Annotated in this window: 54 protein-coding genes and 1 tRNA gene (2 of these 55 only partly in view); 28 read left to right on the top strand and 27 right to left on the bottom strand. The window is 61.1% G+C overall.

What is annotated here, in order from left to right; translation table 11 throughout:
- Positions 1 to 243: the 5' portion of a hypothetical protein gene (locus tag J4D99_RS03830; RefSeq protein WP_208130386.1), read on the bottom strand. The gene continues 135 nt to the left of window position 1, outside the view; the window shows 243 of its 378 coding nt (coding positions 1-243); its start codon is at positions 241 to 243; its stop codon lies off the left edge, out of view.
- Positions 244 to 471: 228 nt separating this feature from the next.
- On the opposite strand from J4D99_RS03830, the gene J4D99_RS03825 reads away from it, so the two are divergent.
- On the top strand, positions 472 to 2,058 hold the full coding sequence (locus J4D99_RS03825; RefSeq protein ID WP_208130385.1) for an amino acid permease: 1,587 nt from the start codon (positions 472 to 474) through the stop codon (positions 2,056 to 2,058).
- Positions 2,059 to 2,130: 72 nt separating this feature from the next.
- Here the strand turns inward: J4D99_RS03825 and J4D99_RS03820 are convergent, their stop codons facing one another.
- Both J4D99_RS03820 and J4D99_RS03815 read right to left on the bottom strand, forming a co-directional pair.
- Positions 2,131 to 2,562, bottom strand: coding sequence for a hypothetical protein (locus J4D99_RS03820; protein ID WP_208130384.1), 432 nt, complete (start codon positions 2,560 to 2,562; stop codon positions 2,131 to 2,133).
- Between the two features lie 37 nt (positions 2,563 to 2,599).
- Positions 2,600 to 2,809: a hypervirulence associated TUDOR domain-containing protein gene (locus J4D99_RS03815; protein ID WP_208130383.1), complete on the bottom strand. Its 210-nt coding sequence runs from the start codon at positions 2,807 to 2,809 to the stop codon at positions 2,600 to 2,602.
- Positions 2,810 to 2,963: 154 nt separating this feature from the next.
- Here J4D99_RS03815 and J4D99_RS03810 point away from each other — a divergent pair, with 154 nt between their 5' ends.
- Positions 2,964 to 5,003, top strand: a complete 2,040-nt coding sequence (locus J4D99_RS03810; RefSeq protein WP_208130382.1) for an RICIN domain-containing protein — start codon at positions 2,964 to 2,966, stop codon at positions 5,001 to 5,003.
- Between the two features lie 5 nt (positions 5,004 to 5,008).
- Here J4D99_RS03810 and J4D99_RS03805 read toward each other — a convergent pair whose 3' ends face one another.
- From J4D99_RS03805 to J4D99_RS03765, 9 genes are all read right to left on the bottom strand, one after another.
- Positions 5,009 to 5,311 carry a hypothetical protein gene (locus tag J4D99_RS03805; protein ID WP_208130381.1) on the bottom strand — a complete coding sequence of 101 codons (303 nt, stop codon included), beginning with the start codon at positions 5,309 to 5,311 and terminating at the stop codon, positions 5,009 to 5,011.
- A gap of 113 nt (positions 5,312 to 5,424) precedes the next feature.
- On the bottom strand, positions 5,425 to 6,456 hold the full coding sequence (locus J4D99_RS03800) for a hypothetical protein (protein WP_208130380.1): 1,032 nt from the start codon (positions 6,454 to 6,456) through the stop codon (positions 5,425 to 5,427).
- A gap of 62 nt (positions 6,457 to 6,518) precedes the next feature.
- A complete protein-coding gene (locus J4D99_RS03795; protein WP_208130379.1) occupies positions 6,519 to 6,845 on the bottom strand; it encodes a hypothetical protein in 327 nt (108 codons plus the stop codon).
- Between the two features lie 108 nt (positions 6,846 to 6,953).
- Positions 6,954 to 8,624 carry an NAD(P)-binding protein gene (locus J4D99_RS03790; RefSeq protein ID WP_208130378.1) on the bottom strand — a complete coding sequence of 557 codons (1,671 nt, stop codon included), beginning with the start codon at positions 8,622 to 8,624 and terminating at the stop codon, positions 6,954 to 6,956.
- Positions 8,625 to 8,793: 169 nt separating this feature from the next.
- A complete protein-coding gene (locus J4D99_RS03785) occupies positions 8,794 to 10,374 on the bottom strand; it encodes a polyamine aminopropyltransferase (protein WP_208130377.1) in 1,581 nt (526 codons plus the stop codon).
- Positions 10,367 to 10,582 (bottom strand): DUF350 domain-containing protein, encoded by a 216-nt coding sequence (locus J4D99_RS03780; protein WP_208130376.1) that lies wholly within the window; start codon positions 10,580 to 10,582, stop codon positions 10,367 to 10,369. Before J4D99_RS03780 ends, J4D99_RS03785 begins: the two co-directional genes overlap by 8 nt.
- A gap of 14 nt (positions 10,583 to 10,596) precedes the next feature.
- Positions 10,597 to 10,809 (bottom strand): hypothetical protein, encoded by a 213-nt coding sequence (locus J4D99_RS03775; RefSeq protein ID WP_208130375.1) that lies wholly within the window; start codon positions 10,807 to 10,809, stop codon positions 10,597 to 10,599.
- A gap of 11 nt (positions 10,810 to 10,820) precedes the next feature.
- Positions 10,821 to 12,167 carry a hypothetical protein gene (locus J4D99_RS03770; RefSeq protein ID WP_208130374.1) on the bottom strand — a complete coding sequence of 449 codons (1,347 nt, stop codon included), beginning with the start codon at positions 12,165 to 12,167 and terminating at the stop codon, positions 10,821 to 10,823.
- Entirely contained in the window at positions 12,164 to 12,562 is a 399-nt protein-coding gene (locus J4D99_RS03765) for an S-adenosylmethionine decarboxylase family protein (RefSeq protein WP_309509597.1), read from the bottom strand. Before J4D99_RS03765 ends, J4D99_RS03770 begins: the two co-directional genes overlap by 4 nt.
- A gap of 157 nt (positions 12,563 to 12,719) precedes the next feature.
- On the opposite strand from J4D99_RS03765, the gene J4D99_RS03760 reads away from it, so the two are divergent.
- Positions 12,720 to 13,124, top strand: coding sequence for a hypothetical protein (locus J4D99_RS03760; RefSeq protein ID WP_208130373.1), 405 nt, complete (start codon positions 12,720 to 12,722; stop codon positions 13,122 to 13,124).
- Between the two features lie 93 nt (positions 13,125 to 13,217).
- On the opposite strand, the gene J4D99_RS03755 is transcribed toward J4D99_RS03760, so the two are convergent.
- Together J4D99_RS03755 and J4D99_RS03750 are read right to left on the bottom strand one after the other, a co-directional pair.
- Positions 13,218 to 15,692 (bottom strand): M4 family metallopeptidase, encoded by a 2,475-nt coding sequence (locus J4D99_RS03755; RefSeq protein WP_208130372.1) that lies wholly within the window; start codon positions 15,690 to 15,692, stop codon positions 13,218 to 13,220.
- A gap of 365 nt (positions 15,693 to 16,057) precedes the next feature.
- The gene (locus J4D99_RS03750) at positions 16,058 to 17,179 is read right to left on the bottom strand and encodes an AI-2E family transporter (RefSeq protein WP_208130371.1); all 1,122 of its coding nucleotides are present in this window, start codon (positions 17,177 to 17,179) and stop codon (positions 16,058 to 16,060) included.
- Between the two features lie 144 nt (positions 17,180 to 17,323).
- On the opposite strand from J4D99_RS03750, the gene J4D99_RS03745 reads away from it, so the two are divergent.
- The 7 genes from J4D99_RS03745 to J4D99_RS03715 all read left to right on the top strand — a co-directional run bounded on the left by J4D99_RS03745 (position 17,324) and on the right by J4D99_RS03715 (position 24,320).
- A complete protein-coding gene (locus tag J4D99_RS03745; protein ID WP_208130370.1) occupies positions 17,324 to 17,860 on the top strand; it encodes a YMGG-like glycine zipper-containing protein in 537 nt (178 codons plus the stop codon).
- 93 nt (positions 17,861 to 17,953) lie between these two features.
- Positions 17,954 to 18,427 carry a YybH family protein gene (locus J4D99_RS03740; RefSeq protein WP_208130369.1) on the top strand — a complete coding sequence of 158 codons (474 nt, stop codon included), beginning with the start codon at positions 17,954 to 17,956 and terminating at the stop codon, positions 18,425 to 18,427.
- A gap of 101 nt (positions 18,428 to 18,528) precedes the next feature.
- Positions 18,529 to 19,161, top strand: a complete 633-nt coding sequence (locus J4D99_RS03735; protein ID WP_208130368.1) for a hypothetical protein — start codon at positions 18,529 to 18,531, stop codon at positions 19,159 to 19,161.
- A gap of 28 nt (positions 19,162 to 19,189) precedes the next feature.
- A complete protein-coding gene (locus J4D99_RS03730) occupies positions 19,190 to 20,140 on the top strand; it encodes an MBL fold metallo-hydrolase (RefSeq protein WP_208130367.1) in 951 nt (316 codons plus the stop codon).
- Positions 20,141 to 20,263: 123 nt separating this feature from the next.
- Entirely contained in the window at positions 20,264 to 21,463 is a 1,200-nt protein-coding gene (locus tag J4D99_RS03725; RefSeq protein ID WP_236018515.1) for a glycoside hydrolase family 130 protein, read from the top strand.
- Between the two features lie 167 nt (positions 21,464 to 21,630).
- Positions 21,631 to 22,200 carry a hypothetical protein gene (locus J4D99_RS03720; protein ID WP_208130366.1) on the top strand — a complete coding sequence of 190 codons (570 nt, stop codon included), beginning with the start codon at positions 21,631 to 21,633 and terminating at the stop codon, positions 22,198 to 22,200.
- A 26-nt stretch (positions 22,201 to 22,226) separates the two neighbouring features.
- Positions 22,227 to 24,320 carry a glycoside hydrolase family 97 protein gene (locus tag J4D99_RS03715; RefSeq protein WP_208130365.1) on the top strand — a complete coding sequence of 698 codons (2,094 nt, stop codon included), beginning with the start codon at positions 22,227 to 22,229 and terminating at the stop codon, positions 24,318 to 24,320.
- Positions 24,321 to 24,421: 101 nt separating this feature from the next.
- Here J4D99_RS03715 and uxuA read toward each other — a convergent pair whose 3' ends face one another.
- From uxuA to J4D99_RS03700, 3 genes are all read right to left on the bottom strand, one after another.
- Positions 24,422 to 25,594 carry a mannonate dehydratase gene (gene uxuA / locus J4D99_RS03710; protein WP_208130364.1) on the bottom strand — a complete coding sequence of 391 codons (1,173 nt, stop codon included), beginning with the start codon at positions 25,592 to 25,594 and terminating at the stop codon, positions 24,422 to 24,424.
- A 93-nt stretch (positions 25,595 to 25,687) separates the two neighbouring features.
- Positions 25,688 to 26,509 (bottom strand): SDR family oxidoreductase, encoded by an 822-nt coding sequence (locus J4D99_RS03705; protein ID WP_208130363.1) that lies wholly within the window; start codon positions 26,507 to 26,509, stop codon positions 25,688 to 25,690.
- 42 nt (positions 26,510 to 26,551) lie between these two features.
- Entirely contained in the window at positions 26,552 to 28,411 is a 1,860-nt protein-coding gene (locus tag J4D99_RS03700) for a glycoside hydrolase family 2 protein (RefSeq protein WP_208130362.1), read from the bottom strand.
- A 312-nt stretch (positions 28,412 to 28,723) separates the two neighbouring features.
- Here J4D99_RS03700 and J4D99_RS03695 point away from each other — a divergent pair, with 312 nt between their 5' ends.
- Positions 28,724 to 29,740: a LacI family DNA-binding transcriptional regulator gene (locus J4D99_RS03695; protein ID WP_208130361.1), complete on the top strand. Its 1,017-nt coding sequence runs from the start codon at positions 28,724 to 28,726 to the stop codon at positions 29,738 to 29,740.
- A 151-nt stretch (positions 29,741 to 29,891) separates the two neighbouring features.
- On the opposite strand, the gene J4D99_RS03690 is transcribed toward J4D99_RS03695, so the two are convergent.
- On the bottom strand, positions 29,892 to 31,733 hold the full coding sequence (locus tag J4D99_RS03690; protein ID WP_208130360.1) for a beta-N-acetylhexosaminidase: 1,842 nt from the start codon (positions 31,731 to 31,733) through the stop codon (positions 29,892 to 29,894).
- A 401-nt stretch (positions 31,734 to 32,134) separates the two neighbouring features.
- On the opposite strand from J4D99_RS03690, the gene J4D99_RS03685 reads away from it, so the two are divergent.
- The gene (locus tag J4D99_RS03685; protein WP_208130359.1) at positions 32,135 to 32,968 is read left to right on the top strand and encodes an alpha/beta fold hydrolase; all 834 of its coding nucleotides are present in this window, start codon (positions 32,135 to 32,137) and stop codon (positions 32,966 to 32,968) included.
- Positions 32,969 to 33,049: 81 nt separating this feature from the next.
- Here J4D99_RS03685 and J4D99_RS03680 read toward each other — a convergent pair whose 3' ends face one another.
- Positions 33,050 to 33,850, bottom strand: a complete 801-nt coding sequence (locus tag J4D99_RS03680; RefSeq protein ID WP_208130358.1) for a 3-keto-disaccharide hydrolase — start codon at positions 33,848 to 33,850, stop codon at positions 33,050 to 33,052.
- A gap of 149 nt (positions 33,851 to 33,999) precedes the next feature.
- On the opposite strand from J4D99_RS03680, the gene J4D99_RS03675 reads away from it, so the two are divergent.
- The 3 genes from J4D99_RS03675 to J4D99_RS03665 all read left to right on the top strand — a co-directional run bounded on the left by J4D99_RS03675 (position 34,000) and on the right by J4D99_RS03665 (position 37,276).
- A complete protein-coding gene (locus J4D99_RS03675) occupies positions 34,000 to 35,949 on the top strand; it encodes a glycoside hydrolase family 97 protein (protein ID WP_208130357.1) in 1,950 nt (649 codons plus the stop codon).
- A 412-nt stretch (positions 35,950 to 36,361) separates the two neighbouring features.
- Positions 36,362 to 36,967 (top strand): hypothetical protein, encoded by a 606-nt coding sequence (locus tag J4D99_RS03670; protein ID WP_208130356.1) that lies wholly within the window; start codon positions 36,362 to 36,364, stop codon positions 36,965 to 36,967.
- 102 nt (positions 36,968 to 37,069) lie between these two features.
- Positions 37,070 to 37,276 (top strand): hypothetical protein, encoded by a 207-nt coding sequence (locus J4D99_RS03665; protein WP_208130355.1) that lies wholly within the window; start codon positions 37,070 to 37,072, stop codon positions 37,274 to 37,276.
- Between the two features lie 247 nt (positions 37,277 to 37,523).
- Here J4D99_RS03665 and J4D99_RS03660 read toward each other — a convergent pair.
- The 3 genes from J4D99_RS03660 to J4D99_RS03650 all read right to left on the bottom strand — a co-directional run bounded on the left by J4D99_RS03660 (position 37,524) and on the right by J4D99_RS03650 (position 38,557).
- Positions 37,524 to 37,605 (bottom strand) — tRNA-Leu (locus J4D99_RS03660).
- Between the two features lie 23 nt (positions 37,606 to 37,628).
- On the bottom strand, positions 37,629 to 38,177 hold the full coding sequence (gene hscB / locus J4D99_RS03655; protein WP_208130354.1) for a Fe-S protein assembly co-chaperone HscB: 549 nt from the start codon (positions 38,175 to 38,177) through the stop codon (positions 37,629 to 37,631).
- Positions 38,178 to 38,260: 83 nt separating this feature from the next.
- Positions 38,261 to 38,557 carry a putative quinol monooxygenase gene (locus J4D99_RS03650; protein WP_208130353.1) on the bottom strand — a complete coding sequence of 99 codons (297 nt, stop codon included), beginning with the start codon at positions 38,555 to 38,557 and terminating at the stop codon, positions 38,261 to 38,263.
- A 121-nt stretch (positions 38,558 to 38,678) separates the two neighbouring features.
- On the opposite strand from J4D99_RS03650, the gene J4D99_RS03645 reads away from it, so the two are divergent.
- A complete protein-coding gene (locus J4D99_RS03645) occupies positions 38,679 to 38,873 on the top strand; it encodes a hypothetical protein (RefSeq protein WP_208130352.1) in 195 nt (64 codons plus the stop codon).
- A gap of 96 nt (positions 38,874 to 38,969) precedes the next feature.
- On the opposite strand, the gene J4D99_RS03640 is transcribed toward J4D99_RS03645, so the two are convergent.
- Positions 38,970 to 39,806, bottom strand: a complete 837-nt coding sequence (locus tag J4D99_RS03640) for an SAM hydrolase/SAM-dependent halogenase family protein (protein WP_208130351.1) — start codon at positions 39,804 to 39,806, stop codon at positions 38,970 to 38,972.
- Positions 39,807 to 40,014: 208 nt separating this feature from the next.
- Here J4D99_RS03640 and J4D99_RS03635 point away from each other — a divergent pair, with 208 nt between their 5' ends.
- The 7 genes from J4D99_RS03635 (at position 40,015) to J4D99_RS03605 (ending at position 47,516) form a co-directional block, all read left to right on the top strand.
- Positions 40,015 to 41,088 carry a PhoH family protein gene (locus tag J4D99_RS03635; RefSeq protein WP_208130350.1) on the top strand — a complete coding sequence of 358 codons (1,074 nt, stop codon included), beginning with the start codon at positions 40,015 to 40,017 and terminating at the stop codon, positions 41,086 to 41,088.
- Between the two features lie 167 nt (positions 41,089 to 41,255).
- A complete protein-coding gene (locus J4D99_RS03630) occupies positions 41,256 to 41,690 on the top strand; it encodes a GNAT family N-acetyltransferase (RefSeq protein WP_208130349.1) in 435 nt (144 codons plus the stop codon).
- Between the two features lie 135 nt (positions 41,691 to 41,825).
- The gene (locus J4D99_RS03625; RefSeq protein ID WP_208130348.1) at positions 41,826 to 44,129 is read left to right on the top strand and encodes a ComEC/Rec2 family competence protein; all 2,304 of its coding nucleotides are present in this window, start codon (positions 41,826 to 41,828) and stop codon (positions 44,127 to 44,129) included.
- A 165-nt stretch (positions 44,130 to 44,294) separates the two neighbouring features.
- The gene (locus J4D99_RS03620) at positions 44,295 to 45,101 is read left to right on the top strand and encodes an enoyl-CoA hydratase/isomerase family protein (protein WP_208130347.1); all 807 of its coding nucleotides are present in this window, start codon (positions 44,295 to 44,297) and stop codon (positions 45,099 to 45,101) included.
- 127 nt (positions 45,102 to 45,228) lie between these two features.
- Positions 45,229 to 45,723: a sterol desaturase family protein gene (locus J4D99_RS03615; RefSeq protein ID WP_208130346.1), complete on the top strand. Its 495-nt coding sequence runs from the start codon at positions 45,229 to 45,231 to the stop codon at positions 45,721 to 45,723.
- A gap of 154 nt (positions 45,724 to 45,877) precedes the next feature.
- Complete coding sequence (locus J4D99_RS03610) at positions 45,878 to 46,798, top strand: MerR family transcriptional regulator (RefSeq protein WP_220235681.1); 921 nt, start codon at positions 45,878 to 45,880, stop codon at positions 46,796 to 46,798.
- 163 nt (positions 46,799 to 46,961) lie between these two features.
- On the top strand, positions 46,962 to 47,516 hold the full coding sequence (locus J4D99_RS03605) for an RNA polymerase sigma factor (RefSeq protein WP_208130344.1): 555 nt from the start codon (positions 46,962 to 46,964) through the stop codon (positions 47,514 to 47,516).
- A gap of 120 nt (positions 47,517 to 47,636) precedes the next feature.
- On the opposite strand, the gene J4D99_RS03600 is transcribed toward J4D99_RS03605, so the two are convergent.
- From J4D99_RS03600 to J4D99_RS03590, 3 genes are read right to left on the bottom strand one after another with little or no spacing between them, the layout of a single operon-like run.
- A complete protein-coding gene (locus tag J4D99_RS03600; protein WP_208130343.1) occupies positions 47,637 to 49,157 on the bottom strand; it encodes a phenylacetate--CoA ligase family protein in 1,521 nt (506 codons plus the stop codon).
- The gene (locus tag J4D99_RS03595; protein ID WP_208130342.1) at positions 49,154 to 49,363 is read right to left on the bottom strand and encodes a hypothetical protein; all 210 of its coding nucleotides are present in this window, start codon (positions 49,361 to 49,363) and stop codon (positions 49,154 to 49,156) included. The genes J4D99_RS03600 and J4D99_RS03595 overlap by 4 nt, the downstream gene beginning before the upstream one ends.
- The gene (locus J4D99_RS03590) at positions 49,339 to 50,244 is read right to left on the bottom strand and encodes a hypothetical protein (protein WP_208130341.1); all 906 of its coding nucleotides are present in this window, start codon (positions 50,242 to 50,244) and stop codon (positions 49,339 to 49,341) included. The genes J4D99_RS03595 and J4D99_RS03590 overlap by 25 nt, the downstream gene beginning before the upstream one ends.
- A 317-nt stretch (positions 50,245 to 50,561) precedes the next feature.
- Between J4D99_RS03590 and crtID the strand changes: the two genes are divergently transcribed.
- The 5 genes from crtID to J4D99_RS03565 all read left to right on the top strand — a co-directional run bounded on the left by crtID (position 50,562) and on the right by J4D99_RS03565 (position 55,255).
- Positions 50,562 to 52,049 (top strand): bifunctional phytoene desaturase/3,4-desaturase, encoded by a 1,488-nt coding sequence (gene crtID, locus J4D99_RS03585; RefSeq protein WP_208130340.1) that lies wholly within the window; start codon positions 50,562 to 50,564, stop codon positions 52,047 to 52,049.
- Positions 52,049 to 52,891 (top strand): phytoene/squalene synthase family protein, encoded by an 843-nt coding sequence (locus J4D99_RS03580; protein WP_208130339.1) that lies wholly within the window; start codon positions 52,049 to 52,051, stop codon positions 52,889 to 52,891. Before crtID ends, J4D99_RS03580 begins: the two co-directional genes overlap by 1 nt.
- 170 nt (positions 52,892 to 53,061) lie before the next feature.
- Positions 53,062 to 53,529 carry a hypothetical protein gene (locus J4D99_RS03575; RefSeq protein ID WP_208130338.1) on the top strand — a complete coding sequence of 156 codons (468 nt, stop codon included), beginning with the start codon at positions 53,062 to 53,064 and terminating at the stop codon, positions 53,527 to 53,529.
- 100 nt (positions 53,530 to 53,629) lie between these two features.
- Complete coding sequence (locus tag J4D99_RS03570; protein WP_208130337.1) at positions 53,630 to 54,484, top strand: 4-hydroxy-3-methylbut-2-enyl diphosphate reductase; 855 nt, start codon at positions 53,630 to 53,632, stop codon at positions 54,482 to 54,484.
- 45 nt (positions 54,485 to 54,529) lie between these two features.
- Positions 54,530 to 55,255 carry a fatty acid desaturase gene (locus J4D99_RS03565; protein ID WP_208130336.1) on the top strand — a complete coding sequence of 242 codons (726 nt, stop codon included), beginning with the start codon at positions 54,530 to 54,532 and terminating at the stop codon, positions 55,253 to 55,255.
- Positions 55,256 to 55,311: 56 nt separating this feature from the next.
- On the opposite strand, the gene rlmF is transcribed toward J4D99_RS03565, so the two are convergent.
- On the bottom strand, positions 55,312 to 55,322 hold the 3' portion of the coding sequence (rlmF, locus tag J4D99_RS03560) for a 23S rRNA (adenine(1618)-N(6))-methyltransferase RlmF (RefSeq protein ID WP_208130335.1). Its footprint extends 949 nt past the window's final position; only the last 11 of its 960 coding nucleotides appear in the window; its start codon lies beyond the right edge, outside the window; its stop codon occupies positions 55,312 to 55,314.

Raw genomic sequence — 55,322 nt, 5'->3', positions numbered from 1 at the left:
GGCGCGCAGGGCACCAGGGTCACCCTGATGCGCCGCCAGGTCGGCGTCCATGTGCTGGCGGGTGAGGAGCAGCACGTGGCGCAGGCGGGCGTGCTGCTCGACCGAGAGGCCCAGCTCCTGAGCCATGCGCTGGGCCTGGCTGGCCGCTGCGGCCGCCTGGGCGGTGGGGTTAGGTTGGGCCGCAGCATTGGCTGCGGCCAGGGCTAAAGGAAGTAAGACGACGAGGATAAAGTGCTTTTTCATGAAATAAGTAAAGCCATAGCAAGTAGGCAAAAATAGGAACGCGGCTGCCAGCTAGCTGGGGCGGCACTGCGGCCGCCAGTATAGTGCAGGCAGCCCGCTAGGGCCAGGTAGCGGCTGGTCGCAAAGTTTAGCGTATTTTCGGCCCGGCTGACTCCGGTTCAATGCCAATTCAACGCAAAAAAATCCAGACTATTTCCCCCCTCTACTCGTTTCTTACCTCCCTTTTGCATGGCTAGTATTTTTGCCAAAAAACCGCTTTCCCAACTTCTGGGCGAAGCTAGCTCTACCGGCCACGGCGCGCTCAAGCGAACGCTGGGCGCCGGCAACCTCGTGGCGCTGGGCGTGGGCGCCATTATCGGGGCCGGCCTGTTTGTGCGCACGGCCAACGCGGCGGCCCAGGCCTCGGGCCCGGGCGTGACGCTGGCATTTGTGCTGGCCGCCTTCGGCTGCGTATTTGCGGGCCTGTGCTACGCCGAGTTTGCGGCCATGATTCCGATTGCCGGCTCGGCCTATACCTACGCCTACACCACCATGGGCGAGTTTGTGGTCTGGGTTATCGGCTGGGCACTCATCATGGAATACGCGCTGGGCGCGGCCACGGTGAGCATTGGCTGGAGCGAATACCTGAACAAGCTCTTGCAGGTCTTTCATACCAGTATACCATATAATCTCAGCCATTCGCCTTTTGAGCACGCTGTTATTAATGGGGTTACGTACCAGGGGGCTATCAACCTGCCCGCCCTGTTCATCATCATCGCTCTGAGCTTGCTGCTGGTGAAAGGCACCCAGGAATCGGCCCTGTTTAATGCCGTGGTGGTTATTCTGAAAACCCTCATCGTTATCGTATTCATTGCCGTGGGTTGGCAGTTTATCAACCCCGCCAACCACACGCCTTACCTCATTCCGGCCGATGCCGTGGTGAAAAACGCGGCTGGCGAAGTAGTTCGCACCTACGAAGGCTGGAACAAGCACGGCATTGGCGGCATTCTGGGCGGTGCCGGCATTGTATTTTTTGCGTTCATTGGCTTCGATGCCGTGAGCACGGCCGCGCAGGAAGCGAAAAACCCCAAGCGCGACATGCCCATCGGCATTCTGGGCTCGCTGGCTATTTGCACGGTACTCTACATCCTGTTTGGGCACGTGCTCACGGGCGTGGCCAACTGGCGCGAATTTGCTGACCCGGCCATTGGCGGCGAGGCTTCGGTGGCCTACGCCATCCGGGCGCACATGACCGGCTACGGCTGGCTGGCTACGGCCGTAACGTGCGGTATTCTGTTGGGCTTCACCTCGGTAATCCTGGTAATGCTCATGGGCCAGAGCCGGGTATTCTTCTCGATGGCGAAGGACGGGCTCATGCCCAAGGCGTTCGCCGAGCTGCACCCGCGCTTCAATACGCCCTACAAATCCAACCTGATACTGATGGTTTTCGTGGGCTTGTTTGCCGCCTTCGTGCCTGGCGATGTAGCCGGCAACCTTACCTCCTTTGGCACGCTGCTGGCTTTTGTGCTGGTGAGTATTGGTGTGTGGATTATGCGCAAGTCGGACCCCGAGCAGCACCGTCCGTTCCTAGCCCCTCTTTCCACGCCAGCCTTCCCGCTGGTGCCTTTTATGGGCGCCATTGTTTGCACGCTGCTCATTTGCAGCCTCGACTCCTTCACCTTGCTGGCAGCTGTGGCCTGGATGCTGCTTGGCTTCGTGGTGTACTTCCTCTACGGCAAGCAAAACTCGATGCTGCAAAAAGGCATCGTGGTAGTGCCCACCGAGATGGACGAAGAGGCCTTCATCAAGCCCAGCTCACCGGGCAGCGAGTATTAGTAGCTTCGCTACCCCAAAACAAAAAAGTCCCGCTGCCAGGCGGGGCTTTTTTGTTTTGGGTAACCCCTCGGGCTAGCCCCCACCAATGGCCGGCCGAAAATGCGCCAGCCACGCCAGGGCCTCTGCCTCGTTGGTAAACCAGTTGGCTCGGTATGCAGCCGATAGCACCACGGGTGCCGGTGGGGCATAGCTGAACGCCTTGAGGGCAAGCCACATATCGGGCTGGGCAATAAAGGCCACGCACGGAATGCGGCCCAGGCTTCGATGCACGCGCGGGAAAAACTCGTCGCGCAGCCACTCATACACATCGAGCGGCTGCGGCTTGGTATCGATAGTACCATCGAGCAGCCAGAAAGGGCAGTCGTAGTGGCGGGCCCAGGCTAGCAGCAGCTCGCTGACCTCCGTAAACTCGGTGGCCGACAGCGGGCGTAGCACGCGGCCGCGCAGCAGCGCGGGCTGCGCCTGGTACTGCACGGCGTAGTAGCCGGGAGCGGAGGGGAGCATATTGCTGAGGGCAAAATAGTTAGCCTCAGCAAGATACTCACTTTGCGGGCTTTACCTCACTCTGAAGCTTCAAGACTTTATCCCCATTATCTTGTATAATGACCAGCGCAGGGTCGTCGGCCGAGCCATTGCGGTGAATGTCGTGCCCTTTGATTTTAACGGTCGTGGGTTCTTTGTGAACCGACTCGATTTTGCCAGTGGCCGTGCCGGTGCCGTATTTCCAGCTGACTTGGGTGCCTTTACGCATGAGATAGAGAGGAATAAGCGTTCAGGAATTATACTGCGAAAGCCTGCCCCGGGATATCCCCGCCCGGCTGGCCTGCCCACTGCCCACCGCTGGTTTTGCGGAGGCGGTAGGCCGGTTAGCCGGGGTTTGGGCTGGCCGCCCGACCTTTGCGCCTATGCTTCGAGTACTTTTCCTGTGTTTACTGGCACTTTCCGCCGCTGCCCAAACGCCCGTGGCGCCCGATACCAAGGCTTTCTACGGCATCATCAACCGCGCTAGCGGGCGCTGCCTCGATGTGCAGCGGGCCGCCACCACGAGCGGCGCGGCGGCCGTGCAGTGGGAGTTTACCCACGCGCCCAGCCAGCAGTGGCATTTGGTGCTCATTCGGGAGGGTGGCGAGTACTACCGCCTCGAAGCCAAGCATAGCACGTTGTGCCTGACTCTGGAAGTCAATAGTTTATCCCCTAGCGGAGCCAACACGCCGCTGGTGCAGCGGCCCTTCACGGGTGGGCTGGGCCAGCAGTGGCGCCTGGTGCCCACCGGGCAGCCGGGCTCCTTTCAGCTCGAAAACCGGCTCGATGGCCGGGTGGCGACCCTGGCCGTGAATGATAAGTTCAACAACACGGCCATCGTGGCGGCGCGCAGCGTGGGGCGCCTCAGCCAGCAGTGGCGCCTGTTTCAGCTGCAACTGAAGCTGGCCAGCGGCCCGCCCTACTTTGCGGCGCCCGAGCCATTGGCTGCCCTCAACTCACTCACCGGCAGCGAGCTGCAGCCCGTGCCCGCGCCAGATGGCGAGCGCCTGTATTTTACCCGCACGCGCTTTGCGGGCAACGTGGAGGGTGTGGCCGAGAGCGGCGACATCTGGCTGAGCCAAAGCACCGATAAGGGCCGCACCTGGGGGGCGCCTACGCGCCTCGACGCGCCCGCCGGCCTCAATACCGCCCAAAACAATGCCGTGCAGGCCGTGGTGGGCCCGACCGCTAGCCCCGCTTTACTCCTGCGCGGCACCTATGACGCGGCTGGCTTCCGCGACGAAGGCGTGTCGCGGGCGGCGGGTGGTGGGCGGCCCGCCGCGCTGCGCATTGCGGGCTATGGTTCGACCAGCCCGGCCACCGGCTTCTTTATGACAGCGGATGAGAAAATACTGCTGCTGAGCCTGGAGCGTGAAGATTCGCAAGGCGCTAACGACCTCTACATCAGTCGGCCCGATGGCGCGGGCGGCTATACGGCGCCCGTGAGCCTGGGCCCCGTAGTCAACTCGCCGGGCTACGAGTTTGCGCCCTGGCTGGCGGCCGATGGCAAAACGCTGTACTTCGCCTCCTACGGCCACCAGGGCTACGGCTCGGCCGATATCTTCGTGACTCAGCGCCTCGATGAGAGCTGGACCAAGTGGAGCCAGCCCGAAAACTTGGGCCCGCGCTTTAATGGCCCCGGCTACGATGCCTTCTTCGCGCTAGGCCCCGATGGCACGGCCTACTACGCCAGCACCGGCACCAAAGACACGGCGCCTAAGAAGCTGTTTCGCACGCCGGTAGGCCCACCGCCGGCGCCCGACTCGGCCGCCGTGGCCAAAGCTGCCGCCGCGGCTGCCGACCCCATGAGCCAGCCCCGCGCCCTCGTGACGGGCCGCGTGCTCGATGCCCGGACCAACAAGCCGCTGGAAGGCGGCGCCGAAGTGCAGGCCCTGATGATAGGCGGCCCCATCGACTTCCGCAGCACGGCGCGGGCCGACCAGGTGGGCTTCCAGATGTCGCTAGCCCCCGGCCGCTACCGCATGACCACCACGGCCGGCCTGCTCACGCGCATCGATACGCTCACGGTGCGCGCCGGCGAGTCGCGCCGCTACGAGCCGCGCCTGACGCCCGCCACCGTGGGCTCCCGCCTCGACCTGCCGGCCATTATCTTCACCCAAAGCCAAGCAAAGCTGCTCGGCTCGTCGTACGCCACGCTCAACGCGCTGGCTAATTCGATGAAGGAAAACCCCAGCCTGGAAATTCGCCTCGAAGGCCACACCGACAACGTGGGCCCGGCCGATAAAAACCAGGTGCTCAGCGAGCAGCGCGTGGCCGAGGTGAAGCGCTACCTCGTGGGCCGGGGCGTGGCCGCCGGCCGCATCACCACCATCGGCTACGGCGGCTCGCGCCCCAAATTCTCCAACGACCGCGAAGAAACCCGCAAGCTCAACCGCCGCGTCGAGCTCGTAATTACGAAGTAGCCGGCCTAGCCCGCGGGCTGTTCAAGCAGGCACTCTAGCCCGAGGGCCGAGCCGTCGGCGGGGTCGTAGGCAGCGTGGCTGAGAATGCGATAGCCTAGCGCGGCGGCTTGGCGGGGCAGTCCGGCCTGCGTAACGCGGTAAATCTGCTCGCCCAGCTCGTCGAGAAAGGAAGCCGATGCGCGCTGGAGCGCGGCCGCCTCAGCCTCAGCAATCTGGTACTTGGCTGCGTAGGTGGGCAGGGCCGCGGCAAACTGCTTAAGCCAAGCGGCGGTGCTCAAATCTCCGGTAGTAGGATAGGCGGGCTCCATAGCTGCAAGCTACGCACAAACATTCGTTTAAACCCTGCTGATAACGCTTTGATAACCTTATAGATTGCGTACTTTATATTGTCTATACTGTCGAGGTAAGTATTCCTGCTGCTTCAGGCACGGCGGGCCCGCCGCCAGATAAAGCCGTCGAGCACATAGTGCGTGCTTTGGGGCAGGGCTAGCAGCGGCACCAGCCACATAAGCACGCTTGGCGCCGCCACGGGCGGTAGGTGCTGAAACCAGCCAAATACCGCGCCGTGCTCGCGCCACACCAGGCCATCCCAGAGGCCTTCTTCAAGAAAGGCAAACAGTGCAATGGCGCCCAGAAAGAGGGCTAGTCCGTAGCGCCCGGCCCACCAGCCGCGCCCGGCTGCGCCGGCCGGGCGGCGGCTCCACACCAGCGCCAGGTAGGGCACGCCGTGGGCTACCACATTGAGCAGCGTGAAAGCTAAGTCACCGTTATACAAGACAATGCCCGCATACCAACTGACCCCAGTGCCAGCCAGCAGCAAATTGCGGGGCAGGTTGAAGTAGCGGGTGTGGGTGTAAAGCCAGGCCTCGCGGATGGCGTAGGCGAGCAGAAGGGCTACGTAGAGGCTCGTGGCAAGCTGCCGGCCCAGCGGCCAGTCGTGCTGCACAAAGTCGCCAGCCACAAACCAGTTGAAGTTGCGCGGCGGCGATAAATGCCAGTACAGCAAGGGATAAAGCGTAGCCGCGTAGATGAGCGTCGAAGGTAGCCACGCGCCTGACACAGGCGCTTCACTGCGGCCGTAGAGCCGCAGGAAGCCATATTGCTGCCGCACAAAATGAAATACCGCCAGGTACGTGAGCGCCCGCCAAAATACCAGGCTACCCGCTGCGTGCAGCATCACGCCGCCTGCGTAGCAGCCCAGCGGCACCAGCAGTAGCAAACGCCGCCGCTGCTGCCGCTGCTGCGGGTCAAAGTAGGTTTGAAACAACGTGCCGTAGACGTGCGCCACATCAATGAGCAGCACTACGCCGACCCAGGCCAGCAGCGGAAACGCGGCCGACTGCCGGTAGGTGGCCGGCAGCAGCGCCACCACGGCCAGCGCTGCGAAGGGAGGCGCCAGAATCAGCCAGCCATCGTAGCGGGCCGAGCGTAGCCAGGGCTGAGAACCAAGCATAAAAAAGGGCCTGAAAGCGCGCAAAATACGACAGCTTCAGGCCCTGGCTGCCTTAGGGAGGTCTAGTTGGCGCCGGTATTGTTGGTGGTGCCGCTAGCCCCAGTGCCGCCCACGGTGGGGTTGCCGGCCGTGCCGCTGGCGCTGCCAGGCGTACCGCCCGTGGGCGAGGTGCTGGTACCATTCATAGCCCCGCTGGCGGGCGCGCTCATGGTGCCACTAGTGCCCGTCGAGTCGGGCATGCCACCCACTTTGGTGGCGGCCGAGTCGGTGCCGAGCGTGCTGCTAGGGGTGTTAGTATGCGTGTCGCTGCTGCCACCGCTGCAAGCACCGAGTAGCAGGCCGCCGAGCAAGAGGGCCGAAAGGGCGCGGCCAGAAGCGGAATAATTCATAAAAAGAAAGAGTTAAGTAGAGCGTGATGTCCCGGCTATACGGCTGGCCGTCGGTTGTGGCTGGGTAGTAGCGCGGACTTTTAGTCCGCGAGTGAATAGGCCAGCGTGCTAAGTCGCGGACTGAAAGTCCGCGCTACTAGCCCCTAGCACCGCCCGCGCCGCGCGCTGCCCCTGGTGGAAGGCTTCCTCAAACACCGACACGCCGCTGAGGTCGGTGTGGGCTAGGTGCACGCGGCCCCCTAGCCGGGGCTGCGTGGCCAGGGCGCGGGCCGGGCCCCACACGTAGCCTGGGGTGGGGGCTACCATGCCGTGGCCCCACACCCAAAGGTCGGCGGCTGTTACCTGGGCGGCCAGGCCGGGGTGCATCAGCTCCAGCTCGGTGAGCACAAGGGCTAGCCAGTCTGCGTAGGTACTGGCCAGGGCGTGGCGGCGGGCGGCGGCCGGGTCGGCTGGGTCAGTAGGCAGGGCCCAGTAGAAGGTGAGGCTGCGCGGCTCGTCGGCTTCGTAGCCGCGCAGGGCCTGGTGCTCGGCGTCGATGTAGCCCAGGGCCGGGCTGCCGTAGCGCACATTGTCCCAGCTCAGGGGCTGGCCAGGGCCGCCGGGGTAACCGGCCACGGTGAGGTTGGCCACCAGCCAGGGCGCGTGCAGGGGGGTTAGCGGCGGGCCGGCCGCCGGGGCGGGCAGCAAGTGCTTGCTCACATGCCAGGGCGTGGCCAGTATGACGTGCCGGGCTAGCAGCGTGGTACTCTGGCGCGTGCGCGCATCGTACACCTGCACTGCTAGTTGGCTGTCATTGGCTTCGTGCAGGCCAAATACCAGCGCCTGGGTTTGCACCCGGCCAGGGCCGCCCTGCGCCTGCAGTGCTTCGGCCAAGAAGTGGTTGCCCTGGGGCCAGGTGAGCACAGCATCGGCGGGAGCATTGTGGGCCTGGCCCTTGCGGGCGGCGAAGTAGTGCAGCCCGGCCCAGGCCGAAATTTGCAAAGCCGACACTCCAAAGTCGTCGCGGTACGAATAGTCGAGGTACCAGCGTAGGTACTCCGATTGGTAGCCGTGGCGGTCTAGCCAGGCCGCCATCGTTTCGGTGTCGAGCTGGCGGGTGACTTCGTCGGATGAAGAAAGGGTCAGCGGCAGCCGAAACAGGTCTTGTCCATCTGGGCCCATGGCGCGGCGCAGGCGCTCCATATCAGCCAGAAAGCGGCTTATCTCGGCGCGGTCGGCGGCTGGCACGCCTGCTTCGGGCACCAGCCCGGCCTGCCAGTGGCCGTGTAGCAAGAGGCGCTCGGCCGGGTCGTGGCAGAGCATGGTTTCATCGTAGATAGGCAGGCCCGTTGGTCCATAGCCCGTCAGCACGCCCGCTTGCTGCAAAAAGGCCAGCAGCTCGGTATCGCGCGCATCGGGGATGGGTAGGTAGTGGGCACCCCAGGGGTAAGCCGTGCGGGCGTTGTGGCCGGTGGCGGCGTTGCCGCCGGTGTCAGCTTCCAATTCAAGCAAGATGGTCGAGCGCTCGGGGGCTAGCCGGTGCAATTCGCGCCGTGCCGCCAGCCCGCTAATGCCTCCGCCAATGATAACAGTGTCAATGGTTTCGGTGCGCGTGGGGGCTGGTATTTTGTCCGGCGTGCGCAGCAGGTGGCCTAGCGCATGGCCCGCCCCTCGCAGCCGGCCCTGCACCGCCGAGCGGGCCGGCGCGCAGCCCGGCACGCTGCCCACCAGCCCAGCCAGCAAGGTGCCGGCTAGCCCAGCGCTGGCCTGGGTGAGGAATTGACGGCGGGGGAGGGGCATTTAGGTAATAGGGTAATCGGTAACACGTCTTTCCCGTTCGTCATTGCCAGCGCAGCGCGACAATCGCACCCGAACGCATGCAGAAGAACGACCGGCGCGGGTATCGTTCTGGGGCGATTGCTTCGCAGGCTCGCAATGACAGATGGTTATTTTGCTCACTGCTCACTGCTCACTGCCCATACGGCCCCCATTCTTCCTCAAAATACCGCACTAGGGCCTGGTTATTCAGCTGATTTACCTCAGTGGGTACCTCAGCCATGTCGGGCGGGAAGCTGCGCAGCTGGCTGATAACGGACGGCGTGAGGTAGCGCAGGCCCGCGGGCAGCCCGCCGCCATCGGCCCGCCAGGTGCCGGGCTGGGCCTGGGCCAGCACATAGCCCCACTCGCCAAAGGACGGCACGTAGGCGTGGTAGGGTACCGTGGCAAAGCCGCTGGCCGCCAACGTGTGCGCCACGCACCAGTAGGCCCGGCGCGCCACGTAGGGGGAGGTAGACTGCACCACTACTAGCCCGCCCGGCCGCAGCCGCTGGCGCAGCGTTTGGTAGAAGGCCGTGGTGTAGAGCTTGCCGATGGAGTAGTTGCCGGGGTCGGGAAAATCAACAAAAACCACGTCGTAGCGGGCCGTGTCCTGGCGCAGCCAGGCATAGGCGTCGGCGTTGTGGATTTCGAGTTTAGGCGAGTGTAAGGAGTTGTGGTTCAGCTCGCGCAGCAGTTGGTTGCTGCGGAAGAGCTTGGTCATGGCTGGGTCGAGGTCGATAAGCCGGATGTGCTGCACCTGCGGGTATTTCAGGATTTCGCGCACGGCTAGCCCATCGCCGCCGCCCAGCACCAGGATGCGGCTGGCGTGGGGTCGGTCTTGCAGTGCCGGGTGCACCAGCGCCTCGTGGTAGCGGTACTCATCGGAAGAGCTAAATTGCAGATTACCATTGAGGAAAAGCCGCAGCTCGCCCCGGTGGTTGCCCGTAAGCACCAGCCGCTGGTAGGGCGTGCTTTGGGCGTAGATAACGGTGTCCTGAAACACCTCCCCCTCGGCGTAGCGCTGGATGCGCTCGGCGCCCACCACGCCCGCGCCCAGCGCCAGCAGGGCTAGCGTTATGGCCACCAGGTAGCGCCGCCGGTAGGGCTGCGTTTCGTCAAACGACAGCAAGCTCACGCCGGCCACTACTACATTCAAGGCCCCAAAAAGCAGGGCCGTGCGCACCAGCCCTAGCCGCGGTACCAGCACCAGCGGGAATATCACCGCGGCCAGCAGCGAGCCCACGTAGTCGAAGGTAAAGACCCTAGCCACCAATTCCTTAAAAGCCAGCCGTCCCTGCAAAATGCGCAGCAGCAAGGGTATCTCCAGCCCCACTAGGGTGCCCAGCAGGCCCACCAGCCCATAGAGCAGCACCCGAAACGAACCTACGTGCGCAAACAGCCCAAACAGCAGCGGCGCTGACGCGCCGCCCACCAGCCCCACCAGTATTTCGAGGCGAATAAACCAGCGCAGCAGCGACCCGCCCAGGTAGCGCGATAGCCACGAGCCCACGCCCATACTGAACAGGTAGACGCCGATAACCGTCGAAAACTGCGTCACCGAGTCGCCGAGCAGGTATGAGGCCAGCGTGCCTGCAATCAGCTCATACAGCAGCCCGCAGGTGGCTATCACGGCCACCGACCCTAGCAGCAGGGCCGGCCGGGGTGCTCCATCGGCAGTGGCCGAGGCCACTGCCCGCGCCCGTCGGCGCGTTAGTATCGACTCCTCACCCATGAATGGCCGCGCTGATAATAAGGGCCACCGCCAGCATAAATGCCGCGCTCATAATGGCCAGGGCCGTGTTGTGCTCTTCTATAATTTCACGGCGCAAGGTGCCGGGTGTCAGCTTGTTAAATAAGTAGAAGCTGACCACCAGAATAACGATGCCCAGCAGCGAGTACACGACGGAGGCGGTGAGGGCCTTGAGGTTGAGGTATTCCATGAGGCAAGGGAAAGCTATTTGTGGTAGAAAACGCCGTGGCCGCCGTGCGCCCCGCCGTGGCTGCCCGGGCCGCCGCGCTCGGCTTCCGTGCTCTCGTTGTCGTCGCCGAGCAGGCGGTAGCCGCGCAGGCCAGTCCCCACGAAAGTGGCCAAGCCCAGCGCGGCTAGCCCCGCATACACCGGCCAGCGCCGCACGGCTAGCCAGTAGTCCCGAAGAAAGTCAAGCATAATGGGTAGCGTTAATTTTCAGTAGCATAAGGGTTAAAATCGCTGTTGGACCAGCGGTCTTGCTCGAAGCTGCGGCGGCGCAACCATACCCACAGCGGCAGCAGCGCTAGCACGCTCATTATTAGCAAGTAGTTAGACCACAAGGCTGTATTCTCCTCTAGGCGTAGTATCAGGGCTACCGCACCGGTGTCTTTTTCCAGAGTAGGATAGAAGTTAAAGTGGTAATGACCGGCGGGCACGGCGCTTATAATAGCATCAACCGAGCGGCTGCCTTCGGTCCAGTGCTCGCCGTCTTCTACCCCTTCGTAGTATTCGAGCGAGCGGGTAAACTCGTAGCCCCGGCCGGTTTGCTCGTTCACTAGGCTAGCAGTTATCTCGGCCCAATGGTTGTTGAGGTCAGGAGTTTCCAGTGTTACGGCCAGGGCGCCGGGCTCACGCATCTCAAACGACTTGGAAACTACCATTTGCTGATAGCCAGCCCGGTCGGGCGAGGTTACTACAAATTCTTCAGCTCCGTTTACCGTTGGCTTAAGCAGGAAAAACAGGATTTGTAGCACTGTCAGCAGGCCCGCCACCAGCCCGGCCAGGCGTGCGAGCTGCGGCCAGTGCTGCGTTGGGTTGGGCTGAGCCGCACCCACGCCCCGGCGCACGGGCAGGCTGGGGCGCGCCAGCCCAAACGCCTGGGCCACCTGCTCGGGCTCCAGATATTGCGCCAGGTACCAGCTAGGCCGGTCGCTGCGCAGCTGCTCGCTAGCCAGCAAGTATGGCGGGCTGATATACTCCGTCAGGCGCAGGTCTTCGTCATCGAGAATATTCCAGTCAAATTCACCTAGTGCATCGCGAATAAGCGGCTGGTAGCGGTGCCACAGCTGGTAGCTGCGGCCGGTTTCGTCTTCCCAGCTGCCGTCCTGCGCCGAGCGTGGGCCCACCACATCGGGCGCCTGCCAGGCCCGCCGTACCAGCAGCCAGTGGCCTTGATATTCGGCCAATTGCAGCGGAAAGTCGGCTGGGTCGTCGCCAGTCAGGGGCTCGGCGGGGCGCAGCTGGTACTCGCGCCACTCGGCCAGGCGGTCGTTTTGTTCGCCGCGCACCTGGTAGCCCGTTAGGCGGCAGCGGTAGCCACCCAGCAGCGCCACCTGGCCTAGCGGAAGGCTGGGGCCGGGTTCAAGGGCAGTTTTGAAGCCATCGAGGCGCTGGGCCCCGCTGGCGGGGGCTAGCGGATTGGCCCGAAAAAACGTGCGGCACCGCGCGCAGCCAAAGTAGCGGCTGTGGGCGGGGTCTTGGCAGGGCAGGGGCGCAGCGCACTGCGGGCAGGTAACCCAGACCACCGTAGCTGGGGAGGGGGCTAGCTCGCTCATCGCAGCACTTCGGCGTAAGCCTGGGCTTCGCCCTCAAAAAATGCGAGCGTTTCGGCATAAGCGCGGCGCACGGTGGCGTGGTTGTCGTGCCGGAAGTTCGACAAAAACACGTCGAACGTAGCCAGCCCGTGCTCGGGCCAGGTATGAATGCTGAGGTGCGACTCGGTGAGCGCCAACACTGCCGTGAAGCCGCCACTATCGGCAAAGGTGTGGTAGACCTCACCCACGCAGGTGAGACCTAGCTGGGTTACCAAATCGCTGAAAAACAGCCGGCTGCCGGCTGCATCTTGCAGCCGGGCGGTGGGGGCGCCAAAGGTGGCCAGCACATGCAAGCCAGGAGCGTAGGGTGGCGGCAAGGCGCGCGGTGGGGCTAGCGGCATAGGGGCAGTCGTCACAGGCGCAATACTACGGCCCTGGTTGCAAACTCCCTGGTAGGGTAGCCATACTTGGGGCAAGCTCCCGGTCTTTAGCATCGCCCTGGGGCTAGTGCGGGCCGGGCGCAGTAGCTTTGTCGGTTCGCTTTATTATTACCTATTTAATATCACGTCCTGAATGCCGGAAAAACTCTACTTTGAAAGCCCTGCTGGTCGGATTTATTATGATGTAGCCGGCTACGTACGCCTGGCCTGGGCCCCGGGGCGCCTGTCGCAGGCCATTATTGAAGCTTTTTACGAGCAGGCGCTGGCCCTGCTGCTGAGCACCGGCAGCCGCCGCATCTTGTCAGAGCATGGCCAGCGGGCACCCCTCCCGGCCGCAGCCCAACAGTGGATAACGGCCGACTGGATACCGCGCGCCATGACCCGGGCCGGCGTGCGGCACTGCGCCATTGTGGAAGGGGCTAACCCCCTGCACCGCCTCTCGACCCAATCGGTGGTAAGCATGGCGCCGGCCGGGTTCGTATTTCGGCGCTTCGATACCCTGCCCGAGGCCAAAGACTGGCTAGCCAGTGTAGACTAGTGGCTAGCCCCACCCGCTTCTAAAATCAACAAGCCCGGCCAATTGGCCGGGCTTGTTGATTTTAGAAGCGGGTTATTAGCAGGAAATGAGAGTTTATTGCTTCACAAACCGCTGCACGTAGGTGCGCTGGCCATCGGTGGCGCGTAGCAGGTAGAGGCCGCCGGCCAGGCCCGACACGTCGAGTTGGCCATTGCCCTGGTAGCGGGCGGCCGATACGGCTGCGCCACGGGCGTCAAGCACTTCTACTTTGGTCAGCTCGGCGTTCGAGCTCAGCGAGAGCGTGAGGAGGCTGCTGGCCGGGTTGGGGAAGAGGCTCAGCACGGCTTCGGCGCTGAGGCCCGACTTGGCGGGGCCTGCTAGGGTGGCCGGGGCCGGGGCTGCAATGGTGCCGCCCGTCACGGTGATGCTGTAGTCCTCGGTTTCACCGTAGCTGTAGCTGCCGCAGGCCGTGGTGGCCGAGTTGTCGCTCATCACCACGCGCAGGCGGGTGGTGCCGCTCTTGGCAGTGGTCGGCACCGTCCAGGTGCTGGTGAGGTTGCCGGCCGTGCCCGCTACCGAGCCGTAGTCCATGCGCTCGGCGCTCTCAAAGGTGCCGTTCTGGTTCCAGTCAACGTAAATACCCCAGTACTCGGTGTAGGTCGAGCCCGTGAAGCCGGCGCTCAGGGTCATGGTCTGGCTGCTGCCGGCGGCCACGGTAGTGCTCAGGGCCGTGCCGTTGTAGTAGCCGCCATCGGCGCCCGAGGTGCGGTTGATGCTGCCCAGCTGTACCAGGTCGATGTACTCATACGACTGGCTGGTGCCCTTGCTGCTGCAATAGGTAACCGTAGTGGGCGGCGGAGTAGTAGTGCCCCCGCCGCTGTAGGCCGCGCCGATGCCCACGGCTGCCCAGGCGTTGGTTACGGACTGGGCCTGGGTCGAAGCGGCACCAAACAGGTCGGTAGCCGCCTGGATAGAGTAGGTGCGGGCGTTGGCGTAGGTCGAGCTGGCCGTCATATACACACTTTCCATGCGGAAAGTGATTTTAGCGGCGTCCGTGAGGCCAATGCCCGTTACGGCAAAAGAAGCGCCCTTTTCGTTGGTGCCGGTTTTGCCCGCGCTGATGAGGTAGTACCAGTAGTTGAGCACGCCCGAGTTGGTGTGCACACCGCCGTTGTCGGAGGTGCCGGTGTACCAGTAGCTGCCTTTGTAGTAGGCCGGCTGGCTATAAGTATTGGGGCTACTCATGGAGCGGAGCGCGCCGCCGGCCTTCATGATTTCCTCGCCGATGAGGTAAGTCGATTTGCCGGTGAGGGCGTATTTATCAACCGTGTATTTCTCCACGCTAGCCCCCCAGATATCGGAGAGGCCCTCGTTCATGGCGCCCGACTCGTTGGAATAGGTCAGGTTAGCAGTTTTTTCGCACACCGCGTGGCCGATTTCGTGGCCGCACACGTCGAGCGCCGTCAGGGGCTTGAAGGTGCTGGCGCCGTCGCCGTAGGTCATCACCGAGCCGTTCCAGTAGGCATTCTCGTAGCCCACGCCGTCGCCGGGCGTGTCGTCGTAGTGCACGTAGCTCTTGATTTTGGCGCCGGCATTGTCATACGAGTTGCGGCCGAATACGCCTTTCCAGTAGTCGTAGGTGCTTTGGGCGCCGAAGTGCGCATCGCCGGCCACGTTGTCGAAGTTGGCGTTGTTGTACTCGGCCGACGTCCAGTTGTTATCGGCGTCGATAAAATCGGTAGCGCTGGTGTAGCTGTTGCTCTTTTTGCAGTTGTAGGTTTCGATGCCCAAGCCGCGGGTGTACTCGCGCAGGTGGTAGCCGCCGGTGGCCGTTTCGTCGGCCAAAGAGCGGGTGCCGCTGTAGGCAGTGGCAAACGTAGCCGTGGAGGCCGTGGCGTTGGTGCTGCGCGTGCCCTTGGCGCTGCGGGTGCTGTGCTTGATGATGTCATCCTTCAGCACTACCTCGCCCGAGTGCGCATCTACATAGAGATACGCGCGGCTCACCGGCTGCTGCGCATAGACGTTGAATTTCCAGGCCAGCACCAGCGGGGCATTTTCGGCATTCTGGCGGGCGTCGCGCACCAGCACCAGCTCGCCCTGGGGCTTGTAGCTGGCAGTCGGGTCGTTTTCCTGGGCTTTCAGGCCGGCCTCTTCGCGGGCATCCTGCCACATGTATTTTTTGGCACCCACAAAGCTCAGGGCCCTAGCCAGGGCCGCGTCGGCGCTCAGCGAAGGCGTTACGCTCACGGCCCCGATTTTCTCGAAGTCACCGCTTAGCGTTTCAATCTGGCCGCCGCGCGAGTGGGCTGTGTACGTGGCGTGCTCCACCTTCACGCCCTTGTAGTACTGCTCAAACTTCTGGTGGCTGAAGCCGAGCTGGTCGGTTTCGGTGCGGGCCAGCTTAAACTGGTCGTCGGTGCCAAGCGCCAGCTGCTGGCGAATCACCAGGGCGCCATCTACGGCGCGGGCGGCGAGGCGACCTTCGGCCGAAAACTGGATGAGCGTGGGCTGGCCGTCGGGACCAACTTCTTTGCGGGCTACGCGGCCATCTTGCGCGTGAGCGAGGTGGGGGAGGGTAGCGGCGGACATGGCAAGCCAAGCCACTGCGTGGTACTTGTGGAACATAGGAACTGGTTTGGTAAAGAGAGAAAGGGCAGCACACCTGCGGCTTTTAGGCGAAGGCGGCGCAAGGTAGGAAAATCTCCTTACCTACCAAATTCATGATTTATGAATTTTTGATGAATAAATATGAAGCGCAATAGCCTTGATTTAGACGGTATTTACGCTTTGGTTTCCAGAGAAAATGGGTTTAAAGGCAATACGCTTATATTTTCAGGAGTATAAGGGTTTGGCTATGCAGCAGGCTAGCCTAATGCCAACGAATTGGCCCGGGAATTGCGCAGTGCGAAATTGGATATTAAGAAGGCTGAAAATTTCGTGAAAAAGCCGAAATCTTATACACTATCCGAGGAGGCTGTTCTGTTGGTGCGCCGCCGGTCGGTGGCTTCCTCATCGCCCAGCAGCTGGCCCCAGGGCCGCAGGCTCTCGATGCGGTCGAACACGATTTTGAGGATAGCGATGATGGGCAGCGCCAGAAACATGCCGGCCACCCCGCCAATGGCATTGCCGACCAGCACGCCTACAATGGCGACCAGCGCATTAACCTTAATCTTGGACGCCACGATGCGCGGAATGAGGAAGTGGTTGTCGATGAACTGAATAACCATGTACACTGCCACTACCCCCAGCGCGTGGCCGTAGCCGGGCTTGGCCACGAAGGCCATGAGCACCGGCAGGGCAATGGCAATGAGCCCGCCGATGTAGGGGATAAGGTTGAGCACCGCCCCGAGCACCCCTAGCAGCAGCGCATACGGAATACCCAGCGCCAGCAGCCCCACTACATTGAGCACTGCCACAATGCCACCTTCGATGAGCAGCCCCACCATGTAGCTTTGAATGGCGGCCTTGCTCTGGCTCAGCACTTCGGCCACCCCCTGGTTGCGGCGTTGCCCGCCCGAAAATACCTGGGTAAGAAAATCGACGAGCCGCCGCTGGTACAGAAACAGCAAAAAGATGTAGACCGGAATAAGCGTGGCTACCACCAGCAGCCCCGATACGGCCGTGAGCGTGCCGCCCAGCAGGCCAGCAGCCCGGCTGCTGGCCTCGTTCACATAGCTCATCAGCTTTTGGTTGGTGAGGCCGAAGCGCACGTTGAGCCACTGCGTAAACTGCTGCGTGGCTTGCAGCAGCTTGGCCTTGAACATTGGCAGCTGGGCGCCTAAGTGCATGGATTCTACATAAATAAAGTAGAGTAGCCCAAGCAATGACACCACCCCCAGCACCACCGTGAGGCCAATGGCCAGCAAGGGCGGCACCCGGTGCCGCAGCAGCCACTGCTCTACGGGGTGCAGCATAATGGCGAAGATGGCCGCAAAGAGCAGCGGGAAAATAAGGTCGGCGGCCAGGTGCAGCGTGAGCACCAGCAGGGCTAGCCCCAGCAGGATGAGCGGGACCTTGACATAGAGGGGAAAAGCCAGCTCGGTGGGCTGCTTGGGAGTAGGTGGCAGGGGTGTCATGGGGGCAATACGGGCCTGGTGGCCGGGGTGGCGAAGCTACGCGCTAGCCCTATCTTAGGCCGTAACTAAGCCCGGCAGTTCATCGTTACGGCACGGTGCTTGTTTACAGGGTTAGCATCCTGTTGAATTTAGATTTCTTTTGCCATGAAAAATCTTCGCCTTTTCCTCAGCCTTTTCCTGCTGGCGGCCGTGCTCACCAGCTCGTTCAATGCCCAGGCCCAGCGTCGGTTTAGCCCGCAGGCCAAGGGCGCTATTATCGGTGGTGGCAGCGGTGCCATCCTCGGGGCCGTTATCGATAAGCGCAACCGGGCCGTGGGCGGCCTCATTGGGGGCGTAGTAGGTGCCGGTGCTGGCTATGCCGTAGGCAAGCACATCGACAACCGCCAGAAGAAACGCGCCGCCGCCATTGCCGCCATAGAGCGCCAGGACGCTGCCCGCGCGGCTGCCGCCGACCGCCATGCCTATATGGCTAGCCGCTCGGCTGCCCCGGCCCACCGCAGTGCCCTAGCCAATAGCTATGCGCCCGCCGCTGCCACAGCCGCTCCGGCCGCTCTTGCTGCCGCGTCGGTTATTCCGGGCTACCCGGCCATGGCTACCGCTACGGCCTACCTGCCCAACCAGGCTCCGGCCGACCCGGCTAACCCTTATGCCGGCACCACCTATCGCCAGCGCAGCTGGTAGCCCCGCTTTTTCAGGCTTTGCAAAAACCCAGGCCGCCCAGCCTGGGTTTTTGGTTTCCAATTCTGCTTCTCTCTCCTCAAACACCTGATTACCATGCGTACTTCTCTGGCCCGCCTCGTGTTGCTGGGCGCTTTGCCGCTGCTGGCGGCGTGCAGCAAATCGGTCGACTCGGCCGCCACTTCCGCCACCAGCGCTGCCGACCTCGACCGGCAGTTTCTCACGGCCTGGAACAACAAGGACCTCGAAAAAACCCTCAGCTATCTCGCCGACGATGTGCAGTTTTTGCAGGGCAACGCCCACTTTAGCGGCAAGGCCGAGGTGAGCGACAAGTGGGTGCGTGCCACCCAGGGCAGCATCGGCAACCTGCGCACCAGCGTGGTGAGCGCCACCAGCACCGATAAGCTGGCCTATGAGGCCGGCACGTTTTCGGTAGATGTGCTGCCCGCCAATGGCCAGCCCGCCGGCGTGGGCCAGGGCAATTTCCTGCTGCTGTGGAAGCCCGCCGCCGATGGTACCTGGAAGCTGAGCTACGCCCAGCTCGAAGACCTGCCCGTGCTGCGCCGCTAGGCCTACTTTTGTGGCGCTATCTCCCCGAAAGCCGCTAGCCCCTCGCTAGCGGCTTTCGTATGTAGAGGCCCGCCACCCCGTGGGCGCCTTATTCTTGCTGTATGATTTCGACCCTGCAACCCAACCTCCCGGCACCTGCCGATTTGCAGCGCCTGTGCAAGGCCCTGGCCGCGCTCGACGCCATCAACTCGCCCGACTGGGAGTACCGCTATTATTCCTACAACCCCGAGTGGAGCCCCGACGAGCAGGTGCTCGAAATGCGCGACGGCGAAGGCGACCAGATGCTGGTGCTGTTTCGGCCCGAAGGCTGCGTCATCAACGGCTTTTTGCACGAATATGACCAGCCCGACAAAAAGCAGGTGACGCGCGGCCTGCCCGATGCCTTCGACGATTTCATGTTTGGCGAGCCAGTGGCTTCGCTGGGTACCACGTTTTGCCTGTGGTACACGCCCGCTCATGGCTGGCAGCATGGGCTGGTCGAAAATGAGGACGACGGCTCAGAAGAGCTACTGTATATTTTTGATAACCAGCCGGCTACCTACGCTGAGTGGGCCAATGAGTATTACCTGGAAGAAACTGGCCGCCAAGCTATTGCGCCCGAAGCCGTAGCGGCCGTCTATCGCCACGAGCTCCTGACCAAGGCAAACGTGCTGGCCATCAATGAAGAAACGGAAGACTGGACCATGCTAGCCGCCGACTTGCAGGAAATCGGCTACCCCTACGACTTTAAGTAGCGCGCTACTGCTCTGCTAACTTATGCTCATGCGGCAGCTGCTACTTCTATTGGTGCTTTGCGTATCGTGGTCTGCGCGGGCGCAGTCTGCTAGCCCCGCCTTCAGCGTGGTGCCGCTAGGGGTGAAGGGTGGGCTGGCTGAGGGCAACCTCTCGGCCTACCTGGTGGCAGCGGCCGGCAGCCCCGACTACATCTGCCTCGATGCGGGCAGCCTGCGGCCGGGCGTCGAAAAAGCCGTAGCTAGCCACGCGTTCGCGGCCTCCGTCGATGAAGTGCTGCGGCAGCGCATCAAGGGCTACTGCCTCTCGCACCCGCACCTCGACCACGTGGCCGGCCTGCTGCTCAATGCCCCCGACGATGCTGCCAAGCCCATTTATGGGCTAGCCAGCTGCCTGGCCACCGTGCAGCAGGATTATTTCAACTGGCGCGCCTGGCCCAATTTCGGCAATGGCGGTCCGCCGCCCGCGCTCCATAAATACGAGCTGCGAACCCTGGTGCCAGGCCAGGAAACGGCCCTTGAAAACACGCCGCTCAGCGTGCGCGCCTTCCCGCTCAGCCACGGCCCGGGCATGCAGAGCACGGCCTTTTTGGTGCGCAGCGGGGCTAGCTACCTGCTGTACCTGGGCGACACTGGCGCCGACGAAATAGAGAAAGCGCACTGCCTGCATGACCTCTGGCTAGCCCTGGTGCCGCTGGTGCAGGCCCGGCAGCTCAAGGCTGTTTTTATCGAGGCTTCTTACCCAAATGCCCAGCCGCCCACACAGCTTTTTGGCCACCTCACGCCGGCGTTGCTGCTGCGCGAGCTCGGGGTGCTGGCAGGGCTAGCGGGCCCGGCAGTCGTGCGCGGGCTGCCAGTCGTTATTACCCACCTGAAGCCTTCGCCAGGGAATGAAGCGCTCATAAAAGCGCAGCTGACCGCCGATAATACGCTGGGGCTGCGGCTGATTTTTCCAGAGCAAGGGCGGATGATAAACTTTTAACGTGGCTTTATTGAAGAACTGGTTGCTGAGCTTAGGGTAGGGCACCTGCGGCGGAAAAAGACAGGGGATTTGACCGTTGTGCCACAGCCGGCGTGCCTATCTTGCTCAATATCTGTCCGCTCTATGCGCTTCTCCCCTGGGTTTATTCTGCTTGCGGGCTCTGCTACCGCACTAGCCCTGCTGGTTGGCTGCCACGGCAGCCCCGATGCTACTACCACCGCGTCTATCACTAACGCCCCGGCCGATACTGCCGCCACCGGCCCTAGCTGGGCGCTGCTGGGCTTCACCAAAGTAGACAGTTCCAATCCCATTATGGGGCCTAGCCCGGTGGGCCAGTTCCTCGACCCCATCCTGAAAAAGCCCGTGCGGTGGGAGGAGAAGGACGTGTTCAACCCCGCCGTGGTAGTGCGCGGGGGCAAGGTATACATGCTATACCGGGCCGAGAATAAAATTGGGACGTTCGGTAAAGCCTCGCGCATCGGCCTGGCCAGCAGCACCGATGGAGTGCACTTCGTACGCGAAAAGGAGCCCGTGCTTTACCCCGCCAACGACGCGCAAAAGCTCTACGAGTGGCCCGGCGGCATCGAAGACCCCCGCGTGGTGGAAGACGCCACCGGCACCTACTACATGACCTACACCGCCTACGACGGCAAGCTGGCCCGCCTACACGTGGCCTCCTCGCCCGACCTGCGGCACTGGACCAAGTACGGCAGCGTCTTCGGCGGCCAGTACCTCGATAAGTGGAGCAAGTCGGGCTCCATCGTGTCGCGCTACGAGCCCGATGGCCGCATCGTAGCCGCCAAAATCAAGGGGAAATACTGGATGTATTGGGGCGATACTCAGCTCTGGCTAGCTACTTCTCCCGACCTCATTCACTGGACGCCCCTCGAAATGGCGCCCGGCGAAAAGCCGCCCGTGCCGCTGCGCGCCCAGGCCCGCACGCTGCCCCATCTCAAAGTGGTGCTGCCCACCCGCGCCGGCCGGTTCGACAGCGACCTAGTGGAGCCGGGGCCGCCGGCCATGCTTACCAACCAGGGCATCCGGCTCATTTACAATAGCCGCAACGTGCCCGCTATCGGCGACAAATCCTTGCCCGAAGGCACCTACACCGCCGCCCAAGCTCTGTTTGACAAAGACGACCCTAGCCGGCTATTGCGCCGCACCGACACCTACTTCATGCGCCCCGACAAGCCGTATGAGAAAACCGGCCAGGTCAACCAGGTCGTTTTTCTCGAAGGCCTGGCGCGCTTCAAGTCCACGTGGTTTTTGTACTACGGCACCGCCGATTCTAAAATCGCGGTAGCCACCCGGTCAGTGGAGTAGGGGTGGGCATATGGTGCAGCTTATGGGTTGCTGAATGGCCGCTGGGCTGACTTATTAGTCTGCTTAGCGGCTGTTTGATTATGTAGTGCTAATGCCTGAGAAACCTGCCACGAAAGAGTGTTAGCGGTACTTTTACTTTAGCTAGCGCGAAAGGCGAGTTTTCAGAAGTGACACTGACATTGCTGATAGTAGGTAAACAAGCTCAGCATAACCGGCTTTGTAATTCACTTGTAATTGCCGTGAAGAAATACGCTTTAGAAAAAACCTTGTGGAGCACCGCTGACTTTGAGTCGATGGGCTGGCACGATAGCGTCATCTATGGCCTGAGTCTTACCAGCGACTTTGATACTAAGGAAAGCGAGTTGATGCTAGACATCGACTACATTTTTCAGTGGAATAACCCTGAGCCTCCTACTACTCATTATACCTTCTGGGTAGCGCCTTGCACATTGGTTTTCAAGAATGTACTTAACATTCACTTTGAAATGGAAACTAGTTTGGTGCTATCTCCTGAAATGGAGATATCCGATATAAATCGGTTGGAGGAGATTGATAGAGGCGAAGCATTTCCTCGCGCAACCAAGTGGCAAGTCGAATTGCAGAACGGAGACTTGTTTTTCGAGGCAGACGGGTTTGAGCAGTACGTGCGGCAGTTGCCCAGTTATTCAGAAGGCCAACGACTTTCTCTTACTGTAAGAGGAGGAATCTCATTTGAAAAAGTACAAGCGACACGCTAGCCAGTTTCGTCGCAGTTGAATTAATAATGACTAAAGCATTTTTATTCGTCCTAGGTATCGCTGTTGCGGTAGATGCCCACGCCCAAACCATCCACTCGCCCAACCACAAACTGGCGCTCACCTTCGTGCTGAGCGCGGCCGGCGAGCCCACGTACCAGCTGAACTACGGCACCAAAACGGTGCTCAAGCCTAGCGGGCTAGGCATAGACGTGAAAAACCAGCCCAGCTTTGCGAAGGGCCTGATGGTGGCGCGCATCGACAGCAGCCAGCACGACGATACCTGGACGCCGGTGTGGGGCGAAACCAAGACCATCCGCAACCACTACCAGGAGCTGGCCGTGACCTTGCAGCAGGCCGCGCCGGTCGGGCACCGGGTGGTACTGCGCTTCCGGGTGTTCGACGACGGGCTGGGCTTTCGCTACGAGTGGCCGCAGCAGGCGGGCTTCACCTACTTCGTGGTGAGCGGCGAGCGCACCGAGTTCAACCTGCCCGCCGACCACAAAGCATTCTGGATTCCGGGCGATTTCGACTCCAACGAGTATGCCTACACCACCTCGCGGCTGAGCGCCGTGAACACCACGCCCATCGAGCCCATTCAGGAGCGCGCCGCCCCCCAGCGGGTGCAAACGCCGCTCATGCTCAAGGCCGATAACGGGCTGTACGTCAACATTCACGAGGCGGCGCTGGTCAACTACCCGGCCATGATGCTGCACGTAGACACCAAAACGATTGGCCTGAGCAGCGAGCTGGTACCCGATGCTGTGGGGAATATGGCCTACTTGCAAGCGCCCGAGCACACGCCCTGGCGCACGGTGGTAGTGGCCGACAATGCCCCCGCCGTGCTAGCCAGCAAGCTCATTCTCAATCTCAACGAGCCCAGTACCATCGCTGACCCAAGCTGGATTAAGCCCCAGAAATTTGTGGGTGTGTGGTGGGAGATGCAAACCGGTAAGGCCGGCTGGAACTACGCCGACACCTCCAATATCAAGCTAGCCGGCACCGACTGGAACAAGCTCAAGCCCAACGGCCGCCACGGCGCCAACACCGCCAACGTGAAGCGTTACATCGACTTCGCGGCCGCCCACCACATCCCCGGCGTGCTGGTCGAGGGCTGGAACGTGGGCTGGGAAGACTGGGTCAATAACTGGAAGGAAGAGGTGTTTGACTTCGTGACGCCCTACCCCGATTTTGCGGTGGATGAGCTGCGCACCTACGCCGCCGCTAGGGGGGTAAATATCATCATGCACCACGAAACCAGCGGCTCGGCCACCAACTACGAGCGCCGCCAGGAGGACGCCTACAAGTTCATGAACGACCACGGCTACACCTCGGTGAAGACCGGCTACGTGGGCAAAATCATCCCGCGCGGCGAGCACCACGACGGCCAGTGGATGGTGAACCACTACGTGCGCACGGCCCAAAAAACGGCCGCTAGCCACATTATGGTCGATATGCACGAGTCGGTGCGGCCCACCGGCTTGCAGCGCACCTACCCCAACTGGCTAGCCTGCGAGGCGGCCCGCGGCAACGAGTTCAACGCCTTCAGCGAAGGCAACGCGCCCGAGCACGAGACGATACTGCCCTTCACCCGCTTCATGGGCGGGCCGATGGACTACACGCCCGGCATCTTCAAGCTCACCAACTACGAGCCCACCGGCAAGCGCCGCGTGCACACCACCCTAGCCAAGCAGCTGGCCCTGTACGTGACCTTGTACTCGCCCCTGCAAATGGCCGCCGACCTACCCGAAAACTACAACGCCTACCTCGACGCCTTCAAATTCATTGAAGACGTGCCCGTTGATTGGGACGACACCCGCATCCTGGCCGCCGAGCCCGGCGACTATATCACGACGGTGCGCCGCGCCAAGGGCAAAGACGAGTGGTACCTGGGCAGCATCACCGACGAAAACGCCCGCCAGCAGCCCGTCAAGCTCGACTTCCTCACCCCCGGCCAGCGCTACGAAGCCACTATCTACGCCGATGGCAAAGGTGCTGACTGGCAGAAAAACCCCGCTAGCTACCAGATTACTAAGCAGGTCGTCACCAGCAAGTCGGCCCTCGTGCTGAAGCTGGCGGCGGGCGGCGGCGCGGCCATCAGCTTCAAGCCGGTGGGCAAGTAAAGGTGGCCTAACGCCTAACTAAAAACGTCTGTCAGGCTGAGCAAGCTCAGCCTGACAGACGTTTTTAGTTGCTAAATGATTAATCGAAAGCTAGTTGGTGTTTAGTTAGCCCTCAAGCTGCGGCTGATGCCCAGCTCCAACCCCCGCAATTCCGCTAGCCCCCGCAAGCGGCCGATGGCCGAGTAGCCGGGGTTGGTTTTTTTATGGAGGTCGTCGAGCATCTGGTGGCCGTGGTCGGGGCGCATGGGTAGGCGCACCTGGCGCTGGCGCATTATCTGGATAAGCTCGCGCATCACGGCGGGCATATCCACGTCGCCTTCCAAGTGGTTGGCTTCGTAGAAGTTGCCCTCGGCATCGCGCTGGGTGCTGCGCAGGTGAATAAAGTGAATGCGCTCGGCAAACTGCTGCACCATGGCCGGCAGGTCGTTATCAGCCAGCACCCCAAATGAGCCGGTGCAGAAACACAAGCCATTGCGCAGCGACGGCACCGCCTCGGCCAGCGCGGCTACATCATCGGCAGTGCTCACCACGCGCGGCAGCCCCAAAATAGGGTAGGGCGGGTCGTCGGGGTGAATGGCCAGGTTCACGCCCACTTCCTCACACACCGGCACTATTTCCTGCAAAAACAGGATAAGGTGCTGGCGCAATTTCTCTGCGTCGATTCCCTCGTAGGCATCTAGTGCTGCCTGAAACTGGCCTAGCGTGAAGCTTTCCTCGCTGCCCGGCAGCCCCGCAATGATGTTGCGCTGCAGTAGTTGGCGCTGGTCGTCGCTCATCTGGGCAAAGCGCGTTTGGGCGCGGACCAGCTCATCGGCCGAGTAGTCGTGCGCCGCGGCTGGGCGGCGCAGCAGCAGCGTGTCGAAGGCCACGAAGGCCGCCTTTTCGAAGCGCAGCGCCCGCGAGCCATCGGCTACCGGAAACGCTAGGTCGGTGCGTGTCCAGTCGAGCACGGGCATGAAATTGTAGGTGACCGTGTAGATGCCGCAGGCCGCCAGGTTGCGAATAGACTGTTGATAATTAGCAATGTATTGTTGAAAGCTGCCGGTGCGGGTTTTGATATTCTCGTGCACCGGCACGCTTTCGACCACGCTCCAGGTCAGGCCAGCCTCGGCAATGAGCGCCTGGCGCGCTTGAATTTCAGCCACCGGCCACACCTCCCCGTTCGGAATGTGGTGCAGGGCTGATACTACGTCGGTCGCGCCGGCTTGCCGAATGTCGGCCAGGCTTACGGGGTCGCTAGGGCCAAACCAGCGCCAGCTTTGGAGAAGAGCCATTTTTTAGTCAGTTAGTAAAAAACTGTCCTTGCCGCGCTGCGCTCGCAAGGACAGCTGAAGAGTAAGCGAGTTGAAGGCAAGAAAAGCACTGGCTCACACGCCACTATAGGCATTGAAGCCGCCATCGACCAGCACCGTTTCGCCGGTTACGAAGCGAGAGGCATCGCTGAGCAGGTAGATGAGCGTGCCGGTCAGCTCCTCGGGTTCGCCGAAGCGCTGAAAGGGCGTGTTGGCGATAAACTTGCGGGCGCGGTCGGTGAGGGCGCCGTCGGCTTCGAGCATGAGAGAGCGGTTTTGCTCGGTGAGAAAGACGCCGGGCGCGATGGCATTCATGCGGATTTTGCCGCCGTAGCGCTGGCCCAGCTCCACGGCCATCCACTGCGTGTAGGATTCTATCGCGCTCTTGGCCAGCGTATAGCCGAGCACCCGCGTAAGTGGCCGCTGCGCCGTGATGGAGGAGATATTGATGATGGAGCCACGGCCCTGGCTGGCCATCACGCGCCCAAAAACGGTGGTCGGAATGACGGTGCCAAACAGGTTGAGGTCCACGGCCCGGCGCGTGTCGGCGATGCTCACGTCGAATAAATCCTGGCTAGGGCTCACGGTGGCGCCGGGCATGTTGCCGCCGGCCGCGTTCACCAGCCCGTCGATGCGGCCCCAGGTAGCGAGTATCTGGTCGCGGGCGGCTTCAAGCTGGGCAGTGTCGAGCACATCGGCGAGGATGACGAGCGCCTCGCCGCCCGCCGCCCGAATGGCGCTGGCCCGCGCCTCGGCCCGCGCGGCGTCGCGGCCCATCACCACTACTTTGGCGCCCGCTTCGGCCACGGCCAGCGCCATGGAGGCCCCTAGCACGCCGGTAGCGCCGGTGATAACAATGACTTTATCCCGTAAGGAAAATTGCGTCAGGGAAGACATGGATACTGAGGTAATGTAGTATTTTTCAATCGCCCGCCATGCTCATTTTTCGCCGTATTTGACGGCCTGCTGACGGTAGTATTCCTGCAGCACGTAGAAAGCCTTTTTCTTCGTGCCGGTGTTCGAAATCAAGCCCTTGCGGTTAAAGCCATTCTGATAAACCGGGTGCTGGCGGCGGGTGGCGCGGAAGTCGGTCAGAATCCAGGGCGTCATGCCGCGCAGGCCGGGGATGGTGCCCAGCATCTTGAGCTGGTTTACGTAGAGCGCCTCCTGGTATTCCTCGCTCCAGCGGGTGTTGGCGTCGCCGTGGTAGCCGGCCAGGGCATCGCCGCCAAACTCGCTAATCATCACCGGCTTGTTGTACTTGATATCGAATTTGTATTTCGTGATTTCGCTCGGCGCGCCGCCCCAGTACCAGCCGGCGTACTCGTTGAAGCTGGTCAGGTCGAGGTACTCGCCCAGGGGGTCATCCACGTGCATCACGTCGTCGGGCGTGCGGTGCACTTCTAGGGCGGCGGCCACGAGGCGGGTGTCGTCCAGCGAGCGGGCTTTTTTCACGAGGCTGGTCATGAATTTCAGGCGCGGGTCGCCGAGCGGCGTTTCGTTGCCCACCGACCACACCACGATGCTCGCCCGGTTTTTACCCATCGAAATGAGGTCGGAGAGCTGGGCTTCGGCGTTTTGGTAGGTAGCGGCATTTTCCCAGGCGATAGTCCAGTACACCGGCACTTCGGCCCACACCAGCAGGCCCATCTCGTCGGCTAGCCGCAGCATGATTTCGTTGTGCGGGTAGTGGGCTAGCCGCACGTAGTTGCAGCCCAGCTCTTTGGCCCAGGTGAGCAGCATGCGCAGGTCGCCCTCGCCGCGGGCCCGGCCCGGGATGAGTGGGTTTTCATCGTGAATGGAAATGCCGCGCAGGAACGTCGATTTGCCATTCAGCAAGATGTCCTGGCCTTTGGTCTGGATGGTGCGGAAGCCAATCTTGTCCTGCACCACGTCGCTGCCGCTGGCCAGGCTCACGACGTAGCGCCTGGGGTTTTGGGGCGACCACAAGCTCAGCTTCTTGGCCGGGAAGCGGAAGGTGGCGCGGCCGGCCGTGTCCGTTTTTAGGGTTTGCTTGAGGCCGGCTTCGGCGATGTTCAGCGTTACGGTCTGGCCGGCGCGGCCGGCGCCATTCAGTTGCACGTAGCCCATAAGGGTGCTAGGGTCGTTTTTGGCGAGCTGCACCTTGTAGTCCTTGATGAAGGTGCCGGGCGCCTCGGCGATGAACACGTCGCGGGTGATACCGCCGTAGTTCCACCAATCGGTGTTGATGGTTGGCACGGCGTCGGCGTGGCGGGTGTTGTCGGCCTTCACCACCACGAAATTGTCGCCGCTAGGGTCCAGTTTGCCCGTCACCTCAAATTGAATGGGCGTGAAGCCACCGCGGTGCATGCCCAGCTTCTTGCCATTGAGGTAGATGTGCGCCTCGTAGTTGATGGCCCCGAAATACAGGAAATACCGCTTGCCGGCCGTGGGCGTCAGCTTGAAATTGCGCTTATACCAGATGGTGCCTTCGTAATACAAGAGCTTGGGGTCTTGCGAGTTCCAGTCGCCGGGCACTTGCAGGGCGGCCGAGTGGTCGAAGTCGTACTCAATCAGCTCGGGCTCCTGCGCGTTGCTGGGCTTCTGGTTGTCGTAGTAGCCACCCTTGCCCGATTTCGACTGGTCGAAGGCTTCGCGGCGGTAGTCATAGAAACCGTTTTCGTAGGGGTCGATGATGTAATTCCAGCTGCCGTTGAGGCTGAGCACACGGCGGGCCGCCGCATTCTGGATGAGGCCCGACTGGGCCTGGACGCTGGGGCCAAAAGACAGGGCTAGCAGCAGGGCAGCCAACAGGCTGTGCCAAGAGCGGAAAAGCATAGGTGGGAAAAGGAGAGTGAGCGCGCGCCGACCGCCATTGCCCGGCCCTCGCAATGACAAGCAGCTGCAGTAAGAGTGGAATAAGTGTCGGCGTTCTGGTCGGGCCACGGCGGCAGTCTGCTCTGCGAAGTACAGCCTGTTGCCAGCTTGTTCCGGCTTCCGGATGGGGTTTATTTACGTAAACGTTTCCGATAGCCGGGGCTGCCAGGCCAGGGTGGCTAGGGTAGGTGTTTAATTTGCTCGGCAATAATGGCCGGCTTACCTACGCCCGCGTTGCTGCGCTCTTGTTGCTTTCTACCTGTTGCTGTTGCCATGAAAAATGTGAACCTCAAGCATTTGGCTGAGGAGCTGGGTTTGTCTATCGCCACGGTTTCGCGCGCCCTGCAAGACAGCCACGAAGTATCGGCCGCCACCAAGGAGCGGGTGCGCGCCCTGGCCGCCGAGCTCCGCTACGAGCCCAACGCCTACGCCAGCAGCCTGCGCCGCAACCAGAGCAAAACCATCGGCGTGGTCATCCCGAAGGTTACCAACCACTTCTTTGCCCTCGCCATCAACGGCATTGAGGAGGCCGCCCGCCAAAGTGGCTACCACGTGCTCATCTACCTCACCCACGACGATTATGCGCGCGAAGCGGCTATTATTCAGCACCTCAAGGGCGGACGCGTCGATGGTATTCTGCTGTCGGTAGCTAGTGGCACCGAGGATATTGCCCACCTCGAAAGCCTCCAAGACGCCAATATTCCGCTGGTGTTTTTCGACCGCGTGCGCACCGAAATTGCCACCGCCAGGGTTACTACCAACGACTATGAGAGCGGCTACCGGGCCACTGAGCACCTGCTCGAAGCCGGCTGCCAGCACATTGCACATCTGTTGATTTCCAATAGCCTATCTATCGGGCACAACCGCCACCAGGGCTACCTCGATGCCCTGGCGGCCCACGGCCGTCCCTACGACCCCGACCTCGTGCTCGCCGGCACCATAGACAACCAGCGCAACGTGCAGCTCATTGAGGAGCTGCTGCGTAGCCGCCCCGACATCGATGGCATTTTTGCCTCGGTCGAGCGCCTGGCCGTGGGCACCTACCACGCCTGCCAGCAGCTAGGCCGCCGCATCCCGGAAGACATCAAAATAGTGGGCTTTTCCAACCTCGAAAGCGTCTCGCTTTTCGACCCGCCGCTCACCACCATTACCCAGCCCGCCCACGATATCGGCTACGAGGCCGCCCGCATCCTGCTGCAAGCTGTGGAGAAAAAGCGCGCCGTGCTGCCCAGCCAGAGCGTGGTGCTAGATTCGGAGCTGGTGCAGCGCCGGAGCACGGCTACGGAGTAGGAGCCGAAGACCAGCCAGCTATGACCCTCAAAAGAGCGTCCTGCTGCGCTCGTCGAAGCACTTCTCCCGCGCCGCTAGGGCATCGTTTGTAAGAGAGGCTTCGACAAGCTCCGCAGGACGCTCTTTAGTTACTCACCCCAATGGTATCTGGCTACTTCACCAGCACCTCCACTGGCGCGCTGTGGCGGCCGTTGGGCGCGATGGCCACGGCCCGCACCGTGAGGCGGCGGCCGGTGGGCACGGCCAGCGGCTTGGTGTAGCGGTCGGTGGTTTCGTCGGGCAGCTTGCCGTCGAGCGTGTAGTGGATATGGGCGCCGGGCACCGCCGAGCGCAGCGTGAACACGGCTTTGCCGCCCTGCACCACCTGGCTGGTGCTGTCGAGGCCTAGCGGCTCGGGCACCCGGTAGTTCACTTTCTTGGCGTCGAGGCGGGCGTATTGCTGGCCCAGGCGGGGCGCAAAGTCGGCGTAGCTGCGCTGGGCGGCGGGCGTCCAGGCTACTTCCGACACGGCCAGCATGCGTGGAAAGAGCATGTAATCAGCCTTTTCGGGAGTCGTGACGTACTCGGTCCACAGGTTGGCCTGCACGCCCAGGATGTGGCGCTGCTGCGCGGCGGTGAGCTCGGCGGGCAGCGGGTTATAGCTGTATACCTTGGTCAGGGGCAGGTAGCCACCTATCATCAGGGGCTCGTAGGGGCTGTGGGGCTGCGGGTTCTGGCCGTAGTCGAGGTACACGTAGGTGGTGGGCGTCATCACCACGTCGTGGTCTTGCTTGGCCGCTTCGATGCCGCCTTTCTCGCCGCGCCAGCTCATCACGGTGGCGCCGGGCGAGATGCCGCCTTCCAGTATCTCATCCCAGCCGATGAGCTTCTTGCCCTTGCTGGCCAGGTACTTCTCGATGCGGCGGTTGAACCAGCCCTGCACCTGCTCCACGTCGGTGAAGCCTTCCTTTTTCATAAGCTCCTGCACCAGCGGGCTTTCCTTCCAGCGCGTTTTAGGGGCTTCGTCGCCCCCTATGTGCACGTAGCGGCCCGGAAACAGCTGGCTCACCTCGGCCAGCACATTCTCAAAAAACGTGATGGTGGCCTCGCTAGGGCACACAATGTCCTCATTTACGCCCCACATGGTCCAGGCGGTGTAGGGGCCGGGGCGGCAGGCCAGCTCGGGGTAGGCCGCCAGGATGGCCACCGAGTGGCCCGGCATCTCAATCTCCGGCACAATGGTGACGTAGCGGCGCTTGGCGTAGGCCACCACTTCCCGCACCTGCTCCTGGGTGTAGTAGCCGCCGTAGGGCGTGCCGTCGAATTTAAAGTCTTCTTTTTTTAGTTGCTGCTGGGCACCTATAATGGTTTCGGGCCGGTAGGCGCTGATTTCGGTCAGCTTAGGGTATTTCTTGATTTCGAGGCGCCAGCCCTGGTCGTCGGTCAGGTGCCAGTGAAAGGTATTGAGCTTGTAGGCGGCCAGCAGGTCGATGTATTTTTTGATAAACGCCACCGAAAAGAAGTGCCGGCTCACGTCGAGGTGCCCGCCGCGCCAGCCAAAGGCCGGCTGGTCCTGGATGCGCACGAACGGTACCCGCACCGCGCCCGCCGTGGCCTTGGCGGGCAGCAGCTGCAACAGCGTCTGGGCGCCGTAAAACAGGCCCGCGCCACTGGCCGCCGCAATGCGCACCCCGCCCTTGTCTACCGTCAGCTGGTAGGCTTCGGGGCTGGTGCCGGCCGGCGCGGGCCCTAGCCGAATCTGAGCCGCGGCGGCGCTGCTGGTGAGCGTAGCCGTGCGGCCCAGCGCCGCCAGCTGCTCGCGCAATAGCTCGGCCACGTTGCGCGCATCGGCGGTGCCGGCGTAGATGCTGACTTTGGCGGGCAGCGCGTAGATGCCGGCCGAAGTTTGCACGCTGCGCGGCAGCGGCACTAGGCTCAGGCTAGGGGTTTGGGCCGCGGCGGGGCTAGCCAGAGCCAGGGCAACGAGCAGCGCGGAGGGGAATTTTAGCCGCATAGCGAGTGGAAGCAGGGGAAGAAGGATGGAAATATTGGCTATCTGGGCATCAAAAGAACATCATGCGCGGCTGGTATTCGCCTGATGCAGTAGTGACGGGCTGGCAATAGGGCTAGCAGTCGGTGCCTGCACGCCGCTGCGGGCCAGCTCTTCGCCCTGCCCGATAGGAAGGCAGCGTAGAATTAGGCAAGGTCGCTACCCAAAGAACTGGTGTCGACTTGTGAAAGCATTCCGGGATAAATGCTACTGGTCAGCTGCTTGGGCTTGCTGCCGTAGAGGATGCCTTGCTTAGCTGAAAAGCAGGGGACTTTTTGTAGCAAGCTGATAGCCAGTAACCAATACCTTGCTAATATCGTTATGTATATCTGGTTTGGGCAGAAACTGATTTAGCAAACACCGCAATGGAAAACGTGGAAAAATCAAGTTCGACGCCAAGCTCGGCGATATCGGTATTAAAGCGGCTACACGTCAATGTCATCGGTGAGAAGAAGCCGCCGGTACTCTTCTGCAATGGGTTCAATTGCAACCAGCATATCTGGAATTATCTCACCCCCGCCCTGGCCAGGCACTACCAGCTTGTCTTCTTCGACCAGATGGGCACCGGCGGCTCCGACGTAAGCGCCTACGATGCCCAGCAGTACGCCACCCTGGCGAGCTATGCCGGGGATGTAGTGGCCATTTGCCAGGCCCTCGACCTGCACGATGCCGTGGTAGTGGGGCATTCCATTGGGGCGATGATTGGGCTGCTGGCTGCCGTGCAGGCGCCGCAGCATTTTTCCAAAGTAGTGCTGCTGGCGGCTACGCCCCACTACCTCAACGAGCCGGCTTACCACGGCGGCTTCGAGCGCGCCGACCTGCTCGCCCTGCTCGACGAGATGGACCGCAACTACCAGAGCTGGGCTACCACCTTCGCCACCCTGCTCATTGGCCCCGGGCAGCCGGCTTCTCTAGGGTACGAATTGGCGGGCTATTTCTGCCAGGCCGACCCCACCATTGCTAAGCAGTTTGCCCGCATTGGCTTTCTGGCCGACAACCGGGCCGACTTGTCGCGCCTGCACCTGCCCACGCTGCTGCTCCAGTGCTCGGAAGACGTAGCCGTGCCCGAAGAGGTAAGTGCCTACATGCTGGCCCACCTGCCGCAGGCTCAGCTGGTGACGCTGCAAACCACCGGCCACTGCCCGCACCTGAGTGCGCCGTTTGAGGTGGTGGCCGCGCTGCGCGCATTTATCGGCTAAATGCGCTGCTAACCAGGCAGACGCCCTTTTCTTTTACCCCGGCCAGCAGCGCAAAAGCCCCTTTGCAGCCCGCCGAGCTGGCTAGCGCAGCGGGCGAATCTTTAAGCTGCGGAAGGATACCTGGAAGCCGTGGTCTTGCAAGAGTAAGTGCCCCGCCGGCGCCTCGCCAAAGCCGGGCCACACGTGGTATTTGCTGCCGGCCACCAGGCTGCGGAAAGCCGCCGAGCCGCGGTCGTATTCCAGCACTTTTACGCCATTGAGGTAGTGCTCGACGTGGTTGTTGGGGTAAACCACCACCCGTCCCACGTTCCAGGCGCCGATGGGGCGCTGGCAGGCGGCGGGCTTGACGGCCGGAATCAGGTCGTAGAGCGAGGCGAGCGTGCGGTTGCCGTTGTGGCCTAGCTGGGCATCGGGGTGGCGGGCATCGTCGAGCAGCTGGTATTCGAGGCCAATGGGCGAGCCGGGCGTTTGCTCGGCCAGCGTCACGAAGTAGATGAGCCCGCTATTGGCCCCCGGCGTGAGCTGAAACTCAAACGAAAAGTCAAAGGCGCTGTACATCTCCCGCGTGATGATATCGCCGCCATTGGCCGACTCTTTGCCGTCGGCCGCCAGGGTTGTCAGGGTGCCGTCGGCCACCCGCCAGCCGTGGGTCGGAAACTCGGGGCCTTTCGCGCTGCGCCAGCCCTGGGTGGTGCGGCCATCGAAGAGCAGCTGCCAGCCGGCACGCCGCTCGGCGGCCGTCAGGGTATTGGGCCGACTGGAGGCGAAGGCCGGGCGCGCGGCCAGGCTGGCCGAGGGCGATGGCCGCAACCAGCCGAGGCTAAGCAGGCCTGCGAGGCCCAGGGCCGCATAAAGCGGCCACCGCGAGGTGAGCAAGGACATAAGAAGCAGCTAAACGAATAGTTCGAAGGTAGCGCCACTAAGCCCGGCGTGGCGCCTTCCGACTACTAAGGTGCTTGGCGCGTTCGGCGTAGCCCCTGCGCGCCCTACCTTTCTGCCCTACAAGGAGCCTGCCCTACAACGCTGACCTCATGCCAAGAATACTCTGCCTCACCGCTGGATGTTTGTTGCTCACGGCCCGCTTGCTAGGGGCGCCCATTACGTTGCTTTCCCCCGATAAGCGCATTAGCGTGGCCGTCGAGCTGAAGGAGAAAATCAGCTATTCGGTGGCGTTGGCCGGCACCCCGCTGCTGCAAGATGCTTTCCTGCAGCTTAACCTGGCTAGCCAGCGCCTGGGCGAGCAGCCGCAGTTGCGCAAAAAGTCGGTTTCGGCAGTGAACGCCACTTCGCAGCCCGTAGTGGCCTTTGCGAATAGTACCGTCCACAACACCTACAACCTGCTGAAGCTGGAGTTTAAAAACGATTTCAGCGTCGAGTTTCGGGCCTACAACGACGGGGTGGCCTACCGGTTCATCACCAACAAGCCCGACTCGGTGGAAGTCAGCAGCGAAGACGTGCACCTGCACTTCGCTAGCCCCGTCGAAACGGCCTACCTCGAAACGGGCAGCTTCAAAACGGCCTACGAAATCCTGTACCAGCGCCAGCCCTTGCAGGCCGTGAGCCGCGAGAAAATGAGTGTGCTGCCGATGCTCTTTGCCACGCCCAAGCTTAAAGTGCTATTTTCGGAAGCCGACCTCTACGACTACCCCGGCCTGTTTGTGAAAGCCGTGGATGGGCAAACCGTCGCGGCCACGTTTCCGAAGGCGCCCGTGCAGGTTGGCCCCGATGGCGACCGCAGCGTCAAGATTGTGCGCGAAGCGCCGTACCTGGCCAAAACGGCGGGCCGGCGCTCGTTTCCGTGGCGCTTCCTGGTCATTACGGTACACGATACCCAGCTGGCCGCCAACCAGATGGCTTACAAGCTGAGCACCCCCAACCAGCTGACAGAAACCAGCTGGATTAAGCCCGGGCAGGTGACCTGGGAGTGGTGGCACAACGCTTACGTGTACGGGGTCGATTTTAAGTCGGGCTACAACCAGGACACCTACAAGTACTACATCGACTTTGCGTCCCGGTTCGGCATTCCCTACATCCTCATGGACGAGGGCTGGGCCAAAACGACGCTTAACCCCTTTGAGCCCAACCCCACCATCAACCTGCAGGAGCTCATTGCCTACGCCAAAAGCAAGAACGTCCGGATTCTGCTGTGGTTTACCTGGCTAGCCGTGGAAAACAACCCGAGCGTGTTTGAAACGCTGGAAAAGTGGGGCATCGCGGGCATGAAAATCGATTTCATGGACCGCAGCGACCAGTGGATGGTCAACTATTACACCCGCGTAGCCCGGCAGGCGGCCCAGCACCATTTGCTGGTCGATTTTCACGGCGCCTTCAAGCCCGCCGGCTTAGAAGTGGCGTACCCCAATGTGCTGTCCTACGAAGGCGTGATAGGCATGGAGCAGAACATCGGTGGGGGCCTGGCCACTCCCAAAAACAACCTGTTTCTGCCGTTTCTGCGCAACGCGGTAGGTCCCATGGACTACACGCCCGGCGCCATGCGCTCGGCCCACCCCAAAGACTACCGCCCCAACTGGGTGAACACGATGAGCATCGGCACCCGCGGCCACCAGCTGGCCATGTACCTCGTGTTTACCAGCGGCTTGCAGATGCTGGCCGACAACCCCTTCAACTACCTGCGCGAGCCCGAAACCACGTCCTTCATCACCGCCGTGCCCGGAACCTGGAACGAAACCCGCGTGCTGGAAGCAGCCGTGGGTGACTACATCGTCACGGCCAAGCGCAAGGGCACCACGTGGTTTGTGGGCGGCATGACTGCCGAAAAGGCTCATGAAGTGACGCTGCGAACTGACTTTCTGGACAAGGGCAAGCACTACCAACTGACTTTAATCAAGGATGGCGTCAATGCCGACGTGCAGGCCATGGACTTCAAGCGCCTCGTGCAGCCCCTGCAAGCCGGTGAAGCCATCACCCTGACCATGGTGCCCGACGGCGGTTTCGCCGCCCGCATAGAGCAGGTGCCCTAGCGGATAACCTGAAAGGCCCTGGGCGCCCGCTAGGCCTTCTGGTGCCTGCTGGCGCTGGGGCTACTGGATTGGGTAGGGGGCGGCTTTTTGTAAAGCCAGCAAGGTTTTATATCAACTCTAAGGGATTTTTATAAAGCTGCTGGCTTTCTGAGAAAGAGGCATTTACTTGCGGGTATAAAGCGCTGTTACCTGTACTTTTCCTAGCTGTGTTGCCTAACCAACTCAAGGGCATGTCTACGGCCGAGGCGGAGAAGCGGGCGCGTCATAAATATCACTAAAGAGATTTGCAAAATTGTGAATAGTATAATAGCATCATGGCAGAGCGGTGTGGGCGAAGTGCAATTTCTTCTGGCAATAGGCCTTTTTTTTAATAATAAACTTTATAGGTAGTAATACCTATTCAATAGGTTATGTGCCAATCAGCCTCCTTGCTAAAGATGATTCAAAACTGGCATTCACTTTTGCACTGAGAGTTGCTACACCAATTGTTTATTTAATAATCATATCAAGAGTATTATACTATTTTAAACTTGATTCTTTTGTGTTTAAGTTTTATCTCGTTAGTATTTATTATCTAATTTTTAGATACATCATTAACGCAGTAGAGGGAAGATTGAGCCTTTTAAATTGGGGAAGGCAGATTATCTATTCTCTATCAATAATATTCCTTTCATACTTTTTTTACGACAAATTTATAAGCAGTAAGAAAAATCTATTGCCTGATTTTTCCAATCTTGCTAATGAAATGTGGATTATAATAATACTGTTTGTTTATAAAATCATTAATGACTTAGATGTCTCAGTTAAAGGGGCTGAAAAAAGAAAGTCTAGATATATTTTTAAAAAATATATTTTGTTTAAAACGAAATATGGAAAAATTATAGATAGTCAAGTTGATAACGATATTTTGAAGACAATTATCTACGCGATTATTATTTATGAAAATTTTAACAGGTCCAGGCTTGTTCGTGCAGTTGAGAATGTGAGTTACTTTATAATAAAAAACCTCACACGTTAGGGTTGATGCAAGTAACTACCAATGAGTTTATTGATGACAAGAGAACGCGTAATTCTTGGCATCAGGAAAGTAAAGCAGGATTACGCTGAATACTTAATTTCTATGCAATTAAACCAATGGACTGTTTATGCATCAGATGACCCTGCGTACCGGACGAGTATAGCTCGGCGTGAAGTGATTTCTAAATACAATACTGGCGATGAATACGTTAATGAAGTAGATGGCATTGCTGAGAAGATAATAGAGAAATTTTACTCTAATACGAAGGATGTTTTAGACCCAGTTTCTCAAAATCCCGAGGTTGTATAGACCTAAAGGACCTGTGCAAGCACAAATCTGTGGCATATCTACCGGCCCAGTGATACTTGGGCTAGGATGAAAATACTGTTGCTACTGCACACAAAAAAGCCCCGCCTGTTGGTCGGGCTTTTTTGTATGCAGTAGGGGAGGCTAGGAGATACTCAGGCGGCGGGCCTCATCTAGCCAGCAATGAGGCAGCCTAAAACCAAAAGGCCCTTTCTCACGCAGGAGAAAGGGCCTTTTTACTACTTCCTAGTACCTGGAGCCGGAGTCGAACCGGCACACCTTGCGGTAATGGTGTTTGAGACCATCGCGTCTACCGGTTCCGCCATCCAGGCAACTACTCCGCTCGGCCGGTAACTCACGAGCGGGCCGCAAAGGTAGCCAGCTGCTGCCGAAGCCGCAACAGATAGCGCTTTTTTAAATAGTAGGTCTTTACCTGGGCTAGCGCGGCCGGGCGGTGGTCGGCGGGCAGGCCCGCGTAGCCAGCCAGTACGGGTTGAATGCCAGTATCGAGCGTATCGGCCAGGGCCGTTACCTCGGCGGCCAGCTTGGCGGTGGCCGCCGGGTCGGGCTCAAACTCCAACTCCATCAGCTGCTCGTTCAGCTCCATCACTTCCATCAGGAAGTCGGGCGGCAGCTGGTTTTGGGCGCTGCCTTCCTCCAGCAGGCCGTGCTGGGCTAGCAGGTAGGCCATGCGCCGGTCGGGGTCGGCGAGGGTGCGGTAGGCGTCGGTGTTGAGGGTGCTCAGGCGCAGGGCCTCGGCCTGGGCCGCGGGCGTGTCCTGGGCGTGAAAATCGGGGTGCAGCTCGCGGCTGAGCTGGTAGTACTTGGCCTTAAGGGCGGCTTCGTCGAGCAAAAACGCCTCGGGCAAGCCGTAAAACGCGAAGTAATTGGAAGAGTCGGGCATGAGAAAGGGCCGCACGCGGGCTAGGGTAGGTACCTGACACTACAGGCGGCCCCGGCCATTGGTTGAGAAAAGCCGGTAAAAAACTAGGCGCCCTCGGCGGCGCGCACCACCGAAAACGCCTGGGCGGGGCTAGCCAGCAGGCGCTTGGTGGCCGGCCACACCTCGCCAAAGAGCGCCGAGCGGCGGTAGGCATCGAGGGCCGCGGCATCGTCCCAGTGGCTGTAGGTGCAGTAAATGTGGGGCTGGTCGGCGTCTTGCCACAACTCGAGGTGGCGACAGCCGGGCTGCTGCCGAATGCGGTTTTCCGACTCTCTGAACAGGTGCAGAAAATCGGCCACGCGGGCGGGGTCTAAGGTCAGGCGGACAATACGAATAAGCACGATGCGGGAGTTTTGCGACAAAATAACGGTCCTGGCGGCCAGCCGTGGCGAGCACGAGGTCAACCCGCTAGCCTCCTGCCCGTATACCAAAACTTCTACCTCATCATTTACCGTATTCCTTATGCGTTACGCTCCACGTGCCCTTTGGCTGGCCGCCCCGGCCCTAGCGGCCCTGTCTTTCCTGGCTTCTTGCAGCGACAAGCCCAAAGAAACCACTACCGAAAACACTGCCGTAGTAGTGCCCAGCGAAGCCAATTCGGCCGCCGACAGCTCGGCTACTGTAAAGGCCGATTCGACAGCTGCTCCCAAGCAGTAAGCTAGGCCCTAGTTACTTAAAAAGCCCGGTTGCAGCGTTGCAGCCGGGCTTTTTTATGTAGAGGCTATTAGAAAGCGGGCCGCGCCGCACTTTAGCTCATTCTGCGAAGCGTACATCGACCTGCGAGTCGAAATACAGGCCTAGCAGCTCGCTGGCGTGCCCCTGGTTGATGGCTACCGACAGGCAGCCCTGGGGGTTGAAGGTGCACACGATTTCGCCGGGCGGGGCCGCCGCAAAGTGCGGGCGCAGCTCGCGAACCACTTCGCGGCCAAAGTGCACGGTGGCCGCGCGGCCCCGGCCCACCACCTCCACCGCCTCGCGCGAGATGTTGGTAATCAGGTTGCCGTAGTGGTCTACGTGCACCACGTGGCCGGTAATGCGGTTGTCCTGCAGGCGCACTTGCCGGTTAGTGAGCAGGTACAAGTCGTTCACGGGCTGGCCCAGGCTACTCAGCGGCTGCCCCAGCGCCAGGCGCACGGCGGCCGGCGCCAGAATGTTGCGCGTAGGGTTCAGGGACACGGGCTGGAGGTTGCCGGCGGCCAAGACTGGGCTAGCCGGCCCGGCTGCCACGGCCGGCGGTTCGAGGCGCACCAGCTGGGCCGGCACGCCATCGCAGAGCAGCGGCAGCAGGCCATTGTCGGCGGCCACGAAGTAGTGGCCCTCGTGCTCGGCAGCGTGCCAGGCGGGCGTGGCCACGGCGCCGGCCGCGCTGGCGCCGTAGTCGCTCACCGTAATGAGGTGCGTAGTGCCCGCTGGGAAGTCACGAAATACGGCCCGGAGAACGTGCACGGCGTGCGCGATGTTGTAGGGTTCAACGCCGTGGGTGAGGTCCATCACCGGCAGCGTGGGGGCCAGGTGCAGCAAACGGGCCTTGAGCGCGGCCACATAGTGGTCGCGGTAACCAAAATCCGTAAGCAGTGTCAGTACCCCCATGCCCGCAGTTGCCAGGTTCTTCGTAGTATTGTTTAGTTGGCGGGCTAGCTAGCCCGCGCGGCTGCAAAAGTAGCCTGATTTCCCGGTAGTCGGCCGGGAGCTTTTAGCTGGCTGGTATGTTCCTAAAAATGATGCCAGCCGCCTGCCCACTTGGGCAGGCCAGTACGTATTCGTTTCTTTTTTCTTCTTTTCCCACTGCCCACCTAGCTTGGTCGAAAAAGTCATCACCCTCGAAAATGTGTCCCTGGTAGACTTCCTGGGGGCCGATAACCAGAATATCCGTCGTATTGCGGCTGCTTTTCCGGGCAGTAAAATCGTGTCCCGGGGCAACGAAATCAAAGTACAAGGCCCTAGTGAAGTCATCTCGCGGGTCAATGATATCCTGAGCTCGCTCATCGAGCACTATCACCAGTATGGCGCCATCACCGACCGTGATGTAAATCAATACCTGTCAGCTACTTCCGAAGAGGCCGAAGGCCGGGTGCTGGCCGCCTCGCCCGACGTTATTCTATTCGGGGCCAAGGGCGGCGTTATCAAGGCCAAAACGCCCAACCAGCAGAAGCTGGTAGACGCCGTGATGAAGCACGACCTCACGTTTACGCTAGGCCCTGCCGGCACCGGCAAAACCTACATTTCGGTAGCACTGGCCGTGCGTGCCCTTAAGAATAAGGAAGTTAAGAAAATCATCATCTCTCGCCCCGTGGTGGAGGCCGGCGAAAGCCTCGGCTTCCTGCCCGGCGATATGAAGGAGAAGGTAGACCCCTACCTGCGCCCGATTTACGACGCCCTGGAAGACATGATTCCGGCCGAAAAGCTGAAATTCTACCAGGAAAACAAGATTATCGAAATTGCCCCACTCGCCTACATGCGCGGCCGGACACTGAACAACGCCTTCGTGCTGCTCGACGAAGCCCAAAACACTACGCCCTCGCAAATCAAGATGTTCTTGACCCGCATGGGCCCGAGCGCAAAGGTGATGGTGAACGGCGACCGCAGCCAGATTGACTTGCCCACCCGCCAGAAATCGGGCCTTATGCAGGCGCTTGATATTCTGCGCGATGTGCAGGGCATCGGCTTTGTCGAGATGACCGCCGACGACGTAGTGCGCCACCGCCTGGTGAAAGAAATCGTGCAGGCCTACGACAAGTTTGACGTGGCTGAGCAGCGCCGCGAGGCCGAGTTTAAGCAGCGGCGCCGCGAGGGCAACGAGCGCCACAACGGCCACCGTGCCCCCGAAACGGATAGTGCCGAGCTGCCTGTGAATCACGAGCAGGCGCTATAGCCTTTAGGCCGTAAAGGTTTCAAATTGAACGTCCTGCTGCGCTTGTCGAAGCGTCTCTGCCACGCCGCTAGGGTGTCGTTCGGGAGAGATGCTTCGACAAGCGTAGCAGGACGTTCTTTTCTTTGTGAATAGACTAAGTAAGGAATTGCTACCGACTGCCCAAAACCATGACCACCGTTGAAAAAGTAACCGACCTGCGCGACCTCGACGCCGCCTTCACCATCCGCGAAAAAGTATTTGTGGGCGAGCAGAACGTGCCCGCCGATGCCGAGTACGACGCCCACGACCGCGCCCGCACCACCCGCCACTACCTGGCCCGCGTAGATGGCCAGCCCGCCGGCGCCGCCCGCTGGCGCCCCACCGAAAACGGCGTCAAGCTGGAGCGCTTTGCCGTGTTGCCCGAGTTTCGCAACCACGGCGTGGGCGGGGCCCTTGTGCACCGCGTGCTGGCCGACGTGCGCGCCGAGGCCCCCGATGCGGCCCAGGTGTATCTGCACGCGCAGCTGCGGGCCATTCCGCTCTACGAGCGCACCGGCTTCCGCAAGGAAGGCGACATGTTTGAGGAGTGCGATATTCAGCACTACAAAATGGTACTAGGTTAGAATATAGGCCACGAGTTAGTGAAAGAAGAAGCCCGCAGCTCATTCCGCTACGGGCTTTTTTGTGCACAGGAAATATTTAGATAAGCTACTAAGTATTGTAGAATTCTATAACTGTTCTGCTGTCATCTTTGCTGTATGCTACAATGGTCGTTGGTTCCCTTTCTGCGCGTGGCGCTGGCGTTTATCGGGGGCATTGCGGGCTACTTATATCTGGGACAGGCGTGGGCCGGCAGCGCCGCGCCCTGGGCGGCCGGGCTGGTGCTGGCCTACCTGCTAGGGTGGCTGTGGAGCCGGCGGCAGGCCAGCCCCGCTGCCACCGACGCCGTGGGCCTGGTGGGGCTGCTGGCCGTGGCGGCGCTGGGCTTTGCCCGCAGCCAGGCCGTGACGGAAAGCCGCTGGCCCGACCATATCGGCCCGCTGGCCCCGCGCATTGAGTTTTACCGTGCCACGGTAGATGAATCGCCTGTGGTGCGGGCCAATACCTTCGCCACCACGGTGCGGGTGCAGGCCGTGCGGGTGGCTGGGCGCTGGCAGCAGGCTAGCGGCGGCATTCGCATTAGCCTGCCGCGCCACGAAACCGCCGACTCGGTGCCGGCCCCGCGCTACGGCGAGGTGTGGCTGGTGCAGGGCCGGCCTGAGTTGAGCAAGGGCCCTGCCAACCTGGGCGAGTTTGACTACCGCCGCTACCTCGAAACGCACCAGGTCTACCATTCGCAGTTTGTGCACCAGGGCCAGTATAAGGTGCTGGGCTACGCGCCCTTGAGCTGGCCGGTGGCCATTAGCCAGCGCACGGCCGCCGTGCTCGATGGGGTGTTGCGCCGCTACGTGCGCAGCCGGCGCGAGTACGCGCTGGGCACGGCCCTGGTGCTGGGCTTCAAAGACGACATCGACCACGATACCCGGCAGGCCTACGCCGACACCGGCACCACGCACATCATGGCCGTGAGCGGCTTGCAGGTGGGGCTGCTGTTTGCGGCCTTGCAGTGGCTGTTGGCGCGGGTGCCGCTAGGGGGCTCGGTGCTGCGGCGCCGGCTGCTCACGGCCGGGCTCGGGCTAGCCCTCATCTGGAGCTACGCGCTGCTCACGGGCCTCTCGGCGTCGGTGCTGCGGGCTACGGTCATGTTTACGCTCGTCATCATTGGGCAGGCCTGGGAGCGGCAGAGTAGCTTATTTAACACGCTGAGCGCGGCGGCGTTCTGCCTGCTGCTGTGGAACCCGTATCTACTCTGCGACGTGGGGTTTCAGCTGTCCTTTCTGGCTGTGCTCAGCATTGTGTATCTGCAGCCGCGCATTGTGCGCTGGCTCGACGTGCGCAACGCGGTGCTCGACCGCCAGCGCAGTTGGCACGCCCCGGCCGCGCAAAAAGCGTGGCGCGCCCTGGCCTGGCTCGCCGACGCTACCTGGCAGCTCACGGCGTTGTCGCTGGCCGCGCAGGTGGCCACGTTTCCGCTCGGGCTGTATTACTTCCATCAGTTTCCGTTCAGCTTTTTACTGTCCAATCTTATAGCGGTGCCCATTTCGAGCGTGGCCGTGTACGTGGGCGTGGTCTTGCTCCTGACGAAAGGCCTAGTGGCTTTTATCGGTCTAGCCCTGCCGGCCGCCGCCAATGCTGTGCTCGACTATCTGCCGAAAGCGGTCGGCTGGTTGTTCCAGGGCTTAATCTGGCTTTTCAACGAATACATTTTCCTCGTTGGCCGGCTGCTGCCGGGCGCCGTTATCGGTAATATTCACCTGAGCCAGTCCCAAACGCTGCTGGTATACCTGCTTATCGGAGCCGTTTGCGTGTTTCTAGCGTCGCGGCGGCTGGCCTGGGCGGGCTGGTGCGTGGTGCTGCTAGTCCTCTACGCAGGCAGCCGCGTGGCCGAAGCGCGGGCCGTGGCGCCGCTGCGCGAGTTTGTGGTCTACAGTATTCCGCGCCGCTCGGTGGTGGGTTTCTGGCAGGGCACCGCGCCCGAGTTCGTTACGGCCGACTCGCTGCCGCTCTCCGAAACCGAGCGCACCTATCGCCTCAAGCCCAGCCTGATACTGCGCCGCGTGCGCCAGCCGCGCTACTGTGTGGGCTGGTGCGGGGCCAGTGTGCCCGCCTGCCAGGTGGCCCCGCCCGACAGCCTCGAACGAACCTTCCGCTACCCACCCGCCCCGCTGGTGCTGGCGCAGTGGCGCGGCCTGCGGGTGGCTTTTGTGAGTGGCAGCCTGCGCCGGCTGGCTAGCCCCGTGCCGGCCTTCAAAGCCGACATTATCGTGTTGCGCCGCAATGCCTACCTCTACCCCGATGCCCTGGCTGCGCACTTTGGCACCGGCGCGCAAGTAATATTTGACTCATCGTGTCAGCGCTGGTATGTGGCCCGGCAAGACTCGGCCCTGGGCGCCGCCGGCTTCCGTACCTGGGACGTCAACGAGCAGGGTGCCTTTTCCTACGCGCTGCCGGCGGGCCGCTGAACGACTCAGCGAACCTCCGCGCTTTCCCTCCGCGCACCTCTGCGGTAACTTCATGCCCAACACCACCCGAAAGCAACCATTCTCCCTAGCACAGCGAGTCTTTGAAATATCGCCCTAACTTGGGCCGTTTAATCTGGGCAGCGGCTTTTGCCGTATTTATTTATTATGACTGATTACCCTACCCCGGAACTGGACACGCTGCGCTTTCTGCTCTACGAAGTGCAGGACCGCCTGGCCTACATCACGCTCAACCGCCCGGCCAAGCGCAATGCGCTCAGTGCCAATGTGGTGACGGAGCTCAAACAAGCCTTCGAGCAGGCCGAGGCTGATGATAACGTGAAAGTCATCATCCTGCGCGCCGCTGGCGACGTATTTTGCGCCGGGGCCGACCTCAAGTATCTGCAAGAGCTGCAAGAGAATACGTACCAGGAAAACCTGGCCGACAGCACGCACCTCATGCAGCTTTTTCACCAGATTTATACTGGTAAGAAGCTCGTAATCGGGCAGGTGCAGGGGCATGCCCTAGCCGGCGGCTGCGGCCTGGCCGCTTTGTGCGACATCACCTTTGCCGTGCCCGAAGCCAAGTTTGGCTACACCGAGGTCAAGATTGGCTTTCTGCCCGCTGTGGTGAGCGTGTTTTTGCTGCGTCGCATTGGCGAGGCGCGCACCAAACAGCTGCTGCTAAGCGGCGACACCATTACGGCGCAGCAAGCCCTTGACTACGGGCTGATTACGTTCATTGCCGAAAAAGACAAGCTGGCCGAAACCGTGCGCACCTACGCCCTGCGGCTAGCCCGCGAAAACTCGGGCCACAGCATCGAAATCACCAAGGAAATACTCGCTCGCCTGCCCGAACTGGCCCTGGAAGATGGCCTGCGCTACGCCGCCGAGCGCAACGCCGCCGCTCGCGCTTCCGACGACTGCCGCCGCGGCATCGCCGCGTTCTTAAACAAAGAGAAGATAGACTGGTAGCTCACAGTCACCTAGTTCTTGTCATTGCGAGCGCAGCGCGGCAATCTTTCCTTAATCGTTGGATTAGTACCCCTAGCGACAAAGAAAGATTGCCGCGCTGCGCTCGCAATGACAGACGACTTAGTATATGAATCTTTTTTCTGCCCTCGCCGTCACCCTCGCCACGTTTGCCTTTATGGAGTTTTGGGCGTGGTTTATGCACAAATACGTGCAGCACGGGCCGCTGTGGGTACTGCACCGCTCGCACCACGTGCGGCCCAGCCCGCGCCCGTTTGAGCGCAACGACTGGTTTTTTGTGATTTATGGAATACTATCGGCGGTGCTGTTTATGACCGGCGAGAACGGCGCCCGCTGGTGGTTTTGGGTGGGCGTAGGCATTGCGGCCTACGGCACAGTGTATTTTTTTGTGCACGATGGCCTCATTCACGGCCGGCTGCCTTTTTGGAAAAAAACAGATAGTGTGTATTTGCGAGCCCTCAACATGGCCCACAAAATGCACCACAAAACGCAGGGCCGCGACCATTCCGAAGAATTTGGCTTGCTCTGGGTATCGCCCAAATACCTGCGGCTAGCCCGCCAGCAGGCTGCCCGCAAGGCGCAGAGTGCGCCCGCGCAGGCCTAGGCTGGCAAACTATTTGAAGGGCTTCCGAATTAGTAAGTTCAGGAAACGTGTTGAGGTTACTTAGTTAGGTATAAGTATTAAATTATGCGTCTCCCGCCGCAGGCTGCCCGGTCTGCGGCGGGAATCTTGTCTATCCTTTCCAACAGAAAACACGGTGGCTCATTATTCTATCAGCGATTTGGAGCAGCTTTCCGGCGTGAAGGCGCACACCATTCGCATCTGGGAGCAGCGCTACAACCTGCTGAAACCCAGTCGTACTACGACAAATATCCGGACCTACGGCGAGGCCGACCTGCGCCGGCTGCTCAACGTGGCTACGCTCTGCAGTCGCGGCCAGCGCATCTCGCAGGTAGTGCGCCTGAGCGAGGAGGAGTGCCAGGCCGCCGCGCTAGCCCTCTGCAATGAGGTGAAGCCCGCCGATGGCCCGCGCCTCAACGCCCTGCTCGCCGCCACGCTCGACCTCGATGAGCCGGGCCTGCACCGCCTGTTTGACCAAGCCGTGGAGGAGCTGGGCACCGAAGAAACCCTGTTGCGGCTAGGCTACCCGCTGCTGCAGCGCCTGGCCGTGTCGTGGAAGGCCGGCTCGCTCAGCCTAGCCCAGGAGCGCTTGGTAGGCCAGCTACTGCGCCAAGAGCTGATGGCCTCGGCTGATGCCCTGCCGCTCATTCCGCTCTCGCAGGCCGATGCGCCGCGCTGGCTACTCTTTCTGCCAGAGGGCGAGTGGCAGGAGCTGTCCTTGCTGTTCATGAATTACGCCCTGCGCGCCCGCGGCCGGCAGGTGCTATACCTGGGCCCCAACCTGCCGCTGGCCGACGTAGTGGCGGCCGCGCAGGCCTTTAAGCCCAATGTGCTGGCCACCGTGCTCACAACTGCGCCGGCGCGCAACCAACTCAAGGCCTTTGCCGACGAGCTGCGGGCCCAATGCCCCAAGGCGGCGGTGGTTTTATTCGGGTCGATGGCCGTGCAGGCGACTGGCCTGCCCGACGGCTGCCTGCCGCTAGCCTGCCTGCACGAGTTTCGTGATTTAATTCCGTTTGTTAATCAGCCAGTTGAGGGGGAATTAATAGAAAAATAAAGCTCCACCATCGACTGCGTGCTACCGTTGTACGTACACGGGAAGGCCCTAGCGGGGCTAGCTGGCTAGGGCATTAAAGTGGAGAAAAGAACCGGGGAGCGAACCGGATTTCCTACTAGTGGTCTATCTTTGTTTAAGATTCTGCTACGAACCCTTCTACAATATGACTTCTCTGGAATTCACCTCCCAAGTGCAGAAAATATCGTCCTCGCTCCGCCCCGTGGCCATGAACCTCACCCGCGATGCGGATGACGCGAAAGACCTGGTTCAGGAAACGTTGCTGAAGGCGCTGCTCAACAAGGACAAGTTTAAAGCGGGTACCAACTTGAAGGCGTGGTTGTACACCATCATGCGCAACACCTTCATTAACAATTATAACAAGATTACCAAGCGTAGCTCGAACATCGACTCGACGGAGTACTTTCAGTACTTTAACACCGATGAGAACTACATCACGCACAACGGCGCTACCACCGATTTTGTGGTGCGTGACATCAACGAGGCCATCGCTAGCCTGGGCACCGACTACCGCACGCCCTTCATGATGTACTACATCGGCTACAAGTACCTCGAAATTGCCGAGAAGCTGCAAATTCCGATTGGCACCGTGAAAAACCGCATTCACATTGCCCGCAAGGACCTCAAAGCCGCTCTTAAAGTATATGCCCCCGCTGGCGCCGACCGCGCTGGTGTCGAGGCGGAACTAGCTGAGGACTAAGCGCCTGCATAAGCTTAAAAAACGCCCGTCGTTTCCTGTTCGGAAGCGGCGGGCGTTTTTCGTTGTAGGGTCTGATTAGTTACCCTAGCTAATAAGGTTTCGCCCTGACATGGCGTCGTACTAAGCCGCCTGAATATACCGGCGCTTGATGTGGATGTCTTCACCCTGAAAAGGACCAGTGTGGAAGGGATAGAACTCGATGTGGGGCCGCTGCTCGGCGGGCACCATGCGCCACGACTCGCGAAAGTCCTGGTTGATGCGGCGTAGCTCGCTGAAGAACAAGTTATTGAGCGTGTCGTCGTGGCGTAGGTGCAGCGGCTGGCGCTCGGCCAGCTCGAAGCACACCCGCAGCTGCTTGTCGGCCTGGGCGCCCTCGCTGGTGAAAAGCGTGAAGGATGTGACGCGCTCGGCCAGCTCGGGCACGGCTAGCAGGGCTTCCTGCACATCGGGCGGCGACACCTTGCAGCCGAAGTACGCCACGGCCATGTCGGCGCGGCCGTAGTGCAGCAAAATGGGCAGGTCGGAATATTCGAGAGCCAGGTCTTCGGGGCGCAGGCCGCAGTTGTGCAGCAGGCGCTTGAGCTCGGGAAAGCGAATAATCTGGGCGCGGTCGTGGAGGTTGTACCGGATTTTGGGTGAGAGGTAGTCGGGCCGGCACAACGTGACCAGCAGCTCGCCCTCGGGTGTGGTTTCGAGGTGAAAGTCGGCGGGGTTGAACTGAAATACTACCGGCACCGCGCCCGGAAACTTGAGCAGCCGGCTAGCCAACGCCGGCCGGCGCAGCAGCTCCCGGCGCAGCCCGATGGTGAAGTCGTTTTCGGCCCCGATGTTCAGCTCCAGGTCGCTGGCCCCCAGCGAGCCATACACCCGCCGGATGCCGTGGGCCAGCAGGTAGCCTCGCATCAACTCGCTGATGCCTTCGCCGCCGTAAATCATGCATACGTCGTAGTCGGTCCAATTGAGGCCCGCCGTGTCTACCAACAGCTTCAGAAACGGCGGGTAGCCCAGGATGAGGTAGCGGTGGCTAGGGCCGAAAAACTGCAGCGTGGCCGCGATTTTGGGCACGTCGGGTCCGGTCGATTTCAGTATGGCCACGTCGGTGAGGCCCATCGTGATATTAACGCCCGTGGCCCAGGGCCCCATCGCAAACGCATTGATTACGAAATGCGGCCCCGGCCCTACCAGCCGGGTGAGCCCAAACTCCAGCATGCGCTTGTTGGCCAGGCGCTCGGCCTTGCCACGCACCCAGTTGGTGGGCACGCCGCTGCTGCCCGACGACTCGTCAATGATAACGCCCTGGGCCGGCACACGCCCGCCGCGGCAGCGAGCCGCAATGGAGTAGGGCTTCACGTAGTTTTCCTTGTCCATGATGGGCACCAGGCTGAGGTCGGGCACAAGGCCCCTAAACCGCACCCCGATAGCCCCCTGGCTGGCCAGAAATTGACGGTAAGCCGGCGTGCCCCGCCTCGCCGCTTCAAACACCGCTAGGGCCTTCCATTTGCCGATGTTCCAGCGCAGCGCCTCCATGTGAGGGAGAAAAAGCAGGACCATCGTGCTGTGGCGCAATTCCAGCAGATGGCGCCAGGCGGCCAGCAGGCGCACCAGTGCCAGCACGGGGTAGGTTTTCAAGGAGGTTTTCATAGAAGTAAGTCGCTAGGAGTGAGGCGCAAACTGCGGGGCGGCTCGGTACTGTAGCCCAGGCGCACCAGCAGCCAGAGGGGCTGGTCAGTGGGGCTAGCCCCGATTTTAGAGAGAAATTGCTGATGAGCCGCCGCGTTGGTGACCACCGAGCCAAAGGGGTGCAGGTACACCTCGAGCCGGGTCATTTCGAGCCACAGGCGTTGCATAAGGGTGCCGGCCCCCAGTCGGCGCGCGTGGCGAAGGGCCCTTGCAGCCACGCCGTGGTGGTCGTACCGTGCATGCTATGTCTATACACTTTGCCCAGCACCGCCCGCTTCCAGGGGCTGCGAAAGCGCTCGCTGTGGAAGAAGAAATTGTGCATGAGCCGGCCCGAAAAGCCCATGCAGCGGTTCCAGAGGCCATCCTTCTGCTGCTCGGCCTGCGCGTCGGTAGTCCGAATCCATTGGCTAAGCTCCTGGCGGTTGGCCGGCTCATCAAGGTCGGCAAAGAGCGTCTGGCGGTTGAGGTCGAGAATGAAATCGACCATCGCCGGGTCGTCGGAAAAGCAGAGCTGGTGGCCGTGCTGGGCCGCCAACTGCCCTAGCCGCTGTTGCACGGCGGTAGCCACGGGGCGGCCATCGTAAGCGTGGCGAGCGGTGCGGCGCCACTTCAGCAGCTCGCGGTTGGGGGCAGGCTGGGCGCCCGGCGTGAGGCGCAGCGTGGCAAAGAGCTGGGGCGTGGTAGCGGTGTAGTTGAGTTGGGCCTCGGGGGCGTGCTCCGCCGCCAGGTGGTAGCCGAGTGGCGCGGCCGCCACGCGCAGGCTTTCGATAAACATGGCCAGCCCGATGATGGTGAAGCACGAGCTAGGGTCGGTGTGGCGCAGCAGGCGGGCCGGGTCGTAGCACAGCTCGGCCTCGGTGTCGGAGAGCACCCGCAGGCGCCAGGGCTGAATGTTATGCGGTGAGGGCGACCAGCGGGCGTAGTCGAGCAGCAGGCTCCAGCGGGCCCCGGCGGCCGCGGGGGTGCCAGCCGCCCTGACCCGGCTAGCCCCCAGCGTAGCCGCGCCCAATCCGAGCGCGGCCTGCCACAAAAAAGTACGTCGTTTCATAGTTCAGAAAGGTGTGAGAGTAGGGCATTGGGCCAGGGAGGCCGGCCGCTGGGCAATGCTGCGCGACCAGGTCAAAAGTGGCCTGTCGGCCCTGCCGCGAACAAGCGTATTCTTGTTTCCCTCAGACTTTGACTGAATTATGGATTAGTATTTATAAATTTGATTGTGAACGATTTATGCGATATATAAAAGAGTTTTAAAATCGCGCCTCAGTCCCTCAAAAAGGCCATTGCCTGCCGCTGGCTGCTGGCAGCCTGCCCAAACAAAGTCCGGGGCCGTATTGTAGCTTGCGAGACTTAACCTCGTCAGATTCCCAGTTGGCTTCTTCTGCTTCTCCCACGGCCGTTGTTATCGGCGCAGGCTTTGCCGGCCTTGCGGCGGCTACTACGCTGGCGCAGGCTGGCTGGCAAGTCACCTTGCTCGAAAAGAACAGCGGGCCCGGTGGACGGGCGCGGGTGTTTGAAGCTGAGGGCTTTACCTTCGACATGGGCCCTAGCTGGTACTGGATGCCCGATGTGTTTGAGCAGTACTTCCGGCGCTTTGGCAAGCGCGTGGCCGACTACTACGAGCTGGTGCGCCTCGACCCGTCGTACCAGGTGATTTTTGAGGGCGACGACGCGGTGGATATCCCCGCTAGCCTGCCCGCCCTGCGTCAACTCTTTGAAAGCCTGGAGCCGGGCAGCGCCGCGCGGCTCGACGAGTTTCTGGCCCAGGCCAAGTACAAGTATGACGTTGGCATCAACAAATTTGTGCACCTGCCCAGCCGCTCGGTTACCGAGTTTATCGACTGGGAAATCGTGAAAGGCGCCGTGCGGCTCGACCTGCTGCAAAGCATGGCCAAGCACGCGCGCAAGTTTTTCAGCCATCCCAAGCTGCTCAAGCTCATCGAGTTTCCGGTACTGTTTCTGGGAGCCACGCCCGAGAATACGCCGGCCCTGTACTCGCTTATGAACTACGCCGACCTCGCGCTCGGCACCTGGTACCCTAAGGGGGGCATGCACCAGATAGTGCGCGGCATGGTGGCCGTGGCCGAGGAGCTAGGGGTCAAAATCGAATACAACCAGCAGGTAAGCGAAATCGTGGTTGAACAGGGCCATGCCACCGGCGTGCGCACGGCCAGTGGCTTCTGGCCGGCCAGCGCCGTGGTGGCCGGGGCTGACTATCACCACATTGAGCAGCAGGTGCTAGCCCCCGAGCACCGGCACTACTCGCCGGCTTACTGGGATTCGCGCACCATGGCGCCCTCGTCGCTGCTCTTTTATCTGGGCGTAAACCGCAAGCTGGCAAAGCTGCTGCACCATAATCTGTTTTTTGACGAGGATTTCAGCCGGCATGCCCACGAGATTTATGAGGCGCCGCAATGGCCTAGCCGGCCGCTGTTCTACGCCTCGGTACCCAGCAAAACCGACCCCACCGTAGCCCCCGAGGGCCAGGAAAACCTGTTTTTGCTCATTCCGGTGGCGCCCGACCTCGCCGACCCCGAGGCTACTCGCGAAAAGTATTACAACCTGCTGATGGATAGGCTGGAAAAGCACTGCGGCCACACCATTCGGGAGCACGTGGTGTATAAGCGCAGCTATGCGCACCGCGACTTCGTGAGCGATTATCACTCGTTTAAGGGCAACGCCTACGGCTTGGCCAATACGCTAAAGCAGACCGCCATTCTGAAACCCACGCTTAAGAGCAAGAAAGTTGATAACTTGTACTTTACGGGCCAGCTGACGGTGCCGGGGCCGGGGGTGCCGCCCTCGCTCATTTCGGGCCAGGTGGTAGCGGGCGAGGTACTGAAGGAAATCAAAAAGTAATGGACCACGAAGCCCTTTTTACCGACACCAGCCTGGCGTGCGCGCAGCTCATTACGCGGCGCTATAGCACGTCATTCTCGCTGGGTATCCGCACCTTAGACCAGTCTTTGCACCGGGCTATCTATGCGGTGTACGGCTTTGTGCGCTGGGCCGATGAAATCGTGGACACCTTCCACAGCCAGGACAAGGCGGCGCTGCTGGCCGAGTTTGAGCGCGATACCTACGCGGCCATCGCGGCGGGTTTCAGCCTGAACCCCGTGCTGCATGCCTTTCAGTGGGCGGTGAATGCGTATCAGATTGACCACGAGTTCATTGATGCCTTTCTGCGGAGCATGGAAATGGACCTCGAAGACCGCAGCTACCGCCAGGAGCTGTACGAGCAGTATATCTATGGCTCGGCCGAAGTGGTGGGGCTGATGTGCCTGCGCGTGTTTTGCCAGGGCCAGCCGGCGCTATTTGAGCAGCTGCGTGCGCCGGCCAGGCGGCTGGGGGCCGCATTTCAGAAGGTGAATTTCCTGCGCGATATCCGCTCCGACTACGAGGAGCGGGGGCGGGTGTACTTCCCCGGCCTGCGCTACGAGCAATTTGACGACGCCGCCAAGCAGGCGGTAGAGGCCGACATTCGGGCCGACTTTGAGGCTGCCTATGAGGGCATTCTGCGGCTGCCGCGCACGGCCCGGCTAGGGGTCTATCTGGCTTATATCTACTACCTTAAGCTATTTCACAAGCTACGGCAGGCCCCGGCTACGCAGGTGCTGGCCGAGCGCGTGCGCCTGCCCGACAACACCAAGCTGCTGCTGCTGCTGGGCTCGTGGCTGCGCTTTCGGCTGCGGGCCGTGTAGCGCGGCTAGGGCACTGAAACCGGCTCGGCGGCGTTGGCAGGGGCTGCGCGACTACTCGCGTGGTCTCTAGCTTTGCACCCATGAAACGACTGCTTGTTCTTGCTCTGCTGAGCGCGCTGCCAGCAGCTTCCGGCGCGGCAACGGGTCGGCCTCCCCTACGTACCTCCTCTATGTCCTCTCTCCAGCCGGCTACCCTGCGCCGCCACTACGAGCAAGCCGCTGCCGGCAAAGAAGCCGGCGAAAAATTTTACAATCTGCTGCGCGACTACGCCGGCCAGGATGCCCTGGTGCTAGGGTATAAGGCTGCCTCTGAGGCTATTAAAGCCCGCGATGCGTCGATGCTCAATAAGCTCACCTACGTGCAGCAGGCTGCCAAAACCTTTGACCAGGCCGTTGGCCTGGATAGCAATAATGCCGAAATTCGCTTTTTGCGCTTTTCGGTGGAAAGCAACCTGCCGCCCTTCCTGGGTCTGAGCAAGCACGTAGACGAAGACAAAGCATTTTTGCTGAATGCCACGCTGCAGCATCCTGGCTCGGGCCTGGATGCTGAGGCCTTCCAAACCGTGCGCGGCTTTCTGGTGGGGCGCGGGCACCTGAGCGAGGCCGATGCGCAGCGCCTGGCCCAGGTGAAAAGCTAGGCAGCTAGCCAGCGCTAACGAGTTGGATAAAACCGCGCTGGCTAAGAAATACCTTCACCGACGGCAACCTTAACTACCACTTAAGAGTTAGCTTCGCGGTATGCAGTCCGGTTTGCACCTCAGCGTTCGTATCGACCCCAACTCGGGGTTCTGTTTTGGCGTCATTTACGCCATTCAGATGGCCGAGGACTTGCTCGCCGAGCAGGGGTACTTGTACTGCCTGGGCGACATTGTGCACAACGACGAAGAAGTGCAGCGCTTGGAAAATAAGGGCTTACGCATTATCGGCCACGACCAGCTCAACCAGCTGCGCGACGAGGCGGTGCTCATCCGGGCGCACGGCGAGCCGCCGAGCACTTACCAGCGGGCCATGGAAAACAACCTGACGCTCATTGATGCCAGCTGCCCCGTGGTGCTCAAGCTTCAGAACCGCATCAAGGCCAGCTTCGACCGCCGCGAAAAAATATTTATCTACGGCAAGCACGGCCATGCCGAGGTGGTGGGCCTGCTAGGCCAAACCAGTGGCGAGGCCATCGTATTTGAGAATCTCGACGAGTTGCTGCGCCACGAGCTGCCCGAAAATATTACCCTCTACAGCCAGACTACCAAAAGCACCGACTCTTTCTATCGCATTAAGAATGAGTTGGTAGAGCGCGGCTTCCAGGTGAATGCGAACGATACTATCTGCCGGCAGGTGAGCAACCGCGACGAGGCATTGCGCCGCTTTTCGGCCCAGTTCGACCAGATTGTATTCGTATCGGGCACCAAGAGCTCGAATGGTAAGGTGCTCTACCAGGTGTGCAAGGATACCAATCAGCAGACGCACTTTGTGTCGAAAGTCGAAGAACTATGCCCTAGCTGGTTTCAGCCGGGGCAATCGGTGGGGATTTGCGGGGCTACCAGCACGCCCATGTGGCTGATGGAACAGGTGCGCGACGCGCTAGAGCGTTTTTAAAGCCGGTGCCCAAACTCTCCGCGCTCGGCAATAGTTAGTACGCTAATGCAAACGCTCAACCATCCGATTATTGCCAGGGTTGCGCCCGCGCCGATTGGCCGCAAAGGCGTGATTTCGGCGCTGCTTATTCTGGCGGCGTGGGGCGGGTTGCTCACGTTTTTGCTGGGCTTCTACCGGCCCGACTGGCACTCGCCGGTACCCTACCTGCTGGCGCTGCTGCAAACGCACTTATACACCGGGCTTTACATCACGGCGCACGATGCCATGCACGGCGTAGTGAGCCCTAATAAGCGGGTGAATAATGCCATTGGCACGGTGTGCGCGCTGCTGTTTGCCTACAATTGGTTTCCGCGGCAGCTGCCCAAGCACCATGACCACCATCGCCACGTGGGCACCGAAGCCGACCCCGATTTTCACCCCACCGACCACCCCGGCTTTCTACCCTGGCTAGCCCGCTTCGCCTGGAACTACGTGACCTGGTGGCAGGTGCTGCTGATGGCCGCCACCTACAACGTGCTCAAGCTCTGGTTTCCTCAGGCCAATGTCATCGCCTTCTGGATGGTGCCGGCCGTGCTGGCTACGTTGCAATTGTTCTTTTTTGGTACCTACCTGCCGCACCGCGGCGAGCACGAGGCCGACAATAAGCACAAGTCGCGCAGCCAATTGCGACACCACGTGTGGGCCTTCGTGAGCTGCTATTTTTTCGGCTACCACTACGAGCACCACGACCAGCCCTACCTGCCGTGGTGGCGCCTGTGGCGCACCAAGTAGCGCGGACTTTCAGTCCGCGAATAGCACCGTTGCCACGCGCGGACTGAAAGTTCGCGCTACTTTTTGG

Source organism: Hymenobacter sp. BT559, from assembly GCF_017571525.1.
Classification (GTDB): domain Bacteria; phylum Bacteroidota; class Bacteroidia; order Cytophagales; family Hymenobacteraceae; genus Hymenobacter; species Hymenobacter ginsengisoli.
The sequence above is the reverse complement of the archived record's forward strand: the minus strand, read 5'-3'. Positions and strand labels throughout refer to the sequence as shown.

Bases quoted from the DNA above. Each gene is read 5' to 3' on its own strand.
- J4D99_RS03825 (WP_208130385.1), top strand. From the start codon at position 472: ATGGCTAGTATTTTTGCCAAAAAACCGCTTTCCCAACTTCTGGGCGAA.
- J4D99_RS03820 (WP_208130384.1), bottom strand. From the start codon at position 2,562: ATGCTCCCCTCCGCTCCCGGCTACTACGCCGTGCAGTACCAGGCGCAG.
- J4D99_RS03815 (WP_208130383.1), bottom strand. From the start codon at position 2,809: ATGCGTAAAGGCACCCAAGTCAGCTGGAAATACGGCACCGGCACGGCC.
- J4D99_RS03810 (WP_208130382.1), top strand. From the start codon at position 2,964: ATGCTTCGAGTACTTTTCCTGTGTTTACTGGCACTTTCCGCCGCTGCC.
- J4D99_RS03805 (WP_208130381.1), bottom strand. From the start codon at position 5,311: ATGGAGCCCGCCTATCCTACTACCGGAGATTTGAGCACCGCCGCTTGG.
- J4D99_RS03800 (WP_208130380.1), bottom strand. From the start codon at position 6,456: ATGCTTGGTTCTCAGCCCTGGCTACGCTCGGCCCGCTACGATGGCTGG.
- J4D99_RS03795 (WP_208130379.1), bottom strand. From the start codon at position 6,845: ATGAATTATTCCGCTTCTGGCCGCGCCCTTTCGGCCCTCTTGCTCGGC.
- J4D99_RS03790 (WP_208130378.1), bottom strand. From the start codon at position 8,624: ATGCCCCTCCCCCGCCGTCAATTCCTCACCCAGGCCAGCGCTGGGCTA.
- J4D99_RS03785 (WP_208130377.1), bottom strand. From the start codon at position 10,374: ATGGGTGAGGAGTCGATACTAACGCGCCGACGGGCGCGGGCAGTGGCC.
- J4D99_RS03780 (WP_208130376.1), bottom strand. From the start codon at position 10,582: ATGGAATACCTCAACCTCAAGGCCCTCACCGCCTCCGTCGTGTACTCG.
- J4D99_RS03775 (WP_208130375.1), bottom strand. From the start codon at position 10,809: ATGCTTGACTTTCTTCGGGACTACTGGCTAGCCGTGCGGCGCTGGCCG.
- J4D99_RS03770 (WP_208130374.1), bottom strand. From the start codon at position 12,167: ATGAGCGAGCTAGCCCCCTCCCCAGCTACGGTGGTCTGGGTTACCTGC.
- J4D99_RS03760 (WP_208130373.1), top strand. From the start codon at position 12,720: ATGCCGGAAAAACTCTACTTTGAAAGCCCTGCTGGTCGGATTTATTAT.
- J4D99_RS03755 (WP_208130372.1), bottom strand. From the start codon at position 15,692: ATGTCCGCCGCTACCCTCCCCCACCTCGCTCACGCGCAAGATGGCCGC.
- J4D99_RS03750 (WP_208130371.1), bottom strand. From the start codon at position 17,179: ATGACACCCCTGCCACCTACTCCCAAGCAGCCCACCGAGCTGGCTTTT.
- J4D99_RS03745 (WP_208130370.1), top strand. From the start codon at position 17,324: ATGAAAAATCTTCGCCTTTTCCTCAGCCTTTTCCTGCTGGCGGCCGTG.
- J4D99_RS03740 (WP_208130369.1), top strand. From the start codon at position 17,954: ATGCGTACTTCTCTGGCCCGCCTCGTGTTGCTGGGCGCTTTGCCGCTG.
- J4D99_RS03735 (WP_208130368.1), top strand. From the start codon at position 18,529: ATGATTTCGACCCTGCAACCCAACCTCCCGGCACCTGCCGATTTGCAG.
- J4D99_RS03730 (WP_208130367.1), top strand. From the start codon at position 19,190: ATGCGGCAGCTGCTACTTCTATTGGTGCTTTGCGTATCGTGGTCTGCG.
- J4D99_RS03725 (WP_236018515.1), top strand. From the start codon at position 20,264: ATGCGCTTCTCCCCTGGGTTTATTCTGCTTGCGGGCTCTGCTACCGCA.
- J4D99_RS03715 (WP_208130365.1), top strand. From the start codon at position 22,227: ATGACTAAAGCATTTTTATTCGTCCTAGGTATCGCTGTTGCGGTAGAT.
- uxuA (WP_208130364.1), bottom strand. From the start codon at position 25,594: ATGGCTCTTCTCCAAAGCTGGCGCTGGTTTGGCCCTAGCGACCCCGTA.
- J4D99_RS03705 (WP_208130363.1), bottom strand. From the start codon at position 26,509: ATGTCTTCCCTGACGCAATTTTCCTTACGGGATAAAGTCATTGTTATC.
- J4D99_RS03700 (WP_208130362.1), bottom strand. From the start codon at position 28,411: ATGCTTTTCCGCTCTTGGCACAGCCTGTTGGCTGCCCTGCTGCTAGCC.
- J4D99_RS03695 (WP_208130361.1), top strand. From the start codon at position 28,724: ATGAAAAATGTGAACCTCAAGCATTTGGCTGAGGAGCTGGGTTTGTCT.
- J4D99_RS03690 (WP_208130360.1), bottom strand. From the start codon at position 31,733: ATGCGGCTAAAATTCCCCTCCGCGCTGCTCGTTGCCCTGGCTCTGGCT.
- J4D99_RS03685 (WP_208130359.1), top strand. From the start codon at position 32,135: ATGGAAAACGTGGAAAAATCAAGTTCGACGCCAAGCTCGGCGATATCG.
- J4D99_RS03680 (WP_208130358.1), bottom strand. From the start codon at position 33,850: ATGTCCTTGCTCACCTCGCGGTGGCCGCTTTATGCGGCCCTGGGCCTC.
- J4D99_RS03675 (WP_208130357.1), top strand. From the start codon at position 34,000: ATGCCAAGAATACTCTGCCTCACCGCTGGATGTTTGTTGCTCACGGCC.
- J4D99_RS03665 (WP_208130355.1), top strand. From the start codon at position 37,070: ATGCAATTAAACCAATGGACTGTTTATGCATCAGATGACCCTGCGTAC.
- hscB (WP_208130354.1), bottom strand. From the start codon at position 38,177: ATGCCCGACTCTTCCAATTACTTCGCGTTTTACGGCTTGCCCGAGGCG.
- J4D99_RS03645 (WP_208130352.1), top strand. From the start codon at position 38,679: ATGCGTTACGCTCCACGTGCCCTTTGGCTGGCCGCCCCGGCCCTAGCG.
- J4D99_RS03640 (WP_208130351.1), bottom strand. From the start codon at position 39,806: ATGGGGGTACTGACACTGCTTACGGATTTTGGTTACCGCGACCACTAT.
- J4D99_RS03630 (WP_208130349.1), top strand. From the start codon at position 41,256: ATGACCACCGTTGAAAAAGTAACCGACCTGCGCGACCTCGACGCCGCC.
- J4D99_RS03625 (WP_208130348.1), top strand. From the start codon at position 41,826: ATGCTACAATGGTCGTTGGTTCCCTTTCTGCGCGTGGCGCTGGCGTTT.
- J4D99_RS03620 (WP_208130347.1), top strand. From the start codon at position 44,295: ATGACTGATTACCCTACCCCGGAACTGGACACGCTGCGCTTTCTGCTC.
- J4D99_RS03615 (WP_208130346.1), top strand. From the start codon at position 45,229: ATGAATCTTTTTTCTGCCCTCGCCGTCACCCTCGCCACGTTTGCCTTT.
- J4D99_RS03605 (WP_208130344.1), top strand. From the start codon at position 46,962: ATGACTTCTCTGGAATTCACCTCCCAAGTGCAGAAAATATCGTCCTCG.
- J4D99_RS03600 (WP_208130343.1), bottom strand. From the start codon at position 49,157: ATGAAAACCTCCTTGAAAACCTACCCCGTGCTGGCACTGGTGCGCCTG.
- J4D99_RS03595 (WP_208130342.1), bottom strand. From the start codon at position 49,363: ATGCAACGCCTGTGGCTCGAAATGACCCGGCTCGAGGTGTACCTGCAC.
- J4D99_RS03590 (WP_208130341.1), bottom strand. From the start codon at position 50,244: ATGAAACGACGTACTTTTTTGTGGCAGGCCGCGCTCGGATTGGGCGCG.
- J4D99_RS03580 (WP_208130339.1), top strand. From the start codon at position 52,049: ATGGACCACGAAGCCCTTTTTACCGACACCAGCCTGGCGTGCGCGCAG.
- J4D99_RS03575 (WP_208130338.1), top strand. From the start codon at position 53,062: ATGTCCTCTCTCCAGCCGGCTACCCTGCGCCGCCACTACGAGCAAGCC.
- J4D99_RS03570 (WP_208130337.1), top strand. From the start codon at position 53,630: ATGCAGTCCGGTTTGCACCTCAGCGTTCGTATCGACCCCAACTCGGGG.
- J4D99_RS03565 (WP_208130336.1), top strand. From the start codon at position 54,530: ATGCAAACGCTCAACCATCCGATTATTGCCAGGGTTGCGCCCGCGCCG.